Below are 53371 nucleotides of genomic sequence, written 5' to 3'. Positions count from 1 at the left end.
TGCTCAATCGGGAGACTGCGTTGCCGCTCAGTTCGGTCGCCGACTATCTCGATTGGGTGATGAGTTTTGACGTCTGCAAAGTCCGTCAGGAGGTGATGCTGCTGCGGCGACGCTTTCCGGATGCCACAAGCTACGAGCTTGCGGAGCAAGCATTCAGTGACGTGCGTCTGCGCGTTGTCACGGCGGGAGCTGCCATGGGGCTGGCGGCTAATCCACTGCTGAGTGTGGCGGGTGCACTTGCTGATCTTTCCGTCACCACCCGCGCCCAGCTGTTCGCTGCGGCCTGTGCCGCCGAACTGTTGATTCCAGGCTTCCTCGATAGCGACACAGCTCGCTACGAGCTGCTTGTTCCCGTGCTCGGCTCGAGCCTGATCAGTCAGTTGGCTGTGGAGTTCGGTCTCAAGGCTGCAAAGACCGCAACGCGTGATGTGGTGGTCAGATTGATCAATCAACGCGGTCTGCGGTTGATCAATGCTGTGATCACAAGAGTGTTCGGGCGAAGGGTGACTCATAGAGCCTTGATCACCAAGACAATTCCCCTTGTGGGTTGCCTGATTGGCGGCGCCTGGAATGCCATGGAGGTTGAGGTGATCCGTAACCGCACGCTTCGCTACCTCACGGATCAATTCATGGAGCCGGTGAATGTCGTTGACGTTGAAGCTGTCTCCGGTTGATGCTGAAGTCGTCGCCGGCCCCGCAGGACCTAGGTCCCCGATGATTTGTTCGTCCTCTGGTTCGGCCTGAAGCGTTTGATCAGGGGCTGGAACCATGATCAACACATCAGAGTGTTGTGATTCACACAGCTGATCACTGCTTCCTGTCGCTGAATGGTCTCAGGTGCTTTTTGCGAATGAGCTATGAACCTGGAAGTCTTGACTGTCGTCTGCTGATTGATGCCAAGCATCACCTGGAGCTCGCACTCGCTTCACTCAGTGGTCTTCCCCAAAGCGATCACATTCAGAGACAGCTGAAGGCCGTTCATCAGCAGCTCGAGGGCATGCACGATCTCAAAAGGGCGCTGCAGATTGATAACGCTTGATCAATCACTCCAGTTCACTCAACTTCGATTGATTGGCTGCGCTTCTGGGTGACAATGACATCTCCCACCTCAGCCCGTATGTTTGAAAAGAAGGAGCGCCCTGCCTGGCTCAACTGGTTGTTTCTGGGCATCTTCCTGCTGTCGAGTTGGCAGCTTGCAGGCTTCTGGTTTGAAAAGCTGAACGGCTGAAGCCCTCTTTCACTCGGATGCCATCACCTTGGCCGTGGAGCGAACCACCTCAGCGACTGGCTGGGCGGATGTTCTGTTGAGTTCACGCTCGAGCGCTTCAACACGTCGCTCTCGCAGACAGTATTTGCAACCGCCAGTGGTCTGTAGGTGCCGTTCAGGCGTGATGGTGATTTCCTGAACAGGATGCTTGCAACAGCGGATTTTCACAGGGCTCTTAAAGCTCCGCCATTGGATGCCGGAGTAGTCGAACTGATCACCGAAGCGCTGTTTTGCTCGCTTCAGGAACGTTTCCAGCGTGATCCGTGCTCCCATGGCTGCAATCTATGGGCTGTGGTCGGCAACTTCGCTCCCGCTGTTATCCGTCTTCACGCTCCATCAGGCCGGCGCGGGCGCCAGAGTGCTCCACCGTGATGGTGTGCTGGGGATGGCCGCAGACGAGGCCGTTGAAGTCATGAACTGGGCCCACCAACCAGGCTGGCTGCCTCCTGACGTCAGCCAGATCTGGATGGATCGCTGTGTGGAGCAGATCAGCTGGGACCAGCCGCAGGTTCGTGTCTATGGGCGATGGCACCTGGTGCCAAGGCTGACGGCCTTTCTGGCTGATCGCCAAGTGTCCTATCGCTACAGCGGTGCGCTGCATCGAGGTGAGGGCTGGCCGGACTGGTTCCTGCCACTGCTGGACCTTGTCTCATCCAGGAGCTCAGCGCCCTTCAACGGCTGTCTTTTCAATCTCTATCGCGATGGCCAGGACCGCATGGGTTGGCACGCCGATGACGAACCGGAGATTGATGCCTCTTTCCCGATCGCATCGCTGTCGTTCGGATCAAGCAGAGATCTGCAGTTCCGCCATCGATTCACTGGAACGCGCTGCGATCTCACTCTCGCTGATGGCGACCTTCTGCTGATGGATCCTGATTGTCAAAGGCTTTGGATGCATGGCTTGCCGGTGAGAAAGCGGGTAAAACAACCAAGGCTCAACCTCACGTTCCGGGTGTTCCGCTCAGTGGACTGATCAGCAGACTCCAGACCGGGACACTGAGCAGAGCTGCCAGTGTGCTGATCAGAATCAGTTGTGCCGGTCTGGCGCCGTTCAGTTGTTCGGATTCGGCGATGAGCAGAACGGAGATCGCGGTTGGGGCGGCCGCCTGCAGAACCAACGCCTGGCGGGCATAGCCAGGCAGCGGAAAGGTCAGGCTGATCAGCAGCATCAGCGAAGGAAACACGACAAGTTTGCAGATCAGTGGTGCACTCAGATCGATTTCTGGTCCCTTCCACTTTTGTGCAGCAATATCCCCAAGTCGCATTCCCACCACAACCAGAGCCAGCACGATGACCGCGCGTGAAGGCAGCCAGAGAGCATCACGGATCAGTTCATGCCACGGGGTTGCCTTCACGATCAGTGCCCCGAGCAGCCCTCTTGTGGCTGGGCTTGCACTGAGATGTCCAAGCAAATCCCGCCAGCGCTCACCGGTCCTTGGTGTTTTGCTTTGTCGGTTCAGCCAAAGAGGTCCCAGACTCCAGACCAACAGGGTTGCGCCAAGGTCGTAGCCGATGCTCACCGGCAGCGCTTCCGGTGGCAGCAGGGCCAGGGTGGCTGGAATCCCGAAGTAAGCGGTGTTGCCAATGCAGCTGCCCAGCTGCAGATCAGCTCGGCCCAGAGCGGGGATGCCGGTACTCAGCCAGTGCAGGATCATCATCATCAGGGCGATGGCTGTAACGGAAAGCAGCGCCATCCCAAATAACGAACCATTGAGGCCGCCATGCAGCAGCAGCCCCATCAGGCTCACAGGAACGCCGAAACGCACCAGTGGAAGCGCGAGGGGTGCGATCCACTGCGGTCGCCATCGTCCGATGACTGCTCCCCCGATGAGGCAGGGAGCCATCTCCCAGAGGAGTTTCAGCACTGGTGAGGCATCAACAGATCAAGGCTCTGAATTCAAGCTCTTGTGCCAGACTTTCATCCGTCCATGCAAGGGGACCATGTTGACCATCGCTGCACCCTCCTGCTTGATTCAGCGGCATTTTCTTCAGCTCAGCGCGACTCTGGCTGATCGATGCGAGCAGCTGCAGCTGGAACTGTCTGATCAGGTGGCCAGTCTGCCGTTCGGAAACGAGCGTTGGTTGTTGACCGAACGGGAGCTCTCGGCGGCAGAGGATGCGCTGCTGCGACTCCATGACCGTGTCGATCAGCTTGTCTCAATCCCGTAGTAGCGAAGCGGGATGCCAAACGTAACGACGTCATGTGGATCGCTTGGCAGAAGAGCCACGATCGCAAGCTCTCGGTCGTCGAATGCCTGCTTGGATTTGACCACAAATGATGCTGCATCTGATGCGCTCCAGAGAGGTGCTCCACCGCTTCGCTCTTCGCGATACATCTCGAACATGGCTGCAAACTCTTCTCCGTAGTCGGCATCACTGAGCATCAGGTCCAATGCGGAGTCATCACTCCTGGTCTGGATCAGCTTGAACAGCTGTTGCATCAGTGGATGGTCGATGGTCGTGGAGACCCGGACAACATTGCCGATCGTCCCAACCGCTGTGACATGGAATCGTCTTCTGTCGGAACGGGCATCGATCACCGCTACGGGCAGGGTCAGATCCCACTGACGATGTTCCGCAACGTTGATTGCATGACTGCGGAGATCTTCGGCGTGGTCCTCGCAAAGCTGCTGAACCCTCTCGCGTTGGTCCATAGCGCGTTAAGGGTGTGGGTGAGCCGACAGTTCGACCGCTCGGCTGCCGGGCAAGCAGAACTCCAGATAAAGGCTGGCGGCGTCTCTCTTTCTGTTGTCGAGGATCAACATTGAAACGCGGTCCCTCCACCAGGTTGAAACAGCGGATCCCACTGCGTCACGGCGGGGTTGCCTGCATGGATCGCTCATCCGATCGCGTCCTCAATAGGTTCTCACCATGGCCAGGTCCCCGGCAAAAAACAGGTTTCTGCTCTTGGGATCGTGATCAATGCGACATTTGATTGAGGAAACGCCTGCTGCGCTCCTCCTTCGCCTGGGTGAAAAATGTGGAGGAGTCGGTCAGTTCCACGACCCGCCCTGCATCCATGAACAAGACCCGGTCTGCGACTTCACGCGCGAACCCGAGCTCATGGGTCACAACGATCATCGTCATGCCATCGGCAGCGAGTCTTCGCATGGCATCCAGCACCTCCTTGACCCGTTCTGGATCGAGAGCGCTGGTGGGCTCGTCAAACAGCATCAGCTCTGGATCCATGGCCAGTGCCCTGGCGATGGCCACCCGTTGTTGCTGACCCCCGCTCAGTTCAGAGGGATATTTCCTGGCCTGATCGGCGATGCCCATCTGCGCCAGAAGTCCGTGTGCCCTTGCTTCTGCATCAGCTTTGCTGATTCTCCTCACTCGGATCGGCGCCAGCGTGATGTTGTCGAGGATCGAGAGGTGCGGGAACAGGTTGAATTGCTGGAACACCATCCCGACACGACGACGGATCCGCCGGATCTGTTGTTCATCTTGCTCCATATCCAGAGGAATGCCGACGATCTCCAGCTTCCCGGCATCAATTGCTTCAAGCCCGTTGAATGTGCGAATCAGGGTGCTCTTGCCGGAACCGGAAGGCCCCATCACGACCAGCACTTCACCATGGTTGACGCTGAGGTTGACTTGATCGAGCGCTTTCTGTGAACCGTTGAAGGTCTTGCTGATTGATTCGGCTCTGACGGAGACAGTCATGAAGAAATGGCTGAAGTGGAGGCAGAGGGGCCCTGACGTTCAAGCTGACGAGCCATGAGGGCCATGGCGGTGCATACCAACCAGTACAGACCTGCTAGCCAGATGTAGGCCTCGAGGTGTCGACCGATATAGGCAGGATTGGCCAGCAGGCTGCGGCTGATTCCAAGCAGTTCCACCAAGCCAAGAATGGCCATCAAGCTTGTGTTCTGAAGCAGGCCAATGGCTTGATTGGTGAGTGCAGGCACGGCCACGCGCAGTGCCTGAGGAAGGACCACCAGCTGTTGGATCTGCCATGGACCCAGCCCCAGTGCTGCTGCTGCCTCGAGCTGCGTGCCCGGAATGGCCTGTAAGCCTCCGCGCACATCTTCAGCGACATAGGCGGCCGCGAACAGCGCGAAAGCCACGATGGCTCTGAGTACGCGATTGATTTCGATCTCGACCGGCAGAAACAGAGGAAGAAGCAGCTGTCCGAAAAAGAGCACGGCAATCAACGGCACTGCTCGCATGCCATCGATGTAGAGGCGACAGAGATGGCGTGGCAGTGTCAGCTTGCTTCTGCGTCCAAGGGCCAGCAAGATTCCAAGCGGTAGGGCCAGCAAACCGCTGAAGCCGGTGAGCAGCACCGTCAGGGTCAGTCCCCCCCAGTCCCTCGAGCTCACGGTCTGCAAGCCTGGTCCGCCGGCAAGCAGCAGCAGGCCTAAGGGCAGCATGGCGAGCCAGCACCACGAAAGAGCTAAACCGCTGACTCGCCAACGTGCAGGCAGGAGAGGCTGCAGCAGGGTGTTCGCCGTCATCAGGCAAAGCAGTCCCAGCCAGAGAAACGGTCTCCAGCGCTCGTTCTCCGGGTAGGAACCTAGGGCGAAGAGCGGAAGATTCTCCGTGACAACGGACCAGTCTGCTCCCACAACCAGCCAGGCAGCGGTTGACCAGACGATCCAAATGATCAGGGCCAGGATCACAACACTGAGCAGTGTCTGCAGTGGATGATGTCTGGCCTGGAGAAGTCGTTTCCGATACGCAGTCCGTGACCCGGTCATCAACTCCCGGGCTGCTCCGCTGGTGCGCTGAACAGTTTGATGGCTGACGTGAACAAGGCGACTCCGAACAGAGTTCCGAGGGCCCAGAGGCTGTCGAACGGCCACTCCACCACCAGCAGAACTCCAATCAAGGAAGTGAGTATGCCATCAACAATGCTCAGGCCGCCGGCTGGACCTGATGCACTGGCTCCGGAGGCAAGCTCCATCACACCTTCCACCAGCAGCAGGATGCCTGCAAAGAGGGTGAGGCTGACTTCACTGTCGATGGGATCAATCAGAATGAAGATTGCGCCACCGATATACAGCAGTCCTGAGAGAACGCGGAACAGTTTCCCCTGACTGTTGCTCTCATCGCCAAGACGCAGAAACTGACCGATTCCTGCTGCAAATGCGATCCCACCAATTCCAATTGTGAGAAGAGTGGCGGAAGCAAAGGGCAGCAGGATCGCAGCGATTGCGGCGATCACGAGCAGCACCGCAGCGATGCGACGGGAATTCATTGGCTCAGCAGTAACAGATCGATCTTAGGTCCGTTGTGCAGGACGAACCACGATTCGATTCAGCAACTGCATGCCACCATTGATGAGAAGATTGAGTGCGAGAAAGCTCAGCAAAAGGATGAGGAATCCCTCGATGGCTCTTCCGGTCTGGGTGATCGCTGTATCACTTACGGCGTAGAGATCTGCAAAGCCAACAGCGATTGCCAGGGTGCTGTTTTTGGCCAGATTTAAATACTGACTGCTCAGAGCCGGAAGAATTGCTGGTAAAGCCTGTGGCAAGACAACTCTCCTCAGTCCAAGGGTTTCGCCGATACCCAAGCTCCTGAATGCTTCCCACTGACCCCTAGGGACGGAGTCGAGTCCACCGCGAACGACCTCCGCGATCGCCGCACCGGTGAAGACGCTCAGGCCGACCAGAACCGCGGAGAACTCCACGCTCAGGTTCAGCCCAAGAATCGCGACTCCCTGATTCGAGAGGCTGATGAGCGCACCGATGGGAGCCATCGGTTCGGACGGCAGGCCGAGAAAAGCCACGAAATACCAGAAGAGAAGCTGCAGCAGCAAGGGGATCTGGCGGATCAAGCCCACGTACAGGCCCGCCAGCTGACGGAGCAGGGGATTGAGACTTCGTCTCGCTGCTCCGGCCACAACACCCAGCACCGTGGCCAGCACGATGCTGCAAGCGATCACCCGGAGGCTGTTCAGCCAGCTCACCAGCAAAGCCCAGGCCGTGCTGTCCCCTGGTTGATAGGGAAGAGTGTGTTCGCTGAGGGCGAATCCAGCGGGCTGCCAGAGCCATTCGAAGCTGAGTCCCAGGCCTGTGCGGATCAGATTCACTGCCAGGTTATTGACCAGAATCCCCACAAGAGTGAGAACCGCGACCACCACGACGAGCTCAAGCCAAGGGAAGCCTTTCCGTTTCATTGAAACGGAGGTGCAGTAATGACTCCTCCATCGCGATGCAACTGATTGAGTCCGCGTGGGATTGGAACAGCGCTGTCAGGCCCTAGATGTCGGTCGTAGATCTCTCCGTAGTTTCCAGTGGATCTGATCACGTTCACCATGAAATCGTTGCTGAAGCCCAGCTTGCTGCCTAGATCGCCTTCGACTCCAAGAAACCGCCTCAACTTCGTGAGATCAGGATTGTCCTGTGCCTCTTGCAGCTTGTCGTCCACATTGGCCTGGGTGATTCCCATCTCCTCTGCAGTGATCACTCCATATACCACCCAGCGCATGGAGTCTGAGAGTTTTTGATCACCACCTGACGACAAGGGAGCCAGGGGTTCTTTGCTGAGAACATCGGCAAGAATCACATGCTGCTCAGGCCGTTCAAATCCTGATCGGGCCGATGCCAGTTGTGATCGGTCTGAGGTCATTGCCTGGCAACGTCCCTGGAGATAACCAGCAACCACTTGGTTGAGATCCTGATATTTGATTGGCTTGTAAGGCAACCCAAGCGACTGGAACGCATCATTCAGATTCTGTTCGGTCGTGGTACCCGAGCCGACACAGATCGACTGACCTTTGAGATCTTTAAGACTGCGGATTCCGCTGTTGCGCCGTACCAATAACCCTTGCCCATCGTGGAAAACGACTGGCGCAAAGCTCACGCCATTCCCCCCTGAAGCATCTCTGCTGAGATTGAACGTTGTGTTACGGGAAAGAAGATCGATCTCTCCGGTTTTCAGCGCTGTGAATCGCTCCGGTGCAGTGAGCGGTCGGTATTGCACCTTGCTGGGATCACCGATGATTGCTGCCGCAAAGGCCTTGCACAGATCCACATCGAGGCCTGCGTAGCTGCCATCCCTTTGCAGGAAGCTGAAACCTGGAATCTTTCCACTGACGCCGCAACGCAGTTCCCCTCTGTTGCGAATCAGATCCACTCGGGATGCATCGCCATCTCCGAGGCTGGCGCAGGCTGAAAGTGCCAGGCATGCCGAGAGAAGGGAGACAAGTGAGCGACGCTTCGTCATACAAATGGTCCTTGGAGGGCAATTTTGTCAGAACTTCGAGAGGTTTGAAACGGATGTCTGCTGACCTTGGCAGGAATCTCTACTGTTGTTTGCATGTCGATCAAGCGCCGAAAGATGTTTCGGTTCCGAGCGGGATCCTCCTTAGCCATGGGATTTGTACTGTCCATGGTTGCTTCTCCTGCTTTGAGCTGGCAGCTTGGCGACCGACAGGCTTACAACAACAAAATGGCCCTGCTCAACGTGATGCTTGAGGGGGCCAAGCAGCGTGCTGTTGACACAGACGATCTTCAGACTCTGTGCCTGGTGATGAGCATCGGCAACGATGTGACAGAGCGCTATCTCCAGGAGCATTCCAGCGACCAGCAGATCGAACAGCGATTGAAAGGAATGCGCAACGACTTCACCTCCTGCTTGGGCCTCCTTTACAACGCCCAGTGAACCTGTTGATCGATCAGATCAGATACCAGCTTTAAGAATTGCCCCTGTCAGCCATGGCCCCCATCGGTTTGAGACCCAATTCGTTCAAAAAGATTGAGACTTTCCTGGTTCATTCCCACCACTTCAACCTTGGATCCACCCTGCTGAAGCTTGCGAATGACCTGATTGAGAGCGCTGACGCCGCTCTGGTCCCAGATATGCGCTGCTGACAGATCAATCGTGATCTGACTGGGATGGTCGTGAACGTCAAATCCCTGCAGAAAGTAGATCTTGCTCACGAAAAACAGCTGTCCGCTCACGACATAACGCCGCATGTTTTCGTTTACGTCCACTGCATCAACGCGGATCACCTTGGCCACCTTGCGACTGAACAGGATGCCCGCCAGAGCAACTCCTGCGATCACGCCAAGCGCCAGATTGTGAGGTGTGGTGAGCATGGTGACGGCGAAGGTCATCAGCATCACCGCCGTGTCGCTCTTCGGGATGGATCGGAGACGGCGCAGCCCGGCGATGTCAGCTGTGCTGACAGCGATGCTGATCATCACAGCCACCAGTGCTGCCATGGGGATCTGCTCGAGCCACTGCCGTCCCAGCAGAATCATCGCCAGCAGGCTGACCCCTGAAAAGAGCGTGGAGAGCCTGGTTCGCCCACCGTTGTCGATGTTCATCACCGACTGACCAACAAGAGCGCAGCCGGCCATGCCGCCAAACAGGGAGGACACGATGTTGGCGATGCCCTGACCTCTTGCTTCCACGTTCTTGTTGGAGTTGCTGTCGGTGCGGTCATCGAGGATGTCCTGGGTGAGGAAGGTCTCCATCAGCCCCACAAGTGAGATCGCCAGGGCCGTTGGCAGAACGATGCCCAGGGTCTCGAGACTGAAGGGCACCTTCATCTGCTCTGGTGAACCGAAAGGCCAGCTCGGAATCGGCAGTCCGGTGGGCAGGTCACCGAGGCTGCTGACTGTGGGGATCTCCAGGCTGAAACCGATCGAGATCACGGTCAGCACAATGATGGCCACCAGCTGTGACGGCACCAGTCGTGTCAGGCGTGGCAATCCATAGATGATCACCAGACCAAGCAGGACCAGTCCCCAGACGATCGGAATCTGGCTGCCATGGGGCAGCAGGTCATGGGCATGGCCCGCCACCTCTGATTCGCCGAAGTGCAGATTGATGCCCAGCTGGGGAAACTGTGCCTGGAAGATCAGCAGCGCCAGCGCGTTCACAAATCCACTAAGCACGCCAAGTGGCACGAAACGCATCTGATAAGCCAGACGCAGCCAACCCCAGAGAATCTGCAGGATGCCTGTGACCACTCCCGCAACCAGGAGATAGGTCAGTCCCAGGCCCTCACCGCGTGCCTCACCGGTGGCGACCAGACCGGTCATCAGCAGTGCTGTGGAGCCTGTGGCGGAGGTGATCATCGCTGAGCGACCACCGACGAAGGCGATCGTGATCGACAGCAGAAACGCTCCGAACAGGCCGACCTGCGGATCCACGCCGGCAATGCCGGAAAACGCAATCGCCTCCGGAATCATGGCGAAGGCCACCACAAGTCCGGACAGCAGATCCTTGCTTGGGTTGCCGAAGCCGAGATTCAACTGCCGAGGCACGGATCCTGAGGCCATCAATCATCTGTTGAGTGCTGGGACCGTAGTTCAGAGCGGAGGCAGCCGTCCTTCGGGATCCAGTTCGCTCTTGAGTTGGCGCAGTTCCGGCAACCACTCGCCGAAGGCGTCCACCAGTTCCCGTTGATGACCAGGCAGATGGTCATGCAACTGTGCGAGATGCAATCCCGGGCAGGCCTGGCGGAGGTCATCACTGACCTGATCCATCCATTGCAGGCTTCGCTCCCGTCCGGCCAGGTCTCCAGGATTCCAGGCCGCTGTGATCCACGGTTTCCACATGGAATCCCGGTGGATGAAGGAGGTGCTCTCGCGGTTGACTCGCGTCGTTGCTCCTCCGAGCTGCTGAGCGCTGATTCGGCATTCATCATGCGGACGTTGCTGGATTCGCGCGCTCAGCCGCTCAATCAAGGGGCTGGCCTTTCGTCCCAGAGCAGGACCGAGACGCCCGGTCACCTCGTTATGAACCGGCTGAAATGACGCGTTCTCGGATGCAAGGCTGCCGAACCTGGGCTGCTCCAGCTGGCTTGTGCAGTGCTGAACAGCGGCCTGGTGATCGGTTCCCAGGATGGGAGCCAGTGCTGCCAGGGGGCCGGGTGTGGTTTGGTCGTCGCTGCTGTCAACGGCGTAGATCTCCAACCTCTCCCCCCAGCTCCATTGCAGGCTGCAGGTTTCAGGCCACTGTTCCGCCATCTGCAGCAGTTCGGGAAGCAGCGAGGGATGGATCAATCCACGCCGTAGTCGCAGCGGTTGTAGAGGTTGTGTCCGCAGGCGCAGGCGTGTGACAACGGCGAGGAACGGTGCGGCACCCATCAGAGCGCGCCATTGGCGGGAATTCTCTGCGCTTTGATCGGTGGAAAGGGAAAAGGGTTCACCTGTTCCCCAGATGCCCTCCATCGCTTGGATGGAGTCCACTGCCAGCCCCTGGGAACGGCTGAGAGGCCCCATTCCACCCGTGAGGATAAAACCGCTCCCGGTCAGTCCGGAAAGTCCGATGGGCACGCTGCGCCCATGGGGACGTAAGGCCTGCAGAAGCTCGGCCATGGTCAGACCGGTGCCGATCTCGATGTTCTGGGAGTGTTCTTGGTAATGGATCTCGCGGTGTTTGCGTAGATCAAGGGTCCAGCAGCCATCGCTTGCGCAGCGACTGCTGGTGCCACCCGAGCGAATCCGCAGAGGAGTTGATCCGAGCGGCTGGCGCATCAGCTGCTTCAACAGCTTCGGATTGGGGGCCAGGCACCCGAGGGTTTCTGCATCACTTGCCAGACAGTTCATGGTCTTTGTTTTACGGCCGCGAATAGGTTTGATACAGATGCACCTCACGTGTGACCCAGCAGATCGTTGCTCCTGCTGCAACCAAACATGGAGTTCTGATCTGTGGTCATGGCAGTCGTAATCGTCTGGCCGTTGCCGAGTTCGAGGGTCTGGCCAACGGACTCAAAGAGCGCCTGACGGGATTGCCGGTGGAATACGGGTTCCTTGAATTCGCGCGTCCCATCCTGAGAGATGGTCTGGACAAACTGCGCGAGCAGGGAGTGGTGAAGGTGCTTGCCGTTCCGGCGATGTTGTTTGCCGCTGGACACGCCAAGAACGACATCCCGTCCGTTCTCAACACCTACAGCGCTGAAACCGGACTGGAGATTGACTACGGCCGTGAACTGGGCGTGGACCGGTTGATGATCGCCGCAGCAGGAGCACGCATCCAGGAGGCTCTCAACAAGACCTCCAGGGTTGATCTTTGCGACACCATGCTCGTGGTCGTTGGTCGAGGTTCTTCGGACCCTGACGCCAATTCCAACGTGGCCAAGGTCACCAGGATGTTGGTGGAGGGTTTTGGTTTCGGCTGGGGGGAAACCGTTTATTCGGGCGTCACATTTCCTCTGGTGGAACCCGGTCTCCGTCATGTGGTGAAGCTTGGTTTTAAGCGCATCATCGTGTTTCCTTACTTTCTGTTCTCCGGGGTGTTGGTCAGTCGCATCCGTCAGCACACAGAACGGGTTGCGGACGATCATCCCGAGATTGACTTCGTCAATGCGTCCTACCTGGGTGATCACAGCTTCGTTCTCGACACGTTCCTGGAGCGGGTTCAGGAAGTGATGGGCGGAGAAGCTGCAATGAACTGCTCTCTCTGCAAATACAGGGCTCAGGTTCTGGGCTTTGAGCAGGAAGTGGGCCTTGACCAGTCAAGTCACCATCACCACGTTGAGGGGCTCACGGAAGCCTGCGCCCTCTGCGAACGGGAATGCACGGGTGTTTGTCAACCCGACGGCATCCCGATTCCGCTGAGCAGTGGGCACCATCACGATCATGACCACTGCCATGAGCATGACCTCCACAGCCAAGAGCAACACAGCCATGAGCACCACAGCCATGAGCACCACAGCCATGAGCACCACAGCCATGAGCATGGACACCATCCCTACCCCCACGCTGATCACCCCCTCGGACCGACAACGTTGCGTCGCTTAGCAGCCAAGCAGGAGGCGACTGAGTCTCAAATCTGAAGTGAATCAGTGGGAACGCCGCACTCAGGCGTCTCTGTCTTGCTTGGGTCTCGCGAGACTCGGTCGTATAAGCGTGACTGATGCGTCGTGGCGCTGTGGAGAAAAACCGGGGTTTTCCACAGTTCTTGGACACTTTTCCACTGCTATTTGCTCAAAGCGGTCGCCTGGAGGGCAGGCCTGTGGTTTTGGGTTCCGGTGTCTTTGGTTGCTTGACAGGGGGGCTTGTGCGAAGGCTCGAGTGGCGGGATCGGCCTGTCTTGCGAGCAGATCAACTGCGCTGCAGTGAGTCTTGTTTGAGATCAGCGTTTGGTGGCAGCGCGTTGTTCGCTTTGACGATCAGGGCGCTTGTGTGGCTTCCTGTTGGTGGAAACGGGATTCAGAAGCGCGGATGGATTGCAATCACTTGGAGCGCTGCATGGAGTCGCAGCCGGCCACTGCATCAGAGCGTGAATCAGCCTGCGTGAGTCTTGAGGCTGAAATTCCTGAGGTCCTGTACCAGGGCATGAAAGCCTTCATTGGATCCAATCCGGCCTGGGATCAGTACCGGCTGATGAGCTCAGCTCTGGCCCAGTTTCTTTTTCAGAACGGTTGTTCTGAGCGCGCCGTCACGGAGCGCTACCTCGATGATCTGTTCAGCCGTTCCCAGGCATAACAGCTGCCAGGCATGCTCTGCGGGTGATCGCCATCATGGTGAGCGTCGGGCTTTGCCATCCGGAACTGGGCCAGCAGGCTCCATCCACAACCAGCACATTGGGACAGCGCCAGAGACGGTTCCAGCGATCAACCACGCTGTGCTCTTCGTTGGTTCCCATGGCTGCTCCTCCGACTTCGTGGATGTAATAGCCGGGAGGAGGAGCATCTTCCTGAGCCGCAAGAGCCTTCGCGACAAAAGGCTTCACCACTGGAAGGTGCACCTGATCAGCGAGTGATGTCGTCAGACCTCCGGCGACCTGGATGCAGTCCTGAATGGTGCGCTTCATGTGCTGCACCATGGCCTGTTCATTCGCTCCCCAGCGGCAGCTGATGTGGGGTATCGGCACATCAAATGGATCGCAGCGTTGCGAGAGGCTCAGCTGATTTCCTTCATCTGAGAGCACCTCACCGTGGCCGATCAGAAAGCCAAGTCGGCGGTCCGGATTGCGTTTGAGCCACCGGGGCGGATCAAATCGGTTGATGGCCCCCCAGATCCCATAGCCGCGCAGAAAAGGTCGCCCGGCGCAGGTCTCTGGGGCATTGCCGAAGGGCAGAAAGAAGCTTCCTGCTCCTGAAAGCGTGCTGGATGGGTCGGATTGCTGAGCCGCACCACGTCCTGTTTCGCTGGGAACGGAAAAGAATCGACAGCAGGAAACATGATCCATCAATCCCTTTCCCAGCAGACCTGATGGATCCCTGAAGCCTTTTGAATTGGTTTGTTGCTCAGACTGAAGCAGCAGTCTGAGCGTTGCAATCGTGGAGGCGCAGGCCACCACCAGATTGCATTCCAGTCGCTGCCGTTCCCCATTGATGCGGTTGACAACGACAACGGCACGGGCACGTTGCTGGGCGGGATCCATCTCCAGGCTTTCCGCCATTGCATTGCACATCAGTTGAACTCGCCCCGTAGCCAGTGCTCGCTGAAGACTGCTGCCGTTGCTGCTTGATCGAGGCCACTCAGCTGATGGGGTGCGCTTGGGGGCCTCAAAACCGCGGGAATGGATCAAGGCAATGCCGCGCTCCCTGCTCAGGAGTTCACGCATCCGCTCCTCCTCAGGCATGAATGGCAAAGCCGGTGCCATCCGGCCGTCAGGGAGATGGTCGAGTCCATCTCGCTCACCACGGACTTCAAACAGCTGTTCAAGTGCGCTGTAGTGCGGATCGAGTTCGGCGTGAGTGATGGGCCAGTTTTGGCCGTATCCGTCTCGATCAGCGGCTTTGAATTCATAGTCCGACAGCCGCAGGGTGATACCACCCCATGTGAGGCTGCGGCCGCCAACCTGACGACCCTGGGTCCAGAGAAACGGTTGATCGTCTGGCGTGCTGTACGGGTACTGACGCTCGTCCGCGTAGAGGGAGGGGTTCTGTTTCCAGTAGCCAGGGTGCTGAATCTGACGCCGATGGCGACCGCTGATCAGGCCTTCGGCCCGTCTGAGGCTATTGCCAGGCTCGTTCCCGAGGGCTTCCGAGGGCGATCGATCCGGACCCGCTTCCACAACCAGAACTCGGAGTCCTGCTTCGGCGAGTGTCATCGCGGCCACTCCTCCTGTGGCGCCCGATCCGATCACAACCGCTTCGAAGGGATTCAAGGGCACGACATCACTATGACCTACCGATAGTGCCCGACGCGGTCGAGAGCTCTGGTCACTGTCCTGCATCTCCCTGTTCGACTGAACTGATTCCGAAGTGAGTCATTTGCGCTTGGCTGCAGTTTGCGTTCTTGGCCGTTGCCGCTGATCACCGCCATTGATCGGCGGGACTGATCGGCGGGGCTGATCGGTTGATCGGTGCCACTGAAGATCTTCGTCGGATCAGATAGAGATGATTCCTGGGCTGATTCAGGGTGTTGTTGATTCAGCTGAAGAGGCTCAATTCGCATCTGCTCACTTCATTGTCTGTGCAGATGTCTCACGCAAAGTTGAGTCTGTGCTTGCTTTTGCTGATGCAGATTATGCCCCTGTTCCTGACCTGCGTTATCGAATTAATCGGAGCTAATGCCTGGCATCCAAGGCAAGCTATTCAGATTGGCTTTCCTTTTTGGGTCATGCATCTCAATCCATCCCACCGAAGGTACTCAAATGATTAAAGCAATAAAAAAACCCCACAAAGTGAGGCTTTAAAAGTTGGTGGCGGGGGGGAGATTTGAACTCCCGACCTTCGGGTTATGAGCCCGACGAGCTACCAGACTGCTCTACCCCGCGGTGACCCAATAACTATACAACTTGGTGATCGAAGACACCACTCAATTGTGGTCAGGTTCGCAGCTCACCCTCCACCTCAAGGTGAACGCCAGGATTGAGGATCAACAGCTGTTCCTCCAATTCCTTGAGTCCGCTTGGCGTCATCCAGTCGAGCTGATGCAGTAGATGGAGGGCAACAGCCTGCTTGGCACGTCTGGCACCGTCTTCAACCTTGATGGCAACGCCAAGACCTTCGCCAGTTCGGCTCAGGCACTGAATGCCTTCTGCACCCCCTTTGCTGATCACCTGGTGATGGGAGCGTCGCATTAATTCCGTATCGAACCGTCCCTCTCCAGCCACCAGTTCTGGGTGCGCAAGCATTGCCCGGCTGATCTGTTCCAGTTCCGCATGGGCTGAGGATCCGAGGTGGGCAAACAACAGAGCCATCTGGTTGAGCTGAAGGCGCAACGTGGGAGCTCCGCAGTCATCTCTTTCAGCAACCAGTTCATCAGGGGGCAGACCGAGCAGTTCCGCCACGCGTCGTGTGATCTCCTGCTGCAGGGGATGATCTCCCTGGAGATAGGTCTCAATCGGCCATCCCATTTTTCGGGCGGTAATCAGAAAAGCAGCATGCTTGCCCGAGCAGTTGTGCTCAAGGGGACTGGAGCGGCCCACGGGGATCGGGCACTGCAGATGATCGCTTTCCAGTTCTGCGTTCCACAGCAACCGGAAGGCCTCACGCGCATGCCCAGGGGTGCCCGAATGGGATCCGCAGCTGATGGCGATTCCCCGCTCACCGCAGTTGTAGGTCTCCGATGCGCCGCTGCTGATCAGTGGCAGGGCTTGAAAGGGTTTGAGCGCCGAGCGGATAAAGGTTTCGAAGTCCGGCTGCCCAGCTTTCATCAGCACCCGGCCGCGGCTGTCGCAGACCACTGCATGCACCCGGTGGGTGGACTCGATGGACGACCCTCGTCGCAGCCGGACTTCGAGTGCTGGAGAACTCAGGGAGCGCGCCGAGCCGCGGTAACCCGATGGGATCGACATGCCCTGATGTGCCATAGGTTCAGAGAGCCTGACAGATGCTTGCTCCACCGAGCATCAGACCTGTGACCAGGGCCATTGCTCGACCAAGCCTGCCCAGGATGGGCCTGACTTCATGCTGAGCAAGAAGCAGATCTCGCTCCCGCCACGACACGGGTTTTTCCCAGACCTGACCGTCGTACCAACCTGATTCCTCGTATTCCACCTTCTCCGAGAGCAGGCGTTTGTGCACGTAGGTCCAGCCAAGCCATTGCCTGATCAGCAGCAGCATCGGCATCACAAGGGCTGCAACACCTCCGGCGAGCAGCAAACGCACTGGATCGTGGCGCAAGGTCCAGCTACCACTGGCCACCAGCACGGTGATCGGTGAGATCAACAGCCAACTGATCAGTAAAGCCCGATCGAGTGAGATCTGGGCCGTACATGGCCATGCAAAAAACCAGGATCGGCTGAACTGAGCGAATTCCTCCTGAGGTCTCTGCTCAGGGGGGACAGGGCAAGAAATGCTCGAGGCCATGCCGGGCCGCCTGTTAATCGTCTGATGTTCTGGACGTTAGGTAGGGACGGCGTTCCCCGTGACTCCAAAATGCTTCAAGGTCGTAGTAACTCCTTTCCCCGGGTTGGAGCACGTGCACGATAAGTTCGCCGTAATCCAGCAAGGCCCAGCGGCCCTCGTTGACTCCCTCTTTGCGCAGGGGAAGTCTCTTCACCTCATCTTCAATCCGATCCTCGACGGATCGTGCAATCGCCCTGACCTGAACGTCGCTCTGCCCACCGGCGATCACCATCCAGTCGGCAAGACTCGAGACCTCATCGACCCGGATGAGCTGGATGTCCACCGCCTTACGGTCATCGCACGCGTCTGCGGCGAGTTCCGCAAGCTGTTCACTATCCATAGACGTTTTCGCTGGTGACGGACTGACGTGAACCTTGTTGTTGCGCCATTTCGGCGCGAGCTTTTCCAGCACTCTTGCGCAACGCTTCCAGTCGGTCTTCGTAGAAGCTGCGTTTTTTCTTCTTTCTGGTTTTCTCGACGAGGTCCTTCAACGCTCCGCCCAGACTTTTGTAGGCATTGGGAACGCTGTAGCCAAATCGACAGGCCAGATCGATAGCCCGCTCATCAGCCGAGATCGCATCGCGAAGACGTTTTTCGGCATTGTTCTTCAGGTAGAGGCGATAGCCGGCGAATCCGGACAGACCCAAAGCCATGAACAACAACAGCCCGTCTTGGACCCAGAGTTCACCGATGGCCCCGCCGAGACCGATCGCAAGGGCTGCCATCTCCCAGCCATCGCGTGGAATGGTGTCGTTCTGAATCCGCCCCACTTCGTGCCAGAACAGCAGATTGCGGTGGTCGAGGGCCAGATTGTCCCAGGCATCGAGATCAACCTGGATCTCCACCTCATCCCTGCCGATCTCTTCAAGGGTGATCAAAGCCGGCTCAACGGCAGCGGCGGCCTCGACGAACACCCAGCTCTGCATCTCCGGGGGAAGCAACCCTTTCAGACGCTGGAGCTCACTCATGATTGTCGATCGTTCTCCTGACCCCTAACGCTAGCGACTGTCGGGCACCTGCCGCTGAACAGACGCATGTGGACATGGGGCTGCGTGGGAGACTCAAAAGGTTTGGCCGCTGAGAGAACGCCCATGCCCCGGCGGAATGACCTTCGTCGCATTCTTCTGCTGGGTTCAGGGCCGATCGTGATCGGCCAGGCTTGTGAGTTCGATTACTCCGGAACTCAGGCGTGCAAAGCACTTCGCGCCGAGGGCTATGAAGTCGTGCTGGTGAATTCCAATCCGGCTTCGATCATGACTGATCCGGATATGGCCGATCGCACCTACGTGGAACCGCTCACTCCAGAAGTGGTTGCAAGGGTGATCGAACAGGAACGACCCGATGCCCTTCTGCCCACGATGGGTGGCCAGACCGCCCTCAATCTGGCGGTGACCCTTGCTGAAAGCGGAACACTGGAGCGATTCGGGGTCGTGCTGATCGGTGCTGATCTGCAGGCGATCCAAAAAGCGGAGGATCGATTGCTGTTCAAGCAGGCGATGGAGCGTATCGGCGTGAAAGTCTGTCCTTCGGGAATCGCCTCATCGCTGGAGGAGGCAGAGGCTGTCGGCGCCGCCATAGCCACTTATCCAAGAATTATCCGCCCCGCCTTCACCCTGGGCGGGAGTGGGGGTGGTATTGCTTACAACCCTGAGGAATTTGCCTCGATCTGCAAAACCGGTCTTGATGCCAGTCCCGTCTCTCAGATTCTGATTGAACAGTCCCTCCTGGGTTGGAAGGAATTCGAGCTGGAGGTGATGCGCGATCTCGCCGACAATGTGGTGATTGTCTGCAGCATCGAAAATCTCGATCCCATGGGTGTTCACACCGGTGATTCGATCACCGTGGCTCCAGCCCAGACCCTCACGGATCGTGAATACCAGCGACTGAGGGATCAGTCCATCGCCATCATTCGCGAGATCGGTGTGGCCACCGGCGGCAGCAATATCCAGTTTGCGATCAACCCTGCCGATGGCGAGGTGGTGGTCATCGAGATGAATCCCCGTGTCAGCCGATCGTCGGCTCTGGCCAGCAAGGCCACGGGATTCCCCATTGCCAAGATCGCTGCACGTCTCGCCGTCGGTTACACCCTCGATGAGATTCTCAATGACATCACCGGCAAGACACCCGCCTGCTTTGAACCGACGATTGATTACGTCGTCACCAAAGTCCCCCGTTTCGCCTTTGAAAAATTCAGGGGCTCGCCTGCGGTGCTCACCACGGCAATGAAATCCGTGGGTGAGGCCATGGCCATCGGGCGCTGTTTCGAGGAGTCGTTTCAGAAGGCTTTGCGATCCCTGGAGACCGGCCTGGCCGGCTGGGGTGGTGATCGCGCTGAGCCTGATCTCACAGCGGCTGAGATTGACCGTTCTCTGCGGACACCCTCGCCGGAAAGAATCCTCACTGTGCGTGCCGCCATGGTGATGGGACGCACCGACGAGCAGATTAATGAACTCAGCCGCATTGACCCGTGGTTCCTGGCCAAGCTGCGTGTTCTGATCAACACGGAATCTGAACTGCTGCACGATAGAAAGCTGTCTGACATCAGTGCTGCGGATTTTCTCAGGCTGAAGCAGCTCGGCTATTCCGATCGTCAGATCGCCTGGCTCACAGGCTCGGACCAGCTGGACGTACGTGAAGCGCGACTGAAACTTGGGGTGCGTCCTGTGTTCAAGACCGTGGACACCTGTGCGGCCGAATTCGCTTCGACCACGCCTTACCACTACTCAACCTATGAACGTCCCTTGTCACGCCTTGATGTGACGGGGACATTGACGGTTCAGCCCCCGGCGACGGAGGTGTCGGAGGACAACAGGCGCAAACTGATGATCCTGGGCGGCGGCCCCAATCGCATTGGCCAAGGCATCGAATTCGATTACTGCTGTTGTCATGCTTCGTTTTCCGCACAGGATCGGGGCTTCGCCACGGTGATGCTCAACAGCAATCCCGAAACGGTCTCCACTGACTACGACAGCAGTGATCGTCTCTATTTCGAACCACTCACCCTTGAGGATGTTCTCAATGTGATCGAGGCGGAACGCCCCGAAGGTGTGATTGTTCAGTTCGGTGGCCAAACGCCGCTCAAGCTGGCGATGCCTCTGCTGAGTTGGTTGAACTCGCCGGCAGGTCAGGCCACGGGCACCCGTATCTGGGGAACCTCACCGGAATCGATCGATCGTGCTGAGGACCGTGAGCAGTTCGAAGCGATTCTGCGTGAACTTGACATCCGCCAACCACGCAATGGCCTCGCCCGCAGCGAGCATGAGGCACGCGCCGTGGCAGAGGCCGTGGGCTATCCGGTGGTGGTGCGTCCCTCCTACGTGTTGGGTGGTCGGGCAATGGAAGTCGTTCATGACGAGTTGGAGCTCAATCGCTATATGACCGAAGCGGTGCAGGTGGAACCTGATCATCCGGTGCTCATCGACCAATACCTTCAAAATGCCGTTGAGGTGGATGTGGATGCGCTCTGCGACCGGGACGGTGTGGTGGTGATCGGTGGGCTGATGGAGCACATCGAACCCGCGGGGATTCATTCAGGGGATTCCGCCTGCTGTCTGCCATCGGTCTCCCTCGGTGATGAGGCCCTTGCCACCATTCGCGCCTGGACCAAGGCCCTGGCCCTGCGCCTTCAGGTTCAGGGTCTGATCAATCTTCAGTTCGCGGTCCAGCGCAATTCTCCAGGGGAAGAGCAGGTGTTCATCATCGAAGCCAATCCGCGGGCATCACGCACGGTTCCCTTCGTCGCCAAGGCCACCGGTGTGCCACTGGCAAGAATTGCTACTCGCCTTATGGCGGGAGAGATCCTCGCGGATATCGGTCTCAGTCAGGAGCCCTCTCCGCCGCTTCAAGCGGTGAAAGAGGCTGTCCTCCCATTCCGGCGCTTCCCTGGTGCCGATTCCTTGCTGGGACCGGAAATGCGCTCCACTGGCGAGGTGATGGGATGGGCTCCGCAATTCGGGATGGCCTACGCCAAGGCAGAGCTGGCCGCTGGGGAGGCCCTGCCAACCAAGGGCAACGTTTTTCTGTCCACCCATGACAGGGACAAGCCTGCTCTCGTTCCTGTGGCCAGGCGATTGCTTGATCTGGGCTTCGCGCTCACCGCCACTGCTGGAACAGCGGCCACCTTGACGGAGGCCGGTCTTGAAGTGCAGTCAGTGCTGAAGGTCCATGAAGGGCGCCCGAACATCGAGGATCTGATCCGCTCCGGTGCTGTGCAGCTCGTGATCAACACCCCGATCGGTCGTCAGGCAGCCCATGACGATCGCTATCTGCGCCGTGCTGCTCTCGATTACTCCGTGCCGACCCTTACCACGCTTGCCGGAGCACGGTCTGCTGTGCAGGGGATTGAGGCGCTGCAATCGCAGACGTTTGATATCCATGCCCTTCAGGATGTTCATCGATAGGGTCAGCCCCGGTAAGGTCGCCGAAGCATCAATGTCTTCACGTGACCGTCACCAGCATTCCCAACGTTGCCCCCGGAAGTGACTGCCGGGATGCGTTTCAAGCTGCTTATCAGAACCGCTACACCTGGGAACCGGGATTTGGCGGATACAAGGGTCGGTGCATCTGGGAACAGGGTGACCGTCGTGTTGAAGGTCGTTTCCAGATCGGAGCTGATCTGAAGGCCAAGGTCGAGGGAATCGATGATGCTGAGGTTGAGAAGGCGATTGCTTCTCAACTCTGGGAAGTCGCCATTCATCGTGTTCGCAGGTCTTTCGAGCAGGTGCACGGTGCCAATACCTTCACCGCTGGTGACTGCACCGATGAAGGCTTGGAGGTTCTGATCGGAGGCAAAGGTGAGGGTGACCGTTATCGCATCAAAGGTGATGTGGTGACGATGGTTCACCGGCATATACACGGCACTGTGGTCACGATTCACACCGGAAGCACAACGGACACTGGATCGGGTTATCTCAGTCGCAGCTACACAAGTCAGTACTCGGATCCTGCCAGCGGCGAAGTCAGAGGAGCCTCCAGCAGCTTCGAAGACACCTTTGTGCCTCTTGGCGAGCAGGGCAGCTGGGTGCTTGAGCGTCGAGCGATCAGCTCCAAGGATTCCGATGGCAAGGACATGCTTCAGGTGTTCGAGTTCAACGATCTGGCTGCGCTCTGATGTCAGCTCCTGCAAGCGCTTCTGACAACTTCGACAGCGTCGTCACCGCGATCAACGGTCCGGTCAGTTCCTTCGCCTGGGGATGGCCGACCGTGGGTCTGATTTCGATCACGGGCATTGTGCTGATGCTCGGTCTGAGGTTCATGCCGATCCTGCAGCTTCCCTATGGGGTGCGCATGATGCTGGCCCCTTCAGATCAAGAGGCCGAGGGCGACATCAGCCCCTTCCAGGCTTTGATGACATCGCTGGCAGCCACCGTCGGCACTGGAAACATCGCTGGAGTGGCAGGAGCGATCGCCATCGGTGGGCCTGGGGCAGTTTTCTGGATGTGGCTGATCGCCTTTTTTGGGATTGCAACCAAATACGCCGAAGCCGTCCTGGCGGTTCACTACCGCGAGGTGGATGAACTGGGTCATCACGTCGGTGGGCCGATGTACTACATCAGCAAGGGGCTTGGACCTCGCTGGGTCTGGCTTGGTGGGCTGTTTGCTCTGTTCGGCATGCTGGCCGGCTTCGGCATCGGCAACGGCGTTCAGTGTTTTGAAGTGTCTAGTGCTTTGTTCGGTCTGGGTGTGCCCAGGGAAGTGACGGCCCTGGTGCTCGGGGCGCTGGTCTTCGCCGTGATCATTGGCGGTGTGCGTCGTATTTCGAAGGCCGCCTCCGCGATTGTGCCGTTCATGGCGATCGCCTATGTGCTCGCCTGTCTCATCATCCTCTTGGCCAACATCGGCAGTGTCGGCGATGCCATCGCCAGCATTTTTAGTAATGCATTCACTGGTCAGGCCGCTGCTACAGGCACGCTCACGCAGGTGATTCTGATGGGATTCAAACGGGGGATTTTCTCCAATGAAGCTGGTCTGGGCAGTGCTCCAATTGCCCATGCAGCTGCCCGTACTGATGATCCCGTTCGTCAGGGCACGGTGGCAATGCTTGGCACCTTCATCGACACAATGATCATTTGCACGCTCACTGCCCTTGTGATTCTGGTGAGCGGGATCGCCGGCGGTGGACTGTCAGGGTCTGAGCTGTCAATTGCAGCCTTCAATGAAGCTCTGGCTGGTTCGGGATGGATCGTCACCTTCGGCCTGCTTGTCTTCGCATTCACCACCGTTCTCGGTTGGAGTTTCTATGGCGAACGCTGCACTGAATATCTCTTCGGTGTGAAGGCGATTCTCCCCTTCAGGGGCGTGTGGGTCGCCGTGGTTGTGATTGGTTCGCTGGTGGGCGATCGCGGTGTGGTGTGGGGAGTCGCTGATACGCTCAATGGCCTCATGGCCATTCCCAACCTGGTAGCGCTGTTGCTGTTGTCAGGCACCGTGTTTGAGCTGACCCGTCGTTATCGCTTCCCCGATACTTCGGAATCATCTAGTTGATCGAACTGGCTGCATTCAGTGTTCAAAAGCCTCCGCTATTGAGTGGAGGCTTTTTTTGTGGAGACTCTTGCTGTTGTTTTGCTGATTCAGCCTTGGTCGGGCATCGGGGTGACGTCCTTCAGGCGCTCATTGAGCTGCATGGCCATGGACTGTCGTCCAACCGCAAGAACTTTCAGGGTGTCTTCGTGCATGCGCAATTGCGCATCTGCGACTTGCATGCCTCGCACCAGCTCCTTCAGATCTTCAGGAAGTTCATTGAGGTTGTAGCGCTTGCCTTCAAAGGTGAGCACTGGATTTTCTGCTGGCGTTGCGGTCATCGGACGGACAGAATCACGGTTGAATCCAACGAAACCTAGCTGCGCCCATCGCGAATCATTTGGCGTTCACACAGATCTCGATAGCGACCGTTGTTCGCCATCAACTGATCATGGCTGCCTCGTTCGCTGATCTGGCCATGGTCAAGCACCACGATCTGGTCGGCTTCCTGCACCGTGGCCAGTCGGTGGGCGATCACCAGCACAGTGCGACCGTGCATCGCCTGACGTAGCCCCAGCTGAACAGCAGCCTCAGCCTCAGCATCGAGGGCACTGGTGGCTTCGTCGAGCAGCAGCACCGCAGGATTTCCCAGGACGGCCCTGGCAATGGCAATCCGCTGCAGCTGACCTCCTGACACATTGGTGCCGCGTTCCTCGAGCTTCGTCTTATAGCCATCCGGCAAGGCCATGATGAAGTCGTGGGCATTGGCCAGACGGGCTGCCTCGAGCAGCTGGCCATGGCTCGCCGGCCTGCCAAAACGAATCGCTTCAGCGATGCTGCCGGAGAACACGGTTGTGCGCTGGGGAACGAGGGCGACCTGTTGCCTGAGTTCTCGCGCTTTCACTTGTGCCAGGTTCTTCCCATCCAGCTCGATCTCGCCTGACTGGGCACTGTTAAAACGTAAAAGCAGTGAGAACAAGGTGCTTTTGCCGGCACCGGATGGGCCCACCAGTGCCACGACTTGACCGGCTTCGATGCGCAGATTGATGTCTCGAAGAACCGGTTCGCCGTTGCCGTAAGCGAATTGGACGCGATGCAGGTTCAGGTGGCCTTCAGGTCGACCAATCGGCAAGGCCGGATCCGGATCTGCTGTCTCCTGAGGTTCCTGTTCGATCTGCCGTAGCCGTCGCAGCGAAGCCTGACCCTGCTGAAATTCATTGAAGTTGTTGGTGACGTGAGCGATGGGGTCGATCAGCACCACAAGGCCGGTGAGATAGCTGCTCAAGCCGGCAATGCTCAGCCCATCGTTCTGAATCCTCCAGGCGGCCAGGCCCAGCACGGAGAACAGGCCCACCACTTCGATCATGCCCACCACCGGGTGCTGCAGGGCAACAAGGCTGTAGGTACGGTGCCGAGCCTGACGATGCTGGTCAATCTCGTCTTCAAACCGGCCTTGCAGCCAGGGCTCTGCAGCAAACGCCCGCACCAGCGGCAGGCCCTCGATCGCTTCGCCGAGCAAACCGGCCAGTTCGCTCACTTTTTTCTGACTGCGTTCGGTGGCCGCCATCACCCGTGCGCCAAACAGGCTGATCAACCAGATGATCAACGGTGCGAGCAGCAGGATGGAAGCCGTCAGTTTCCAGTCCAGCCAGAGCATGTAGCCCAGCACCGCCAGTAGTTGGAGCACACTCGGAAGTGTGTCGTGAATCGATTTGTACAGCACTTCACTGACACGATCGGCGTCTTCGGTCAGTCGGTAGGTCAGATCGCCTGCCGAGAGTTTTTCCAGTGCGCCCAGTTCAACGGTCTGCAGACGCTTAAACAGATTGCTGCGTAGGGTTTTGCTCACCTGAAGGGCAGGTCCGGCCAGCAGGGAGTCCTGCCCGAACTGAGCCAGTTTCTGGATCGCAAAAATCAAGACGCCCTGCCCGATCAGCCCCAGCACCCGGCCAAGATCTCTCGATCCCAGTGCGGGGAACAGGGAACCCGCGAGATTGAGCAGCAACAGAAAGCTGCTCACATAAATGAGCATGCAGACCAGCCCGAGGCTCAGTTGGGGCAGATGCGGACGCAGCAATGGCAGCAGCCTGCGGAATCCTGCCTCGGAGGTTTTCAGCATCGCGTCACACTATCAATGCTCTTTTGTGCTCCCATGCGCTGATGCGACTCGATCAGTTCCTGAAATGGCAAGGATGGGTCGGCACTGGCGGTGAGGCCAAGATGCTGATCCAGGCAGGGGAAGTACGTGTGAATGACTGCGTTGTCACTCAGCGTGGTCGACAGCTCAAGATCGGGGATCGTGTGATCGTGGGCGCAGATCAGGCCGTGGTCACGAAGATCTGAGACGATCTTGCTCGCGTTGGAACGTAAGTTGGCTGCTGCTGAGCCGCAGAGGACGCAAGCGTGGGCAAACCGGTGATTGCTGGAAACTGGAAGATGCACATGACGTGCGCCCAGGCCCGGGACTGGTTGGCCACGTTTCTGCCATTGATCGCCGACACTCCTGATGACCGTGAGCTGGTGGTGGCGCCTCCGTTCACGGCAATCAGCACCATGGCTGAGGTCACCTCAGGATCAAGGCTTGAGATTTCAAGTCAGAACGTGCACTGGGAGTCGCAGGGCGCGTTCACGGGTGAGATCGCTCCGTCGATGCTGGAGGAGCATGGAGTGCGGTACGCGATCGTCGGGCACAGCGAGCCGCGTAAATATTTCAGTGAGAGCGATGAGCAGATCAACCACCGGGCGCGTTCAGCCCAGGCTCATGGCCTGATCCCAATCGTCTGCGTGGGAGAAAGTGATGAACAACGCAGCCGTGGTGAGGCCGAGCGTGTGATCCGTCGTCAGGTGGAGCAGGGCCTCGAAGGACTCGATCCCAATCGTCTTGTGGTTGCCTATGAACCCATCTGGGCCATCGGCACCGGCAAGACCTGTGAGTCGTCGGAGGCGAATCGCATCTGTGGCTTGATTCGTAGTTGGGTGGGTGCCCCTGATCTGATCATTCAGTACGGAGGATCCGTCAAACCCGGAAACATCGATGAGCTCATGAGCATGAGTGATATTGACGGTGTGCTCGTTGGTGGTGCATCGCTCGATGCCGAAAGCTTTGCTCGCATCGCCAACTACCAGCTCAGCTGATCAGTGATGCGTCATCCCGCCTGCTGGGGCCATCGCCCGGCTGTGATGGGGGTGATCAACATCACCCCTGACTCCTTCAGTGATGGTGGGCGGTTCAACCGGGCGGATCTGGCCTTGAACGAAGCGTCACGTCAGATTCGGGATGGGGCGCAGGTGCTTGATCTCGGTGCGCAGAGCACCAGGCCCGGTGCTGTTGATGTGGGTGCGGAAGAAGAACTTTCTCGACTTCTCCCTTGTCTGGAAAGCATTCGAGCAGCCCATCCCCAGGTGATTCTTTCTGTGGACACCTTCCTGGAATCCGTGGCCAGAGCGGCGTTGCAGGCAGGCGCCGATTGGATCAATGATGTCAGTGGAGGTAGGCGCGACCCTGCCATGCTGCCGTTGGTGGCTGATGCTGGTTGCCCCTATGTGCTGATGCACAGTCGCGGTGATAGTCAGACCATGGATAACTGCACCGATTACGGCGACCAGGGCGTTGTTGCCGGAGTGTTGCAGGAACTCAGGCTCAGCACTGATCGGGCTCTTCAGGCAGGCCTCAGTCGGGAACAGCTGATCTGGGATCCAGGTCTTGGTTTCGCCAAGACCACGGAACAAAATCTTCTGCTGATCAGTCATCTGGAAGCCCTTCAGCAGGACGGCATTCCGCTTTTGCTTGGACCGTCTCGAAAGCGTTTCATCGGTGCTGTTCTTGACCAGCCCCTTGCCAAGGCAAGGATCTGGGGTACTGCTGCTGTCTGCGCAAGGGCTGTAGAGGCTGGGATTCACGTGGTGCGAGTGCACGACGTAGGACCGATCAGTCAGGTGGTGACCATGGCCGCGGCGGTTGCTCGGCAAGGTTCGTGAATGATCTAGCTAGAACAGATCCCTCTGAAAAGAACTCATGAGCACGAGCCCTGAGCTCACCCTGCTCTACGACGGGGGATGTCCACTTTGCGTCCGTGAGGTGACGTTTCTGCGTCGCAAGGATCGCGATCAGTCCATCCGTTTCATCGATGTTGATGCACCGGACTACTCCCCTGAGGACTGGTCAGGCATCAGTTATCGCCAGGCGATGGCAAGGATTCATGCCATTCAGGCCGATGGAACGGTGCTCACTGATGTCGCGGTGTTTCGCGAGGCTTATCGCCTGATTGGTCTCGGCTGGCTGTATGCGCCAACCCGCTGGCCAGTGCTCGGACCAGTGGTTGACACCCTTTATGGAGTCTGGGCTCGATACCGATTGAAGATCACCAACCGTGCATCACTTGATCAGCTCTGTCTTGATCGATGCGAGCGCTCTCACTGAGCAGTATCTCCAGCCATTCAAAAGCTGGTCTCAGTCCAGAGGCTGCATGGCTTCAGCGTCAGAGCTGAATGGCCATGATCAGACTTCGGCAGTCGTGACGCCTTCAATCCGATCTTCCACCTCCTGGTAGAGCTCCTGCAGCTGTTGGATGTTTTCATCAGAAGTCTCCCAGTAACCACGTCCATGCACCTCGAGGAGCGTGCCCACAATCCGACGGAAGCTGTTGGGGTTCAGATCCAGAAGACGTTGACGCATTTCCGGATCATTGATGAATGTTTCGTTGGCTTCTTCGTAGACGAAGTTGTCAACCGAGCCACTGGTCGCACTCCAGCCAAGAGTGAAATTGAGGCGCTTGGCAACTTCTCGAACCCCCTCATAACCCGAGTCGAGCATTCCCTCGTACCACTTTGGATTGAGAAGTTTGGTGCGTGAGTCGAGACGAATGGTCTCGTTCAGGGAACGCACCTGAGCATTGGCGGTGGTGGTGTCGGCGATATAGCTGGTGGGTGATTTGCCGTCGTCGCGCAGACCGGCGATCAGTTTGGTGGGATCGGAGTCGAAATAGTGACTTACATCGGTCAGGGAGATCTCAGCGGAATCCAGATTCTGGAACGTGACGTCTGCCGTCTTCATGACACTCTCGAACACATCACGCTTCTGATTCATCTCACCGGGATTGTCAGCATTGAAGGCAAAGGTTTTCCTGGAGAGATACATCTCCTGCAGCTCGCCTTCCTCTTCCCAGGCGCTGTTTTCCACGGCCAGATTCACATTGGAGCTGTAGCTGCCACTGGCATTGGAGAACACACGACAAGCAGCGTCTCTCAGGCTGCTTCCCTCTTTTTCAGACTGCTCAAGGGCATGTTTGCGCACAAAATTCTGCTCAAGCGGCTCATCAGCTTCAGCTGCCATCTTCACGGCCTGATCAATGAGTGCCATCTGATTAATGAACAGATCGCGAAACACTCCAGAGCAGTTCACCACCACATCAACACGGGGACGCCCCAGCTCTTCAAGAGGAATCAGCTCGAGTTTGTTGACCCGGCCCACTGAGTCCGGCATTGGCTTCACACCCACAAACCAGAGAATCTGAGCGAGAGATTCGCCGTAGGTCTTGATGTTGTCCGTGCCCCAGAGAACGCAGGCGATGGTTTCGGGCCAGGTTCCCTGCTCTTCGCGTTGGCGCTCGATCAACTTGTCAACGACCCCTTTGGCGGCGGCTACAGCCGCCCGGGTTGGTATCGCCTGAGGATCAAGGGCGTGGATGTTCTTGCCACTGGGCAGCACTCCGGGATTGCGGATCGGATCACCGCCAGGCCCGGGGAGGATGTACTCGCCATCAAGAGCTTTAAGGAGACTTTCCATCTCCATGTCGGCACAGACCTGTTCGAGGCAGAAACGCAGATATCCGAACAGCCTGTCGAGCTCTGTGGGGTCAACCTCGTTGAATCCCTTGCTTCGACATGCCTTCAGCCATGGGGAAGTTCGCTTGAAGCCGAAGCGGGCAAGCAGATCGTTGAACCAGGACCAGTTGTTGCGCAAGTTGACCCTCCCGTCACTGCCTGTGACGGAGCGGACCATCGCCGAGGTGGCTGCACGTGATGTCTCGGTGATGGTGCGATTGAGTTCGACATCGGCGAGTACACCGTTGTCATTTCCTTTGTAAACGTCTTCGATTGTTCGACCAATGGATTCCGCCAATAAACCTGGAAGGGAACGAAGTCCGTCTTCATCGCGTTCGAGTGCGGCGATGTTGACCAGGGTGGCGATGGCTTCTTCAGCTGTTGGCGGTTTGCCGATGGTGTGGAGTCCGCAGGGAAGCAGGCGGCTCTCGATCTCCATGAGTTGGCGATAGACAGCGCCAACAAGCGCATCGCGGCCTTCCAGATCAAGCGTTGAGGCATCCTCTTCGGGAAGATCAACATCCTTGTCCAGGTTGCATTGGCGAGCTGTCTCGACAATTGTGTTGACGATCTGAACGCCGCGACCACCCTCACGAAGTTGTTGGTAGGAGCCGACCAGCTCGCCAAGTTCTTTGAGACCCTTGTACAGCCCGGCATTCTCTGCGGGCGGAGTGAGATAGCTGATCGTCGATGCGTAGCCACGACGCTTGGCGATGGTGGCTTCCGACGGGTTGTTGGCTGCGTAGTAGTAGAGATTCGGCAGGGAGCCGATCAGGGAGTCCGGGTAGCAGGTCTCGCTCATCCCCATCTGTTTGCCGGGCATGAATTCCAGTGACCCGTGGGTGCCGAAATGCAGCACTGCATCGGCCTGCCAGATTTTTTCCAGGTAGGTGTAATAAGCGGCAAATCCATGATGAGGACTAGCGCTTCGCGAATAAAGCAAACGCATGGGGTCACCCTCGTAGCCGAAGGTGGGCTGTACGCCGACAAAAATGTTGCCGAAGTGCCTGCCGAACACCAGCAGGTTCTGGCCATCGCTGTTCAGGTTGCCGGGAGGTTTGCCCCAGTTCTCCTCAAGTCGTTCCGAGTAGGTAGTGAGACGCTCATATTCTTCGACGCTCATCCGGTGGGCGATGGAAAGCTCCGGGGATCCCTGCATGGCATTGGCGTCGTTGATCACCGCTTCAAGCAATGCCCGGGGGGTGGCAGGCAGATCCTTTACGTCGTATCCCTTCGCTTTCATCTCCTCCATAACGCGGTGGATGGAGCCGAAGACGTCGAGATAGGCCGCAGTGCCCACGTTTCCCTTGTCGGGTGGAAAGCTGAACACCGTGATCGCTAGCTTTTTGTCAACGCGGGGTTTGATGCGCAGAGACGACCACCTGATCGCCCGTTCAGCGATTGCGTCAACTCGATCTTGCAGTGTGTGAGCTTTGCCGGTGGCGTCATCCCGTCCTGAGAGGACAATCGGTTCGATCGCGCCGTCCAGCTCTGGAATGGCAATTTGCAGTGCAACCTGAACCGGATGCAGGCCGAGGTCGCTGTCTTCCCATTCCTGGGTCGTCTGAAACACCAGCGGCAGAGCCACCATATAGGGACGATTGAGTTTTTTCAGTGACTCAATTGCTTTTGGATGGTCCTGGCGGGCAGGACCGCCAACCAGCGCAAAACCGGTGAGGGAAACGATGCCGTCAACAAGCGGTTGCTCTGGATTGAGCGGGTCGTAAAAGAAGGCATTGACGGGCTTGGAGAAGTCGAGGCCCCCGCAGAAAATGGGGATCACCCGGGCACCACGGAACTCCAATTCCTGGATCGTTGCCACGTAGTGAGCATCATCTCCGGTGACAATGTGGCTGCGCTGCAGCACGAGACCGATCACCGGGCCTTTGAGAGCTGCCTCGGAGAGATCGGTTCGACTGGAGGTCCAGTTGAGGTATTCCCTGAGGTCCTCGAACATCGACGGTGCCAGTGGATGCCAGATGCCGAGGTCGGGAAAGACTTCGGGGGCGGCAACGTCCATGACGGGACGCTCATCGCCTTCCTCTGCAGGGAAGACATATTTGTCAGCCAGCATCAACAGGAAGTTGCGCAGATTGTCTGGTGTTCCCCCCAGCCAATACTGGAAACTGAGCATGAAGCTGCGCGCGTCCTGCGCCTTCTCAACAGGCAGATACTTGAGAACGGTGGGCAGAGTGTTCAGGAGCTTGAGCATGGCGTCCTGAAAGCCCGCGCCGCCCGCCTCCTTGCGCTTTTTCATGAAGCCGGCAATAGCGCTCTTGCTCTGCCCGAGCTGCGCCATTGAGAAGCTGCCGAGTTTGTTGAGACGCATCACCTCCGGCATGGAGGGGAAGACAACCGCGGCTTTCAGACGGTCGCGATGGGGTGTGACGGCATCGACGACCTTCTGAGCCAGGTCTTCGATGAAGATCAACGAGGCGACGAAGACATCCGCTTCGGCGACGTCGTGCTTGAAGTCTTCGTAGTTGGTGTCGTCGCGCAGTTCCTCGATGAGGTATCCGCTGAGCTCGATGCCCAGATCGCCACCACTGGCATTCAGGGCTGTGGCTGCCTGGGTGAGTGCGCTTTGGTACTGAGGCTCAAGCACCACATAAACCGCCTTCATCACGGATTTGTGGTTCTGACCCTCCACAGGAGCCACGCGGCGATTGGCGGAGCGGACCTGTGTGAACATCGGCGCACGTTGAGCTGTGTAACGAACTTTACGGCGAGGAGCAGTTCTACGCGCATGTTTTCTTGCGGTGTTACAATTCGACCTGTCCATAGGCTCAGACGAGAGACACCCCTGGCATGAGCGCTGTTGCGAATCAGTCGATCCCTGTTCTGGTCACCGGAGCGCTGGGGCGCATGGGTGCCGAGGTCATCCGCGCCGTTCAGTCCTCAACGGACTGTCATCTGGTGGGGGCAGTCGATACGACACCGGGCAAGGAAGGAGCAGATATCGGCGAACTGCTGGGTCTCGGTGCCATGGAGGTGGCTGTGACAGCAGACCTGGAGGGCTGCCTGTGCGCCACCAGTCAGGCGGTTCGGGATGCCGGTCCCGGCCAGGGGGCAGTGATGGTGGATTTCACCCATCCATCCGTTGTTTACGCGAACACCCGAGCAGCCATCGCATATGGCGTACATCCTGTGATCGGCACCACAGGCCTTTCTCCCGAGCAACTCAAGGATCTGCAGAGTTTTTCTGAGAAGGCTTCCGTCGGCGGCGCGGTGATTCCCAACTTTTCGGTGGGCATGGTGCTGCTCCAGCAGGCCGCGGCTGCAGCGGCACGTTTCTATGACCATGCCGAGCTCACCGAGCTGCATCACAACCGCAAGGCCGATGCTCCCAGTGGGACCTGCATCAAAACCGCAGAGCTGATGGAGGAGCTCGGCAAGACATTCAATGCTGCAGAGGTTGATGAGCATGAGTCGCTCGAGGGCAGTCGCGGCGGGGAACGCCCCAGCGGTCTGCGTCTGCACTCCCTGCGCCTGCCGGGACTGGTGGCTCACCAGGAGGTGATGTTCGGCGCGCCTGGTGAGACCTACACGCTTCGCCACGACACAATTGATCGCGCCGCCTACATGCCAGGTGTGCTGTTGTGCATCCGCAAGGTGAGACAGCTCCCAGGCCTCGTTTACGGCCTGGAGAGGCTGATCTGAGTTTTCATGCTGATTCCACTCCGTCCCGGCGAGCTGCAGACGTTGATTCCGGCAGTGGCGACCGGCACTCAGTTCAGGTTTGCCCTGGGAGATCCACGCAAGATCCTCCAGCGGCTCCTGATCTCAGGGATCGGAGGTGTGATCACACTGTTGATCAGTCAGAGCCTTTCCTTCAACCGCTGGGGTTCCTTCTGGCTCGTTGCCGGTGTGGTGTTGCTTCTCTACATCCTTTGGGGTCCGATCCTCGAGGCTGGGCGCAGGAATGCGTCATTGCGCCGATACCCTTCGGCCGCTCTTTTCGAGGGGGAGGTGATTGAGGCCTACACCAGGGAACGTGTGGAGAATCAGCGTGAGCAAGCTGATTCCAGCGGTCGGCTGGAACTGGTTGAGAACCGCAGAACCTGGCTGATCCTTGAGCTTGCGGATGAAGACGGCTACCTGGGGCGAGTCAGTTTTCCCATGATCAAGACCCATTCAGCGATTCGTGTCGGCGTGCTGGTTCGCTGCATTGTTCTCAGTGACCGCAAGGATTTTTCCAGTGTTGGCGCCCTCACTGATGTGTGGCTGCCGCAACTCAAGCTCTGGGTTGGGGAATACCCCTTTCTGCTCAGACCGGCATTTGAGGATCTCTGCAGATTGCGTTTGCGTAAAAGTTCTTAATAATGCGTTACGCTGCGTAAAGAAGTCAGGTTGATCATGTCCCAGGTTCCTTCCAGCGCTCCCGCTATCCGCGGCGCCACCGTGACCACAGAAGATGGTGGTCGTCTCAACGCCTTCGCAACAGAACCCCGCATGCAAGTGGTGGATACGGAGAGCGGCTGGGGCTTCCACGAGCGCGCAGAAATGTTGAATGGCCGCATGGCCATGCTCGGTTTCGTTGCATTGCTCGCCACGGAATTCGCTCTGGGTGGCGAAGCTTTCACCCGTGGTCTTCTCGGCATTGGCTGATTGTTTGATGTGTTGACGGCTGATCCTCAAATCAGAGACTCCGCTGTCAAAGCAGTCCATCACCAGTTCCGCATCGTTGGAGCTGGTCCGACTGGAGCCCTGTTGGCGCTGGGTTTAGCGCAACAGGGCTTTTCTGTTGTTCTTCACGATCGCTTGAGCGCTGAGTTGCTGTTGAATCGCAGCCGCGCTTACGCCATCACGCACTCGTCCAGGCGTCTTCTGCAAGGTCTTGGCCTTTGGGCTGGCTTGCTGGATCAGCTGGAGCCCTTTCGCACTCTGCGGCTTGATGACTGCTCCGCCCATCGCACAGCCTGGTTCAACGTTCGCGATCTGCGACCTGGCAATCGCAGCTCGGAGGCGATTGGTTGGATTCTTGACCATCGCCCCCTGATGCATCTTCTGCTCGAAAGGCTTGAGGCCTCAGATCAGGTTGTGCTGCAATTGAATGACGCCAAGCCAGCAGAAGAGGCTCTCACCACCGCTGGGCCTTGCCAGTGGATCGTCGCTGCGGATGGCCCGCGTTCCACGCTGCGTCGTTGCGCTGAGGTTCCCTTCTGGTCCCATGCCTACCAACAGGGTTGCCTGACCGCAAAGCTCCGCTTGACGGGAGCGGATCAACTTTGTGCTTACGAACTGTTCCGTCCTGAAGGCCCTATGGCCGTTCTGCCGCTTGGACAGGACCGTTATCAGGTGGTCTGGAGTGCACCGCTGCAGCGATGTCGAGACCGAGCTGCGTCCTCTAGCGCAGAGCTGTTGTCGGCCCTGAACGAAATCCTGCCTGATGGGCTCAACGCCGTTCAGCTGCTCGATGATCCCGGAGCGTTTCCACTGGAGTTGAGTCTGGCGCCGCGTCTCCACCGTGATTCCTTGCTTCTGGTGGGAGAAGCAGGTCATCGCTGCCATCCAGTGGGTGGACAGGGTTTGAATCTTTGCTGGCGTGATGTCAGTGACCTCTTACACCTGACCGAGGCGATGCGATGCGGAGAGATGGCGTTTCCATCACTGGCTCGGCGCTATTCCCGTTGTCGTCGTTTCGATCTTGCTGGTGTTTTGCTCGCGACGGACCTGCTGATTCGTTTCTTTTCCAATCACAATCCGCTGCTGATGCCTTTCAGGCGCCTCGCGCTTTTCATGTTGAAGCACGTCAGCTGGATTCGACGCCTGAGTCTGTCCGCGATGACCGATGGCCCGGGCGCCTTGCTGAAACCGCTGCCAAAATGAGCATCTCGCTCTGCAGTTGATGGTCATCAGCAGTGATCCACAGCCAGTGGCTTCCCGCGCGTTGATTGGCTTTCTGCAGCAGCGGCTGGGATTGAGTGAGAACGCCATCAATCTCGGCATTCGTCAGGCCCATCTGGAGCAGGCTCCCCTTCCTGTTGTTCTCTGGAGTTTTGGATTGCTGAACCTCACGCAATATCAGGAGGTTCTGGATTGGCAACAGCAGCAGGATTAAACGTCCCTGGTGATGAGCTGCGTGGTTGACCGTCCAGCCTCTTGCTCTGAATCAGTCGTAACGGATGAGTGATGTGACAGGAAGCTCCTCCGGCAATCGACTTCGTCCGGCCAGACCTGCCAGCTCAATGACAAACCCGCAGCCCACGAGCTTTCCTCCAGCCTTTTGAATCAGTTCAACACTGGCTGCTGCCGTTCCACCTGTTGCAAGCAGATCGTCCACCAGCAGGACACGGGATTCATCCGCCAAAGCATCGGTCTGGATTTCAAGACGATCGGAGCCATATTCAAGGGTGTAATCGACACCCGTCACATCGCCTGGAAGTTTTCCAGGTTTTCTGACTGGCACAAAGCCAATCCCTTTTTGGGTTGCCAGAGGAGTGCCCACGATGAAGCCCCTGGACTCAATGCCCACAATCAGGTCTGGTTGGAGTTGGTCGCAGACGTCGCCAAGTTGCTGCATCACTGCGCTCCATCCATGGGGATCGCGCAGCATTGGCGAGATGTCGCGGAACAGAATTCCTGGTTTTGGGAAGTCCGGCACATCGCGAATGAACTGACGAAGATCCACAGGGTGGTGACGCAAAGGCCTCAACCCTGGCATCATCGCAGCCATGACCGATGTCACTGCTGAGGCGGCTCCAGATCCGTCGATCCCTGAAGCGGTTCTTGGCCGCCGTGCTCTCGAGCGCCTAGATCTGCTTCTGCTCACTGTTGAATCTCTTGACCTGAACGGAGGGGAGGCCATGCTCTGGGCGACCCGTCAGCTTGGCTTTGAAACAATCTTTCCCAATCGGGTTGAGCTCTGGAAACGTCGCTGCCATAACCCGCTCAGGCGTTCCACGCGACGTGGTCAACTCAGTGCTGTGGAAACAGAGGCCTTGATCAGGATCCTCTGCGTGATGGCCGACCGTCTCTATCCGATGCTTCACCAGTTGCTCTCCAGCAAAGAGCCTCGGGAGCTCACTCGCCAGCGCTGGGAGCTGGTCCATCAGCGTCTGCGCGACCTGATTGAAGAGCGCATGAATCTGCGGCGTGGAGCCATTCAGCGCTTCCTCGGCAGCGCGCCCGAAGGCCCGCTGCAGCGGCAGCTGGTGTTGACCCTGGCACTTGCTGCTGGCCCCGGTGGGGTGGATCGTCTCCGCGCCAGTCTTCTTGATCCGACCCCCTGAATGGTGATGCTCAAACAGTCCTACCGCTACGACCAAACCACTGCACGACTAGAAGTTGAAGGCTTGCCTGACTTTTCAGCCGGTCATGCAGATCAGGCCATCGGAATTCTTTCCACTTGGCGCTTGAAAATTGTCGGTGCCTCAGAGCTGGAGGGAAAACGCGAACATCTGGAAGCGTTGATGCAGGTGGTGATTCCCTATGTGCGTCTGCGTCTTTCAGGTGTGGTTCGGTCTTTAGGAGCGCTGAACGATCCAGTGAGGCTGGTCCCTGATGGGTCTCAGCATCGTCTTGATCTCACCAGCGGCCAGCCGGATATTCCGCCACTGTCCATCCATCTTGATGATGCTCAACTGGCCGATCTCGTTCGTTGTCTTGATGCCTTGCGAAGCGATGGTCGTGTCTGTCTTGCCTGGCCATCGATTCAGCATGAACCACTTCATCGCCGCGATCTTGTTGAGCGGATCCCTTTGACGCAAAGGCTGACAGCTCCGCTGCTTGGAGGTGCCGCCGTTGTGGTGTTGGGCGCCTTGGGGATTCTGCTGCCATTGCCTGAAGTGCAATCTCCAAAGCCTGCTCAGGTCCCCGAGGTCACAACAGACACTCCGATCAGCGATCCTGCACAACCTGATCAAGAGCGTTGACCTCTGAGCCAGGCAGCTCAGAATGACCCGAATGCCTGAGCTTTCGCATAGCAGTGAGTCCGTCCAACCTCAAGAGTTCTGTTGTTTGGATCGCTGAGTTCTTGCCGTCAGCGTCTCTCTGCTTTTTGATCGCCTTTGAGCGCCGGTCACTGAGTACCCGCCTCGCTCAGGAGACGGCGTCATGAATTCCCCAAATCTGAGACCTCTTAGTGCTGTGCCAAAGACTCGGAGAGTGTTCAGAAAGCGCCCCCGGTCGAGGGCTGTTTCAGTCGGCCGTCAGATGCTTGAGGGTGTTTTATTGCTGGCCCTTGGTTCAGGGTTGCTCGCATTTCTGAGCTGGTTGCCTGAGAAGGTCGACGCCATGGTGGTGGTCAGCGAAGCCATTGCTGATCTGATCCGAGGCCTGGGACAGCTGCTGGAGGCCTTGCTTGGTCTGGCCGCGGTCATCCTGATTGCCATGCTTCTTCTCGCAGGCCTTTTGGCTCTGGTGTCTGGAGTGTTCCGCCTGGTTAAATCCTTTACACGGTTGTTCAGCTCTGAGCGGCCCAAGCCGAGTCAAGTGATTCAGCGTCGATCCAGGCCCAGACGTTGAGCATCCTTGGCGGCAAGCATCAGTCGCGAAAAACATCAGTCATGAAAAACATCAGTCGCCAAAAACATCATTCGCGAACAACATCATGGGCGCGGAGCGAGCGAACGCTGCACCGTCCACAGTTCCTCAAGTGTTAGTCCGCCATCGGCGTCGAGATCGAAACTCACAAAATTTCTGCTCAACCAAGGTAGTGATTGGCATTCATGCCGGTCGATCCGACCATCACCATTGCGATCGGCCTGATGGAAGCGTTTCTGCAGCCGCTGACCACTGGGATGAGGGCTCAGGGGTCTGAGATCTTTCAGCAGCAAGTAGCCCCGTGAATCAGGCCGTTGCAGTCGTCTCTCGAAATACGGCCGACCCCGGACTTCTCCCGTTTCCAGCCGACCGTCACCGTTGACATCCATTCGGATGAACAGTGCCTCCATGCGTTTCCCATAGACCTGAACATGCCGTGGGCTTGCCAGAACAGCGGAGAACAGGCCAAGACTTTGCAACCCGAACAGCACGAAAGCCATCAACACCGGTTGTGACAAGCACTTCGCCATTCGTTGAGCATATGGAGATTGGGCGACATGGACATGTCTGAGTCGTGACAGTGATCCGATCAGCTGTGACAAGGTTCGTTTCAGCGCGACAGGAGGCAAAGGGATCCATACGATCAGTGCAACTTGAAGCATCGACAGAACTCATGCCCCGCACTTCGATGATCTGGGTGGTCGATGATGACCCTGATTTGCGTCAGATGGTTGGGACCTATCTGCTGGATCAGGGGTATGACGTCCGCAGCCTCAGCGATGTGAAGCAGCTTGAGGCTCGGCTGGAATTTCAGCGACCTGATCTGATCGTGCTCGACCTGATGATGCCCGGGGATGATGGGCTGACAGCACTGCGTCGTCTCAGGGATGCCGGAGATGACCTGCCGGTGGTGATGCTCACGGCCCGAGCAGAGGGCGTTGACCGGATCATTGGTCTGGAGCAGGGGGCTGACGATTACCTGGCCAAACCTTTTCTGCCGCGTGAGCTTTCAGCTCGGATTGAAGCGGTGTTGAGGCGGCGCAGTGCCCTGCCCGCAGGCACACCTCTGGCTGAGGGTGGCGATGTGGTGTTTGGAGACAACGTGCTGGATCTGGCTGCCCGCACGCTCACCCGTGAAGGCAAGCCTGTTGTCATTACCAGTGGCGAGTTCAGCCTGTTGGCGTCCTTTGTTCAGCACCCTCATCGCCCTCTCTCGCGCGAGCGGTTGATTGAGCTGGCCCGTGGACCCGGCTGCGATACTGACAGCCGCAGCATGGATGTTCAGGTTTCAAGAGTGCGCAAATTGGTGGAGCCGGATCCAACCCGCCCGCGCTACCTGCAAACAGTCTGGGGTTATGGCTATGTGTTCGTACCTGACGGCCAGCCGCGATCCCGCTGATTTCTCTTTCACGACTGTTGTCGATGCCTTCCCGTCCTTGGCAGAAGCGTTTCACTGCTTTGCTGGGCTGGGGAGGACTGGCCCTCGGTAGTTCGGCCTTTTGCCTGGTGGTCTTCCAGGCTCTCTTCGGTCGTCAACTGGAGCAGTTGCAAACCATTCAGCTCGGCAGAGAGCTAGCCCTGAACGTGCGACTCACTGAGCTGGCACTCGAGCGTTATCCACCTCATCTGGTCGCGGAACTGAGCGGTCTTGATCTCGAGGTCACGGTTCGCCCGAAACCCGCACCTCTGCCACCCTCAGCGGCTTTCAAACGTCAGGCAGATGCGTTGCAAATTCAGCTTTGTCAACGACTCTCCCATTGCCCAATGGTCTTGCCCGACCGGGCTGCCCGCGGAGAACGTAGCGTCTGGATCGAACTGATTTCCCCTCTGGAGCCCATCTGGCTGCGTGTGGACGTGCCCTCGATGATGCATTGGCCTCCGGAACCAACACTGCTCGGACTTTCCCTCGTGGGCGCTGGCATCATCTGCGGTGGCTTGTTTCTGCTGGTGGAGGTGGAGGCACCTTTGCGTGGGTTAGAGAAAGCGCTTTCCAGAGTCGGTGAAGGCGAGGACCCTGATGCTGTCGCGGCTCGTGGAGCTCCTGAGGTCCAGCGCCTCACTCAGCGTTTCAACGCCATGGTGGAGAGGCTGGCTGACAATCGTCGAGAGCGGGCCACCATGCTTGCCGGGATCGCGCATGATCTGAGAGCACCGATCACCCGTCTTCAGTTCCGTCTGGCCATGCCACAGCTCTCAGCAGATGAGCGGGAGCGTTGTGCTGGTGACCTTCAATCTTTGGAGAGAATCACTGGACAGTTTTTGCTGTTTGCCGGCGGTGGTGACAGTGAAACATCGGTTCAAGTTCCCCTGGATCAATTGCTGGCGGAGGTGGCCAGCAGCCATCCGGCAGATCAATTGCGTCTTGATCTGGCTCCGCTGTCCGTTTCGGTCAAACCCGTTGCCCTCGGTCGTGCAATCGCCAACTTGATTGATAACGCTTTCTCCTATGGAGTGGCCCCTGTCACTCTGCGTTTGCATGTCGAAAATGAACGCTGCTGTATCGATGTCTGGGATCAAGGCAAAGGGATGCCTGCCCAGCAATGGGAAGAGGCTTTGCAGCCCTTTCACCGCCTTGATTCATCACGCGGTCAGCAGGGCCATTGCGGTCTAGGGCTAGCCATTGTGTCTCATGTCGCCCGTTTGCATGGCGGCAGGCTGGAGTGCATCCATCGCGCCAATACCGATTCAGGCACTGATCTAGGCAGGTTTGCGATCCGTTTCAGCCTGCCTTGGCCGGATGGTCAGTCCGCGTCACTGGCGAGCTGAAATCTGAGAAAAACTGGAGCTGTTGGTGAGCTAGTCACGTCTTCTGCCACTAATAGGAACGGATTTGTTCAGAACATGGGCAACAAGGACAAGAGCAAGGCAAAAAAACACGATCAAGCCAAGGACAAAAGTCGGTCAGGCCGCGCCTCTGAAGTTGCTCTTGCAAGCCTCGGCGGCAGTGCACAGGACATTGACAGTCCATCAGAGCTGCTTGGCGATCTCATGGAAGATCAACATCAAAAGATTAAAAGGCTGAACAAGAAGCTTTATGAGGCTGAATTGATCCGCCTGCAGACTGATCTGGTCAGAATGCAGTACTGGATTCGTGAAACCGGCTATCGGATGATCGTTCTCTTTGAAGGGCGTGATGCTGCTGGAAAAGGCGGCACGATCAAACGATTGACCGAACCACTGAATCCAAGAGGTTGCAGGGTTGTGGCATTGGGAACACCAACGGAGCGCCAAAAAAGCCAGTGGTATTTCCAGCGCTATGTGGAACATTTTCCTGCTGCTGGTGAGATTGTTGTATTCGATCGAAGCTGGTACAACCGAGCCGGTGTTGAGCGTGTGATGGGCTTCTGTAGCCCTGAACAGGTCGAACAGTTTCTTGATGATGCTCCTGAATTTGAACGGATGCTGGTGCGCAGCGGCATTCTTGTTCTCAAGTATTGGTTTTCTGTCAGCGACACCGAGCAGGAAATGCGTTTTCAGTCGCGCATTGATGATCCCACACGCCGTTGGAAGTTGAGTCCGATGGATCTTGAGGCTCGTAATCGTTGGGTTGATTTTTCAAGGGCAAAGGATGAAATGTTTACGCGAACTAATATCCCTGAGGCTCCATGGTTCACTGTTGAAGCAGATGATAAGAGGAGAGCCAGACTCAATTGTCTTCGCCATGTACTCACTAAGGTGCCATGGGAAGACATGACTCCACCTGGGATCAAGCTTCCTCCCAGACCCAAAAAAGGTGATTATGCACGCCCTCCCATTAACGAACAATTCTTTGTTCCTAATGGCTACCCCTATTGAACAAGGTTCAGGTTAAAATAAGGATGGAATGTTGATCATTTTTGATCCAAATTCAACTCTTTGGTTGTAAAATATTTGTTTCTTGTGGCTAGATCGTTTTGCAGTAGTAGCAATCATCCAGTCATGCTTGACAAAGTTTATGGTCAAACTTCGTGCTGTTGATCTATGGTAATGACAAACCCTGATGGCCTTTATCGTAATTTGGTTGAAAGTTTTTTCTAGAGAATAGGACTCTCTTTATCTAAACATCGGGTCTTTCTTCTGGCCAGTCAGGCCTGCTCATAGTGCTTTAAGTAGATGAAGGGTGTATATGGTTGTCCGCAGAGGCAGAATCAAGACCACTAGCATGACGCAAATTTTTTTTGATCCATGTCTGATGCATCAGTCAGCTATTTCACAATAAAATGTATTGAGCTAAAGAGTTCGATTGCGGATGGATACGAGAAAGACAGCCTTGAAAGATTCCTCAACCAATACATTAGTCGAGGTGTTCAAGGCCCTGTTCGATATTTTTGCGGATCAGAGATCGAAGTTTATGCAAAAATCAGAGTGGTTATGGAATTCATGCAACAAGACTTGGCGTCTGTGAATGAAATTTTTGAGATGATTCAATTCATAGAGCTCGAACAGTGGTTCCTTGATTCCAACACAGGAAATGTTTCTCCCGGGCTACTGAGTCAAGCCATTTCTGGCGAGAATCGAGTTGCCTAGTCGCGCCATTGCTCGCGTTGTGAATAATTAATGGCCGTAAAATTGATGGGTACTAATTTTTATAATATTGCCAATTAATTGTTTCTCGATCGGATGAATTGAGATTTGTTTTGTGTTTTTGTGGCAAATTTAAAGGTGCTGGAAAACCATGGGGTTGATAAGCTCATGGCTTACTATTCATTCAATTCGTTCAATAATAGATTAGATATTTTCAGGCCGATTTTGCTTAGACCACATCTTCGAACAACTCATCTTCGCCATAAAACAACCACGGCTGACCACTGTCGAGACGGTTGCGTTTCATCCAAGCGGTGAAGCTTTCAACGTCCTCCTGTTGAGGCAGAGTTTCGTTTGAATTTTCGTTCATAGAGAGTAATCTGGCCAGAAGCAGTGATCATCACGTGTGATTTCATGCAACGAGCCGTGACTGTTTGATCATTCTCAGGTTCCTGCCACTGAGCTCAGATCGTGCATTGGTTTGTGCACTGGTCAGGCATTCCAAGCAAAGGCTCATGTCATCTGCTGTTGCTGGCTGCCTCTTATTTCGGTCTGATTCGCGCTGAAGTCAGGAGGAGTGCTGGCACGATTGATGGATGAATCCTCCGGATAGACCAGTGGATCCACAGTCGTCCCTCATTATTCGTGATAATTAACGTGTCTGGATTCCTTGCCTCAGACATTTGTTCTCAGTCGGGGCGATAGGGATACCGCCCCGTTTTTTATTGGCGTTGGGATTCGTCCAACGATCTCTCTTGAGTAGAACATCACATGGATGGATGAGCAATTTCATGTCAATCAAGAAGCAAGAACTCTAGACAACTCGTTGATTGCTATCAATCTGTGGCTTGCCCGGTTGAGCTTTCGGTGAGTTCCGATCGCATATTTTGGCTTGTTTTGGCTTTGGCCCATCTTGATCAAGTAAATATTTGATTTGTGATCTTGTTGATCCTCTTTTTTTCCTGTGACTCATGCAGGAACAGCTGATTCTTCATTATGTTTCGGATATGACATGGAGCTTAAAAGCACTTGACATCTTGCTTGTTGACGTAATGATATTAAAAATTCCTTCCAAACAATGTTTATCACTGTTTTCGGTCAGAAAGGAGGAGTTGCAAAAACATGTACGAGCGTTCATTTTGCTGCCATTTGGGCCCATCAACAAAAGAAAGTTGCTTTGATTGATGCGGACAGAAATCGATCGGCAACTGCTTATGCAGCACGTGAATTGCTTCCCTACCCCGTGATTCCCATTGAAGCAGCAGCTAAAGCAGCTAGAGGTGCGGATATTGTTGTGACAGATGGTCAAGCAAGCAGCAACGAAGAAGAACTTAAAAATCTTGTTGAAGGCTCTGATATTATTGTCCTTCCTACGACTCCTCAGAGTCGCTCGTTAGAATTAACTGTTGAAATGTCGACGTTGTTAAACAATTATCGTATTCCTTATGCTGCTTTGTTGGTTAAGGTTGATTCGCGTAAAAAATCTTCAGCAGATTCAGCCATTGAAATCCTTGAAGGTTTTGGTATTCATGTTTTAAACTCTCAAATTCCTCTTTTAAGCGCTTTTGAGAGTGCTGAAACCAATGGTGTCACGGTGGATCAGTCTGTTGATAAAAGAGGTCGAGCACATTCAAGGCGCATGATGGGTTGGTATGCCTATGACAAAGCTTGCATTGAGATTGAAGACCTTTATCAGACTCATCGAGAAAAAAATATCTCTTCAACTCCAATAGGTTGGGACTTTACACCCCTGGAACATAGAGCTGCATGATTAAATCATCATTACTTTGATTGATTAGAATGTAATGTTTTCCAAAATATTAGTCGCAGATTTCACAGTAAACAATTAGTAAAAAGATATCGGGATCGAATTCCCTTCAGTAAATGTACTTGTTTCGCTTTAAATTGTTAACCGGCAATGGTGATTCTCGATGATTGCATCCAACTTGTGGATATCGATGTCATGATGCAGAACAGACAATAAAAAAACCGATGGCAATTCATGGAAATACCATCGGGTTTTAAGTTTATTGGATTTAAGAGGTGAAGATCAAACCGTATATCTGATAGAATCCAAAAGCAACAACCCAGGCAACGATCATTGATACAGCAACAGAAAATAGGGTGAACCTGGCTGACTTTGTTTCACCCCAAATGGTTGCAACAGTCGTTAAGCATGGAACGTACAGAAGGCTGAAAAGACAGTAACTGAAACCTTGCCGGAAGTTGATAGCACCTCCCAGTGTTGTTTTGAGTGCATCACTTCCTTCACTCAATCCATACATTGTCGCAACTGCAGCCAATTGAACTTCCTTGGCGACGAAGCCAATAATGAGTGAAACAGTCAACAACGGATTGATGCCCAAAGGAGCCATCAAGGGTTGGAAGAAAGTTCCGATTTGTCCTGCGTAGGTATTCAATCCTTCGGATCCACCAGGATAATTAGTAAGGAACCAAGTGATCGTCGTACCAATAATCATGAAGACTGATAGTTTTTGAACGAACGTCTTCATTTCACTCCATACATTCAATGCAACTTGTTTGAATGTTGGAGTTCTGTAAGGGGGCAATTCAATGACAAACGGATCTTTTGACTTGAACTGTCCACTGGCATTGAAAATCATCGCCATCACAAATGCCACGATAAAGCTGATGATGTAAAGCAGCCATAGGGCTACAGCACCCAAATAGCTGGGCAGGATGATTCCCAGGAAGAAAACAAAAACTTGTAGTCTTGCAGAACATAATGCGAATGGGATAACCAGAATCGAAAGCAATCTCTGACTGCGTGAACGAATGGTTCTTGTTCCCATGATCGCAGGGACATTACAGCCAAATCCAAACAACTGCATGACGAATCCTCGGCCGTCAAGACCTGCCTTGCGCATGATGTTGTCCATCAGATATGCAGCTCTTGAGAGATAACCACTGTCTTCGAGAGCCGTCATCACCACAAAGAAGAAGGCAACAAGTGGCACAAAGCCGAGCAACGAAGCGAATCCTGTATAAGGTCCACTAATTACAAAATCTTTAACGATCTCAGGGAGAAAGCTCAATCCTGGTTCTAAGACAGTTGCTTGTAACCAATCCGTGAAGTCCCCAACCGGATCCTGCGCTGGCATGCCCACATTCCAGATAAAGAGGAAGAGGGCCAACATGGTCAGGAAAAAGATTGGCAATCCGAAAATCGGATGCAGAAGCACTGCATCCATTCGGTTCGTAAATGTCACCAGATTTTCTGGTGGCATTTCAATACCTTGATCTAGGGATTCTTGAATTTCTTCATCGCTAATCTTATTCTCTCGGCAGAATTCAACAAGCTCGGATACCTTGTATGAATCTTTGATGTCGTTAACAGTATTCCAGATCCCATCGATTGCCAGACTGCAGCCAGCGCCGTATTTTGCACTGATCGTAAAGACAGGCATTTCAAGGTACTGAGACAGCTTCTAGGTGTTAATTTTCACCCCAAAGCGTTTAACCTCATCAGCCATGTTGAGTGCAACTAAACTCGGAATACCAAGTTTTTTGAGTTGCAGTGGAATAAGTATTTGTCTATCAATCTGAGATGCATTAACAACGCAAACAACTAAATCAAAATTGTATTGCTGTAAAAAATCCTGAACAACCTTCTCATCCTCAGTGAATCCATCGAGATCGTAGATTCCAGGCAGGTCGACAAATTCGACGGTTTTCCCATCGCGTTCAACTTTCGCCTGCATGAAATCAACCGTCAAGCCAGGCCAGTTAGCGACTCCTGCAGTCGCGTTGGTGACACGATTGAAGAAAGTTGATTTACCTGTATTAGGTTGACCTATAAAAACGATCCTTGGTAATTCGTTTTTTGTCTGGATTGTTTTACCAGTTTCTGCGGTGATCATGATGAAGTTTTAGAACTAGTTGAAAAAGAATGAAGGGACAGGGTCATGATTTTTTGGTGTCTAAGACATCTGTGATTTCAACCAGAGCTGCCTCAGACTTTCGTATAGCAATTTCAGTGGTGCTGCCAACTCTTACTTCGTAAGGATCTCCACCAGGAGCCTTGCGCATTACTCGTACCGTTCTACCTTTCCTTATTCCCATTGCTTCCAGACGATCCTTGAAGGAATTGCTCAAGTCACTTCCGTCGCTACTGACACCAACGACTGTTGCTGAATGATGGACGTCTAACTCACTTAAGTTCATTTGCGTGGATGGGCTGTTGCAACTCTGTAAAAATGCTAGAGCTCTAAGATTGATCTGGCAATTAAAGAAGACTGAAAAATGACTGAAAAGGACTACTTCGGTAGAATTTTTTACTGATGATCTTTGCACTTTTTTTCGAAAAACAAGCAAATCCTTTAGATGCGTTCTGAGATTAGGACTGAATTGTCACATTTGATACCTCGTAGTTGATGTTGCTTGTCGACCTCTGAATCGCTGCTAATTTGAGATTTGATTGTATGTAATCATGCTGATTATTGAAATTGAACTGCTCATTGCGCTTGTGCTTGTTTTAATAGCAATTACCCGTCGTACTGCAATTACGCAATGGCTTGCCAATAGAAGATATCAAATTGGTCTTAAGCGAGCTAGGAAGTTGTTCCAATTATTGGATCAAAAAGACGGTCAAAATGCGATTACTAATCACTTGCTCGAAGAGGGTCATTTTTTACGAGCTAAGCGAAGAGTAGGGGATTTTTATTGTATCCCTGATGAAGATATCGATGGTGAGAAACAAGATATTATGCTCAGGATGTCACACAAGAACGAACCACGCTGGGTCGCTCTTCGTAGGCTTTACATCAGCTCAATTCAGGATGGTTACTTCAAGAAGTCAGTGATTGACATTCCTGCCCTTTGGGACCGTGAGTTCGATGTAACTTATGAACATTGGAAAGATAATTTGTCTGGAACGATCCAAAGAGACGAGCAAGAAGATGCTTGGATCGTTGCTTAAGACCTGAATGTGAATATGCTCTTTGATTTAATTACCTTGGCCTGTTCAGGGCCAAGGTTTTTCACTCGTTTTCATTGTTATTTGACTTGCTGATTTTTGTTTTTTTGTTTTCAGTAAGTTTGAAATTGAATGGAATAGCGCTTCAAGAAGGTGTCCGAAGCTCCTCAGCAGGCGTTTAATGCCTAAATTAGGCATTTTGCCACATTTGCTGCAATGGGGCATCAGTTTGACTCATACACAATTAACCTTAACCGGAGAGGTCGCTGAAAACCCTATTCTTTTGATTTCTTTTCTGTCCTTGGCTGACGAGTTCGGTCATGATAATGATGGTCTTCAATTTTTCGATCCGCACGTTCTGCTGAGTTTCAGTCAGCTCACTTTGGCAGAAATTGTTACCTGGCCTTCTTTGTATTTGCTTAAGGCGTTTTCTTGTCAGCTCGTCTTTGCCTTGGTCACCCTGTTGTTCCGGTTTTCAAGGCATTTTATATCTGGTGGAGGCTTATCAGAGAATTCTCTTGTGATTTTCTGCAGCAAGCTTGATCTCTCGTCCTGTCATTGTTACCCTGTTGCCAGTAATCTTACTTTGGCTACAGATGAGAAAAGAGTATCAACATCTTGCTAAAAAAATGTCTCTTGGTGAGCAGATGGTCTTTGAAAACGAGTTTGAATTACGTTGCAGACAGCCCTCTTTAGGTGTCGTCTATGCCCTGCTTCTGGGATGGTTTGGTTTTCATCGATTTTGGTTGAATGATCGCAACAGTGGTATTATTTTCCTTGTTTTTTCGTGGACATTGTTGCCTGCGCTTTTTTCCATCTTTGATGCTCTTTGTATGCGCGAATTGTGCACGGGCTATAACAATAAACTTGCAAAACAATTATATGATGATATCAAGAAGATTAGCCCTTATTGAGTTCCAAGTTTTCCCTCCTGACTCACTGGTCTCCTGAGTCTTCCTTGTGCGACTGCATTAGACGGCTTTGTGAATCATTTGAATGCAGGATTGTTTCGACCCCTTGCGGTCTCGATCTTTCTTCTTAATATTTGTGTTCCTCTTTTTTTGGTGTGAGGAATCCCATGAAACTTTTCAAGCAACTGCTAGTTGCTCCTGCTGCCCTGGGCCTTTTGGTACCTGCGGTGTCTAACGCCTCTGAAATGAACGTGAGCGGCGTTTCCAGTTATGCATCCGTATCGCACGATTCAGCGGCAGAGGAGCAGGTCACCAGCATCACCCAGTTCTCTGACGTCTACCCGACCGACTGGGCCTATCAGGCTCTCAGCAACCTGATTGAGCGCTACGGCTGTGTTGCCGGTTATCCCAACGGCACCTACCGCGGCAATCGTGCCATGACCCGCTTTGAGGCGGCCGCACTGTTGAACGCCTGTCTCGACCGCGTCACCGAAGTGACCGACGAGCTCAAGCGCCTCATGAAGGAGTTCGAAAAGGAACTCGCCATCGTCAAGGGCCGTGTTGACGGTCTGGAAGCTCGTGTTGGCGAACTGGAAGCAATGCAGTTCTCCACCACCACCAAACTCGAGGGTCAGACAAGCTTCGTGCTTGGTGCCAACACTTTTGGTGGTGATCTCAATGAATACGACCTGTTCGGGCTCAACGACGTCTTCGAATTGGGTCTGACCACTACTGAGATCAATGACTTCCTCTTAGATCCTGACGACGGTCTATTTGAGAACACTCCGTTCAGCGATCAATCCATTGTTGAGCTGTTCTACAGCGGTCAGAATGCTCAGGACTATGAGAACAGAGAGTTTGGAGCGACAACTTTCAACTACGACACGCAGATCAACCTCAATACCAGCTTCACTGGTAAGGATCTGCTGACGACAACGCTCCGAGCCGGCAATTTTGGAAATACAGCGTTTTTCGGCGCTCCTTCCTCTCTGTCGACTCTCGAAGTCGCTTCAGATTCCCTGGATGGCGGCAACAGCAGTGATTCGATCTACATCGACAAGATCTTTTACACAGCTCCGATCGGAAGCAGTTTCAGCTTTGTGGTTGGTGCCAACGTCGGTCAGGATGACATGATGCCGATGTGGCCATCTGTTTATCCCTCCGGTGATGGCAACACGGTTCTTGATGTCCTGACGCTCAACGGTGCACCTGGTGCTTACAACAAGACCCAGGGACCTGGTGCCGCACTCAATTACGAAAAAGATGGTTTTGTGGCCGGCGTTCAGTACGTTTCTCAAAACGGCATGGACGGCAATCCTCAGGAGGGAGGAATTGCTACGGATGGTTCAGCTGGAGTCGGTACTGTTCAGATCGGTTATCAGGCTGAGCAATGGGGCATTGCTGGTGTTTACTCGTACCTGCAGGATGCCTCGCTCGTTCCCTACTCCACTGCGTTTACCCAGCTGAGCTATATCCTCAGCGATGCGACGAGTGACAGCTCTCTGAATGCCTTTGCCCTTTCCGGTTATTGGCAGCCCGAAGATACAGGTTGGATTCCTGCAATCAGTGCGGGTTGGGGTATCAACACTCTGAACGATACCGATGGTTCCCCTGATCGCATTGTGACAACTTCCCAGTCCTGGCAGGTTTCACTGCACTGGGATGACGCATTCCTGCAGGGCAACAGTCTTGGTTTCGCGGTTGGACAACCAACATTCGCGACTGCACTGAAGGGCGGGGAAACTCCGTATGACGGGAATTATGTCATGGAGGCCTACTACGGTTTTCAGGTTACGGATAACATCACTGTGACTCCAGCAGTCTTTTATCTGAGCCGTCCTTTGGGTGAATTAACTTACCTTGGCCGTGGTGGAAAAGATGGCACCTTCAATCAGTTCGGTGGAGTGCTTCGCACAACATTCACCTTCTGATCAAACAATTTCTGTTTGATTGGTTGATCAGGCATCTCTGCTATCAACCGATGAAGATTCGAGCCGACCTGTCTTTCCGGTCGGCTTTTTGTTTGACTGATCAGGACCATCATTCCTTTCAATGACATTCTGTTGTGCAGGCATGAATTTTCCCCATGAGTGAACAGACCTCTCAGACGCATCCGCTCTATGCAACGGATCGTGATCAGGTGGATGCTTTGCTCGGTCATCAGGGCGATCCAGGCCCTGAGCAGCTCACTGTGGCGGCAAGACTTGTGATGCGATACGGCGATTTCCCAGGCGCCGATGACATTAAACAGGATATCCAGAAGGTGGTTGCCGGCTGGGGACTCGATTCCCAGAGCCTCAACGCCCGTTGCCGTGAGATCTGGACCAGTGGTTGGAAGCCTGGTCAGCAGCTTGATAACGAACTCGGTTCTGGTGCTGATGTGGCCGATCAGGAGGGTTAATCGTTGCTGCTTTGTGTAGGCCCAGGTGTGAACCGAGGCCTACGCTTGAATGACTTGACTGATGCCTCAGGAAGGAGTCGGCAGAACCTTGCCCTCTCTGGCTTCCTGTGCAACGCGGCGCAGATCTTCGCAACCTTCCTTCAGTGTGGGGTAGGCGAACATGCCGCTTCCCGCAATGAAGCAATTGGCGCCTGCCGCGCAACACTGGGAGATGGTCCAATTGGCCTTGATTCCACCGTCGACTTCAATATCAACGGTGAGACCACGTTCATCGATGGTTTTTCTCAGTTGTGAAATCTTGTCGAGCATGGTGGGGATGTAGGCCTGACCACCAAAACCAGGATTCACTGTCATCACCAGCACGTGATCGACCATATCGAGCACGTTTTTGACCATCTCCATCGGTGTATGGGGATTCATCGCAACGGAGGGACTCCCCCCGAGCTGTCGAATTCTGCCAAGCACTCGGTGCAGGTGTGTGTTGGCTTCGACGTGAGCAATGACAACGCCAGGTTCTCCGTTGGGCCCCTTGCTTGCATCGACGTACTGCTCAAGCATCGTTTCCGAGTTGTATTGACTGACCATCAGCTGGGTCTCAAATTTCACATTGCAGTATTTGCGGCATGCCTTGATCAGTTCAGGGCCGAACGTGAGATTCGGAACAAAGTTGCCGTCCATCACGTCAAACTGAATCCTGTCGACACCAGCGGCTTCGAGATCCTTCACGCACTGGCCCATGGCAGCCCAATCAGCGGGCAGCACCGATGGAATGATCTGAATCGGGCGTTCGGATGCGGTCATGGAGGCTCTGAAAACTCGGGGGACTTTAGGGAAGCGCCATGAACTCAGGCTTGCTCGAAGTCACTGATACAGTAAGCCGCGCTTTTGAGCGAAAAGCCCAGTGGCGCCAAGTCCTGAGAGCTGCTCCTCACCGCATCTAGTTCCCCGCCGCACTCAAGTGGATCGCACTCTCATCCAGGAAATTCTCGAGGTTGTTGAGCAGGCAGCCATCGCCTCTGCTCGCCTCACAGGCCTCGGCAAAAAGGATGAAGCCGATGCTGCAGCCGTAGAAGCCATGCGTCAGCGCATGGGCCAGATTCAGATGCAGGGTCGAATTGTGATCGGGGAAGGCGAGCGTGATGAAGCTCCCATGCTCTACATCGGCGAAGAGGTTGGCAGCGGTAATGGCCCTGGAGTGGACTTCGCAGTTGATCCCTGCGAAGGCACCAACCTCTGCGCTAACAATCAGCGCGGTTCGATGGCTGTGCTGGCGGCGTCCGATCGTGGCGGCTTGTTCAATGCGCCTGACTTCTATATGAAGAAGCTGGCGGCTCCCCCGGCGGCTAAAGGCAAGGTCGACATCCGCAAGTCGGCAACCGAAAACATCAAGATTCTCAGCGAATGCCTCGGACTGGCTGTTGACGAGCTCACCATCGTTGTGATGGACCGGACGCGCCACAAGGATCTGATCGCGGAAATCCGTTCAACTGGAGCCCGTGTTCAACCCATCTCAGATGGAGATGTTCAGGCCGCCATTGCCTGTGGTTTCGCCGGTACGGGCACCCATTGCCTGATGGGCATCGGTGCAGCCCCGGAGGGTGTGATCTCCGCAGCTGCCATGCGTGCTCTGGGTGGACATTTCCAGGGTCAGCTTGTTTATGACCCCGCCGTGGCCCAAACCAAGGAATGGGCTGATCTGACCAAGGAGGGCAACCTGGCTCGCCTGGCAGAAATGGGCATCAGCGATCCAGACAAGATCTATGAGGCTGATGAGCTGGCATCCGGCGAGCATGTGGTGTTTGCCGGCAGCGGTATCACCGATGGTCTGCTGTTCCACGGCGTTAAGTTCGAAAAGGACTGCACTCGTACCAGCAGCCTTGTGATCAGCAATCTCGATGACACCTGCCGTTTCACCAACACGGTTCACATCAAGGAAGGTGCACAGAGCATTGCTCTGAGCTGATCTCCTTCTTCAAGCAGCGAGGGTTTTCCATGCACATCGCCGTTGTCGGCCTCAGTCATCGAACGGCACCGGTCGAAGTGCGCGAAAAGCTCAGCATTCCTGAGCAAACCATGGAGGAATCCCTGCAAAATCTGCGGGGGCATGACCAGGTGCTTGAGGCTTCGATTCTCAGCACCTGCAATCGCCTTGAGATTTATACCCTTGTGCGCAATCCTGAACTGGGAATTTCGGCTGTCAGGGAATTTCTTAGTGGACATTCCGGACTGGATACCGGAGATCTGAAACCTCACCTGTTCACATTCCACCACGAGGATGCCGTTGGTCATCTGATGAGGGTTGCAGCCGGTCTTGACAGCCTGGTCCTCGGAGAGGGGCAGATTCTGTCCCAGGTCAAGAAAATGATGCGCCTGGGCC

General features: G+C 55.4%; 59 protein-coding genes and 1 tRNA gene (1 of these 60 cut by a window edge). 34 read left to right on the top strand and 26 right to left on the bottom strand.

Annotated features, from left to right (window positions below; translation table 11 throughout):
- Window positions 1–20 precede the first annotated feature (20 nt).
- The 3 genes from SynBIOSE41_RS10385 (at window position 21) to SynBIOSE41_RS18100 (ending at window position 1228) form a co-directional block, all read left to right on the top strand.
- A complete protein-coding gene (locus tag SynBIOSE41_RS10385) occupies window positions 21–674 on the top strand; it encodes a hypothetical protein (protein WP_231856974.1) in 654 nt (217 codons plus the stop codon).
- Window positions 675–850: 176 nt separating this feature from the next.
- Entirely contained in the window at window positions 851–1039 is a 189-nt protein-coding gene (locus SynBIOSE41_RS10380) for a hypothetical protein (RefSeq protein WP_186537790.1), read from the top strand.
- Window positions 1040–1093: 54 nt separating this feature from the next.
- A complete protein-coding gene (locus tag SynBIOSE41_RS18100) occupies window positions 1094–1228 on the top strand; it encodes a hypothetical protein (RefSeq protein ID WP_255476085.1) in 135 nt (44 codons plus the stop codon).
- A gap of 9 nt (window positions 1229–1237) precedes the next feature.
- Here the strand turns inward: SynBIOSE41_RS18100 and SynBIOSE41_RS10375 are convergent, their stop codons facing one another.
- On the bottom strand, window positions 1238–1540 hold the full coding sequence (locus tag SynBIOSE41_RS10375; protein ID WP_066905341.1) for a hypothetical protein: 303 nt from the start codon (window positions 1538–1540) through the stop codon (window positions 1238–1240).
- Window positions 1541–1679: 139 nt separating this feature from the next.
- Between SynBIOSE41_RS10375 and SynBIOSE41_RS10370 the strand changes: the two genes are divergently transcribed.
- Window positions 1680–2240: an alpha-ketoglutarate-dependent dioxygenase AlkB gene (locus SynBIOSE41_RS10370; RefSeq protein ID WP_186541086.1), complete on the top strand. Its 561-nt coding sequence runs from the start codon at window positions 1680–1682 to the stop codon at window positions 2238–2240.
- On the opposite strand, the gene SynBIOSE41_RS10365 is transcribed toward SynBIOSE41_RS10370, so the two are convergent.
- Window positions 2209–3132, bottom strand: a complete 924-nt coding sequence (locus SynBIOSE41_RS10365) for an AEC family transporter (protein ID WP_255475708.1) — start codon at window positions 3130–3132, stop codon at window positions 2209–2211. The two genes, SynBIOSE41_RS10370 and SynBIOSE41_RS10365, sit on opposite strands and share 32 nt — an antisense overlap.
- 76 nt (window positions 3133–3208) lie before the next feature.
- Here SynBIOSE41_RS10365 and SynBIOSE41_RS10360 point away from each other — a divergent pair, with 76 nt between their 5' ends.
- Window positions 3209–3436, top strand: a complete 228-nt coding sequence (locus SynBIOSE41_RS10360) for a hypothetical protein (RefSeq protein WP_255475707.1) — start codon at window positions 3209–3211, stop codon at window positions 3434–3436.
- On the opposite strand, the gene SynBIOSE41_RS10355 is transcribed toward SynBIOSE41_RS10360, so the two are convergent.
- The 6 genes from SynBIOSE41_RS10355 to SynBIOSE41_RS10330 form a co-directional block, all read right to left on the bottom strand.
- Entirely contained in the window at window positions 3415–3921 is a 507-nt protein-coding gene (locus SynBIOSE41_RS10355) for a hypothetical protein (RefSeq protein ID WP_186537787.1), read from the bottom strand. The two genes, SynBIOSE41_RS10360 and SynBIOSE41_RS10355, sit on opposite strands and share 22 nt — an antisense overlap.
- A gap of 265 nt (window positions 3922–4186) precedes the next feature.
- On the bottom strand, window positions 4187–4930 hold the full coding sequence (locus tag SynBIOSE41_RS10350; protein ID WP_186537785.1) for an amino acid ABC transporter ATP-binding protein: 744 nt from the start codon (window positions 4928–4930) through the stop codon (window positions 4187–4189).
- Window positions 4927–5967: an amino acid ABC transporter permease gene (locus SynBIOSE41_RS10345; protein WP_186537783.1), complete on the bottom strand. Its 1041-nt coding sequence runs from the start codon at window positions 5965–5967 to the stop codon at window positions 4927–4929. The genes SynBIOSE41_RS10350 and SynBIOSE41_RS10345 overlap by 4 nt, the downstream gene beginning before the upstream one ends.
- Entirely contained in the window at window positions 5967–6467 is a 501-nt protein-coding gene (locus SynBIOSE41_RS10340) for an HdeD family acid-resistance protein (RefSeq protein ID WP_186537781.1), read from the bottom strand. The genes SynBIOSE41_RS10345 and SynBIOSE41_RS10340 overlap by 1 nt, the downstream gene beginning before the upstream one ends.
- 24 nt (window positions 6468–6491) lie before the next feature.
- On the bottom strand, window positions 6492–7391 hold the full coding sequence (locus tag SynBIOSE41_RS10335; protein WP_186537779.1) for an ABC transporter permease subunit: 900 nt from the start codon (window positions 7389–7391) through the stop codon (window positions 6492–6494).
- A complete protein-coding gene (locus SynBIOSE41_RS10330; protein ID WP_186537777.1) occupies window positions 7388–8440 on the bottom strand; it encodes an amino acid ABC transporter substrate-binding protein in 1053 nt (350 codons plus the stop codon). Before SynBIOSE41_RS10330 ends, SynBIOSE41_RS10335 begins: the two co-directional genes overlap by 4 nt.
- A 165-nt stretch (window positions 8441–8605) precedes the next feature.
- Here SynBIOSE41_RS10330 and SynBIOSE41_RS10325 point away from each other — a divergent pair, with 165 nt between their 5' ends.
- Complete coding sequence (locus SynBIOSE41_RS10325) at window positions 8606–8878, top strand: hypothetical protein (RefSeq protein WP_255475706.1); 273 nt, start codon at window positions 8606–8608, stop codon at window positions 8876–8878.
- 47 nt (window positions 8879–8925) lie between these two features.
- On the opposite strand, the gene SynBIOSE41_RS10320 is transcribed toward SynBIOSE41_RS10325, so the two are convergent.
- A complete protein-coding gene (locus SynBIOSE41_RS10320; protein ID WP_186537773.1) occupies window positions 8926–10506 on the bottom strand; it encodes a SulP family inorganic anion transporter in 1581 nt (526 codons plus the stop codon).
- Window positions 10507–10536: 30 nt separating this feature from the next.
- The gene (locus tag SynBIOSE41_RS10315; RefSeq protein WP_186537772.1) at window positions 10537–11778 is read right to left on the bottom strand and encodes an FAD-binding oxidoreductase; all 1242 of its coding nucleotides are present in this window, start codon (window positions 11776–11778) and stop codon (window positions 10537–10539) included.
- Window positions 11779–11828: 50 nt separating this feature from the next.
- Between SynBIOSE41_RS10315 and SynBIOSE41_RS10310 the strand changes: the two genes are divergently transcribed.
- Both SynBIOSE41_RS10310 and SynBIOSE41_RS10305 read left to right on the top strand, forming a co-directional pair.
- Entirely contained in the window at window positions 11829–13007 is a 1179-nt protein-coding gene (locus SynBIOSE41_RS10310; protein WP_186537771.1) for a sirohydrochlorin chelatase, read from the top strand.
- Window positions 13008–13395: 388 nt separating this feature from the next.
- On the top strand, window positions 13396–13659 hold the full coding sequence (locus tag SynBIOSE41_RS10305; protein WP_186541082.1) for a DUF2811 domain-containing protein: 264 nt from the start codon (window positions 13396–13398) through the stop codon (window positions 13657–13659).
- Here SynBIOSE41_RS10305 and SynBIOSE41_RS10300 read toward each other — a convergent pair.
- The 6 genes from SynBIOSE41_RS10300 to SynBIOSE41_RS10270 all read right to left on the bottom strand — a co-directional run bounded on the left by SynBIOSE41_RS10300 (window position 13640) and on the right by SynBIOSE41_RS10270 (window position 18445).
- Window positions 13640–15295, bottom strand: coding sequence for a GMC oxidoreductase (locus SynBIOSE41_RS10300; protein WP_186541080.1), 1656 nt, complete (start codon window positions 15293–15295; stop codon window positions 13640–13642). The genes SynBIOSE41_RS10305 and SynBIOSE41_RS10300 overlap by 20 nt on opposite strands.
- A gap of 529 nt (window positions 15296–15824) precedes the next feature.
- Window positions 15825–15901: transfer RNA gene (locus SynBIOSE41_RS10290), tRNA-Met, on the bottom strand.
- A 51-nt stretch (window positions 15902–15952) separates the two neighbouring features.
- A complete protein-coding gene (locus SynBIOSE41_RS10285; RefSeq protein ID WP_066905608.1) occupies window positions 15953–16924 on the bottom strand; it encodes an asparaginase in 972 nt (323 codons plus the stop codon).
- Between the two features lie 19 nt (window positions 16925–16943).
- Entirely contained in the window at window positions 16944–17438 is a 495-nt protein-coding gene (locus SynBIOSE41_RS10280) for a CGLD27 family protein (protein WP_066905367.1), read from the bottom strand.
- Window positions 17439–17451: 13 nt separating this feature from the next.
- Window positions 17452–17817, bottom strand: a complete 366-nt coding sequence (gene rsfS, locus SynBIOSE41_RS10275) for a ribosome silencing factor (protein ID WP_186537767.1) — start codon at window positions 17815–17817, stop codon at window positions 17452–17454.
- On the bottom strand, window positions 17810–18445 hold the full coding sequence (locus SynBIOSE41_RS10270) for a DUF3318 domain-containing protein (RefSeq protein ID WP_066905371.1): 636 nt from the start codon (window positions 18443–18445) through the stop codon (window positions 17810–17812). The genes rsfS and SynBIOSE41_RS10270 overlap by 8 nt, the downstream gene beginning before the upstream one ends.
- Before the next feature lie 123 nt (window positions 18446–18568).
- Between SynBIOSE41_RS10270 and carB the strand changes: the two genes are divergently transcribed.
- Genes carB through SynBIOSE41_RS10255 form a run of 3 tightly spaced genes read left to right on the top strand, consistent with a single transcriptional unit; the run spans window position 18569 to window position 23960 of the window.
- The gene (carB, locus tag SynBIOSE41_RS10265; protein ID WP_186537762.1) at window positions 18569–21877 is read left to right on the top strand and encodes a carbamoyl-phosphate synthase large subunit; all 3309 of its coding nucleotides are present in this window, start codon (window positions 18569–18571) and stop codon (window positions 21875–21877) included.
- A gap of 41 nt (window positions 21878–21918) precedes the next feature.
- Window positions 21919–22587: a DUF3386 domain-containing protein gene (locus SynBIOSE41_RS10260; protein ID WP_186537758.1), complete on the top strand. Its 669-nt coding sequence runs from the start codon at window positions 21919–21921 to the stop codon at window positions 22585–22587.
- Complete coding sequence (locus SynBIOSE41_RS10255) at window positions 22587–23960, top strand: sodium:alanine symporter family protein (protein WP_186537756.1); 1374 nt, start codon at window positions 22587–22589, stop codon at window positions 23958–23960. Before SynBIOSE41_RS10260 ends, SynBIOSE41_RS10255 begins: the two co-directional genes overlap by 1 nt.
- 86 nt (window positions 23961–24046) lie before the next feature.
- On the opposite strand, the gene SynBIOSE41_RS10250 is transcribed toward SynBIOSE41_RS10255, so the two are convergent.
- A complete protein-coding gene (locus SynBIOSE41_RS10250) occupies window positions 24047–24277 on the bottom strand; it encodes a DUF6447 family protein (protein ID WP_066905379.1) in 231 nt (76 codons plus the stop codon).
- 35 nt (window positions 24278–24312) lie between these two features.
- Window positions 24313–26055 carry an ABC transporter ATP-binding protein gene (locus tag SynBIOSE41_RS10245; RefSeq protein WP_186537754.1) on the bottom strand — a complete coding sequence of 581 codons (1743 nt, stop codon included), beginning with the start codon at window positions 26053–26055 and terminating at the stop codon, window positions 24313–24315.
- A gap of 41 nt (window positions 26056–26096) precedes the next feature.
- Here SynBIOSE41_RS10245 and SynBIOSE41_RS10240 point away from each other — a divergent pair, with 41 nt between their 5' ends.
- From SynBIOSE41_RS10240 to SynBIOSE41_RS10225, 4 genes are read left to right on the top strand one after another with little or no spacing between them, the layout of a single operon-like run.
- On the top strand, window positions 26097–26279 hold the full coding sequence (locus SynBIOSE41_RS10240; RefSeq protein ID WP_186537753.1) for an RNA-binding S4 domain-containing protein: 183 nt from the start codon (window positions 26097–26099) through the stop codon (window positions 26277–26279).
- Between the two features lie 60 nt (window positions 26280–26339).
- The gene (gene tpiA / locus SynBIOSE41_RS10235; protein WP_186537751.1) at window positions 26340–27071 is read left to right on the top strand and encodes a triose-phosphate isomerase; all 732 of its coding nucleotides are present in this window, start codon (window positions 26340–26342) and stop codon (window positions 27069–27071) included.
- 6 nt (window positions 27072–27077) lie between these two features.
- Window positions 27078–27914, top strand: coding sequence for a dihydropteroate synthase (gene folP / locus SynBIOSE41_RS10230; protein WP_186537749.1), 837 nt, complete (start codon window positions 27078–27080; stop codon window positions 27912–27914).
- A 37-nt stretch (window positions 27915–27951) separates the two neighbouring features.
- Window positions 27952–28356 (top strand): thiol-disulfide oxidoreductase DCC family protein, encoded by a 405-nt coding sequence (locus SynBIOSE41_RS10225; protein WP_186537747.1) that lies wholly within the window; start codon window positions 27952–27954, stop codon window positions 28354–28356.
- Between the two features lie 78 nt (window positions 28357–28434).
- Here the strand turns inward: SynBIOSE41_RS10225 and SynBIOSE41_RS10220 are convergent, their stop codons facing one another.
- Window positions 28435–32451 (bottom strand): magnesium chelatase subunit H, encoded by a 4017-nt coding sequence (locus tag SynBIOSE41_RS10220; protein ID WP_186537745.1) that lies wholly within the window; start codon window positions 32449–32451, stop codon window positions 28435–28437.
- Between the two features lie 116 nt (window positions 32452–32567).
- On the opposite strand from SynBIOSE41_RS10220, the gene dapB reads away from it, so the two are divergent.
- From dapB to SynBIOSE41_RS10195, 5 genes are read left to right on the top strand one after another with little or no spacing between them, the layout of a single operon-like run.
- Window positions 32568–33419 carry a 4-hydroxy-tetrahydrodipicolinate reductase gene (gene dapB / locus SynBIOSE41_RS10215; RefSeq protein ID WP_186537743.1) on the top strand — a complete coding sequence of 284 codons (852 nt, stop codon included), beginning with the start codon at window positions 32568–32570 and terminating at the stop codon, window positions 33417–33419.
- Window positions 33420–33425: 6 nt separating this feature from the next.
- Window positions 33426–34079: a hypothetical protein gene (locus SynBIOSE41_RS10210; RefSeq protein ID WP_186537742.1), complete on the top strand. Its 654-nt coding sequence runs from the start codon at window positions 33426–33428 to the stop codon at window positions 34077–34079.
- Window positions 34080–34115: 36 nt separating this feature from the next.
- Window positions 34116–34367: a chlorophyll a/b-binding protein gene (locus SynBIOSE41_RS10205; RefSeq protein ID WP_066905395.1), complete on the top strand. Its 252-nt coding sequence runs from the start codon at window positions 34116–34118 to the stop codon at window positions 34365–34367.
- 12 nt (window positions 34368–34379) lie between these two features.
- Window positions 34380–35588: an FAD-dependent monooxygenase gene (locus tag SynBIOSE41_RS10200; RefSeq protein ID WP_255475705.1), complete on the top strand. Its 1209-nt coding sequence runs from the start codon at window positions 34380–34382 to the stop codon at window positions 35586–35588.
- 19 nt (window positions 35589–35607) lie between these two features.
- A complete protein-coding gene (locus SynBIOSE41_RS10195) occupies window positions 35608–35820 on the top strand; it encodes a DUF2949 domain-containing protein (RefSeq protein WP_066905397.1) in 213 nt (70 codons plus the stop codon).
- Window positions 35821–35871: 51 nt separating this feature from the next.
- Here SynBIOSE41_RS10195 and SynBIOSE41_RS10190 read toward each other — a convergent pair whose 3' ends face one another.
- A complete protein-coding gene (locus SynBIOSE41_RS10190) occupies window positions 35872–36435 on the bottom strand; it encodes an adenine phosphoribosyltransferase (protein ID WP_186537741.1) in 564 nt (187 codons plus the stop codon).
- Between SynBIOSE41_RS10190 and SynBIOSE41_RS10185 the strand changes: the two genes are divergently transcribed.
- The 3 genes from SynBIOSE41_RS10185 to SynBIOSE41_RS10175 all read left to right on the top strand — a co-directional run bounded on the left by SynBIOSE41_RS10185 (window position 36434) and on the right by SynBIOSE41_RS10175 (window position 38225).
- Complete coding sequence (locus tag SynBIOSE41_RS10185; RefSeq protein ID WP_186537740.1) at window positions 36434–36991, top strand: DUF3038 domain-containing protein; 558 nt, start codon at window positions 36434–36436, stop codon at window positions 36989–36991. The two genes, SynBIOSE41_RS10190 and SynBIOSE41_RS10185, sit on opposite strands and share 2 nt — an antisense overlap.
- Window positions 36992–37633, top strand: a complete 642-nt coding sequence (locus SynBIOSE41_RS10180; RefSeq protein WP_231856979.1) for a DUF4335 domain-containing protein — start codon at window positions 36992–36994, stop codon at window positions 37631–37633. It abuts the gene before it with no gap.
- Between the two features lie 280 nt (window positions 37634–37913).
- Window positions 37914–38225 (top strand): hypothetical protein, encoded by a 312-nt coding sequence (locus tag SynBIOSE41_RS10175; protein ID WP_255475704.1) that lies wholly within the window; start codon window positions 37914–37916, stop codon window positions 38223–38225.
- Window positions 38226–38308: 83 nt separating this feature from the next.
- Here the strand turns inward: SynBIOSE41_RS10175 and SynBIOSE41_RS10170 are convergent, their stop codons facing one another.
- Window positions 38309–38773, bottom strand: a complete 465-nt coding sequence (locus SynBIOSE41_RS10170) for an EF-hand domain-containing protein (protein ID WP_370594120.1) — start codon at window positions 38771–38773, stop codon at window positions 38309–38311.
- 143 nt (window positions 38774–38916) lie between these two features.
- Here SynBIOSE41_RS10170 and SynBIOSE41_RS10165 point away from each other — a divergent pair, with 143 nt between their 5' ends.
- The 4 genes from SynBIOSE41_RS10165 (at window position 38917) to SynBIOSE41_RS10150 (ending at window position 42749) form a co-directional block, all read left to right on the top strand.
- Window positions 38917–39642: a response regulator gene (locus SynBIOSE41_RS10165; RefSeq protein WP_186537738.1), complete on the top strand. Its 726-nt coding sequence runs from the start codon at window positions 38917–38919 to the stop codon at window positions 39640–39642.
- Between the two features lie 23 nt (window positions 39643–39665).
- Complete coding sequence (locus tag SynBIOSE41_RS10160; protein ID WP_186537737.1) at window positions 39666–41009, top strand: ATP-binding protein; 1344 nt, start codon at window positions 39666–39668, stop codon at window positions 41007–41009.
- A gap of 75 nt (window positions 41010–41084) precedes the next feature.
- Window positions 41085–42038 (top strand): polyphosphate kinase 2, encoded by a 954-nt coding sequence (gene ppk2, locus SynBIOSE41_RS10155; RefSeq protein ID WP_186537736.1) that lies wholly within the window; start codon window positions 41085–41087, stop codon window positions 42036–42038.
- Window positions 42039–42407: 369 nt separating this feature from the next.
- Window positions 42408–42749 (top strand): hypothetical protein, encoded by a 342-nt coding sequence (locus tag SynBIOSE41_RS10150; protein WP_186537735.1) that lies wholly within the window; start codon window positions 42408–42410, stop codon window positions 42747–42749.
- 226 nt (window positions 42750–42975) lie between these two features.
- Here SynBIOSE41_RS10150 and SynBIOSE41_RS10145 read toward each other — a convergent pair whose 3' ends face one another.
- A complete protein-coding gene (locus SynBIOSE41_RS10145) occupies window positions 42976–43116 on the bottom strand; it encodes a hypothetical protein (protein WP_186537734.1) in 141 nt (46 codons plus the stop codon).
- A gap of 708 nt (window positions 43117–43824) precedes the next feature.
- On the opposite strand from SynBIOSE41_RS10145, the gene SynBIOSE41_RS10140 reads away from it, so the two are divergent.
- Complete coding sequence (locus SynBIOSE41_RS10140; RefSeq protein WP_186537733.1) at window positions 43825–44517, top strand: ParA family protein; 693 nt, start codon at window positions 43825–43827, stop codon at window positions 44515–44517.
- Between the two features lie 265 nt (window positions 44518–44782).
- Here SynBIOSE41_RS10140 and feoB read toward each other — a convergent pair whose 3' ends face one another.
- From feoB to SynBIOSE41_RS18380, 3 genes are read right to left on the bottom strand one after another with little or no spacing between them, the layout of a single operon-like run.
- Window positions 44783–46174 (bottom strand): ferrous iron transport protein B, encoded by a 1392-nt coding sequence (feoB, locus tag SynBIOSE41_RS10135; RefSeq protein ID WP_255475703.1) that lies wholly within the window; start codon window positions 46172–46174, stop codon window positions 44783–44785.
- Between the two features lie 21 nt (window positions 46175–46195).
- Window positions 46196–46627 (bottom strand): FeoB small GTPase domain-containing protein, encoded by a 432-nt coding sequence (locus tag SynBIOSE41_RS18095; protein WP_255475702.1) that lies wholly within the window; start codon window positions 46625–46627, stop codon window positions 46196–46198.
- 43 nt (window positions 46628–46670) lie between these two features.
- Window positions 46671–46931 (bottom strand): FeoA family protein, encoded by a 261-nt coding sequence (locus tag SynBIOSE41_RS18380; RefSeq protein WP_186541076.1) that lies wholly within the window; start codon window positions 46929–46931, stop codon window positions 46671–46673.
- Between the two features lie 265 nt (window positions 46932–47196).
- Here SynBIOSE41_RS18380 and SynBIOSE41_RS10125 point away from each other — a divergent pair, with 265 nt between their 5' ends.
- The 4 genes from SynBIOSE41_RS10125 (at window position 47197) to SynBIOSE41_RS10110 (ending at window position 50994) form a co-directional block, all read left to right on the top strand.
- Window positions 47197–47685: a hypothetical protein gene (locus tag SynBIOSE41_RS10125; protein WP_186537732.1), complete on the top strand. Its 489-nt coding sequence runs from the start codon at window positions 47197–47199 to the stop codon at window positions 47683–47685.
- A gap of 536 nt (window positions 47686–48221) precedes the next feature.
- A complete protein-coding gene (locus SynBIOSE41_RS10120; RefSeq protein WP_186537731.1) occupies window positions 48222–48596 on the top strand; it encodes a TM2 domain-containing protein in 375 nt (124 codons plus the stop codon).
- A 164-nt stretch (window positions 48597–48760) separates the two neighbouring features.
- On the top strand, window positions 48761–50524 hold the full coding sequence (locus tag SynBIOSE41_RS10115) for an iron uptake porin (RefSeq protein ID WP_186537730.1): 1764 nt from the start codon (window positions 48761–48763) through the stop codon (window positions 50522–50524).
- A 155-nt stretch (window positions 50525–50679) separates the two neighbouring features.
- Window positions 50680–50994 (top strand): DUF3288 family protein, encoded by a 315-nt coding sequence (locus SynBIOSE41_RS10110; protein WP_186537729.1) that lies wholly within the window; start codon window positions 50680–50682, stop codon window positions 50992–50994.
- 66 nt (window positions 50995–51060) lie between these two features.
- On the opposite strand, the gene rpe is transcribed toward SynBIOSE41_RS10110, so the two are convergent.
- Window positions 51061–51795 (bottom strand): ribulose-phosphate 3-epimerase, encoded by a 735-nt coding sequence (gene rpe, locus SynBIOSE41_RS10105; RefSeq protein WP_186537728.1) that lies wholly within the window; start codon window positions 51793–51795, stop codon window positions 51061–51063.
- A gap of 157 nt (window positions 51796–51952) precedes the next feature.
- Here rpe and glpX point away from each other — a divergent pair, with 157 nt between their 5' ends.
- Together glpX and SynBIOSE41_RS10095 are read left to right on the top strand one after the other, a co-directional pair.
- The gene (gene glpX, locus SynBIOSE41_RS10100) at window positions 51953–52957 is read left to right on the top strand and encodes a class II fructose-bisphosphatase (RefSeq protein ID WP_186537727.1); all 1005 of its coding nucleotides are present in this window, start codon (window positions 51953–51955) and stop codon (window positions 52955–52957) included.
- A 29-nt stretch (window positions 52958–52986) separates the two neighbouring features.
- Window positions 52987–53371, top strand: the 5' portion of a protein-coding gene (locus SynBIOSE41_RS10095; RefSeq protein ID WP_186537726.1) for a glutamyl-tRNA reductase. 929 nt of this gene lie beyond the right edge of the window; the window shows 385 of its 1314 coding nt (coding positions 1–385); the start codon lies at window positions 52987–52989; its stop codon lies beyond the right edge, outside the window.

Origin of the sequence: Synechococcus sp. BIOS-E4-1 (assembly GCF_014279995.1) — a bacterium.
Lineage (GTDB): Bacteria > Cyanobacteriota > Cyanobacteriia > PCC-6307 > Cyanobiaceae > Synechococcus_C.
This window is presented reverse-complemented; position numbering and strand designations above follow the sequence as displayed.

Bases quoted from the DNA above. Each gene is read 5' to 3' on its own strand.
- SynBIOSE41_RS10380 (WP_186537790.1), top strand. From the start codon at position 851: ATGAGCTATGAACCTGGAAGTCTTGACTGTCGTCTGCTGATTGATGCC.
- SynBIOSE41_RS18100 (WP_255476085.1), top strand. From the start codon at position 1,094: ATGACATCTCCCACCTCAGCCCGTATGTTTGAAAAGAAGGAGCGCCCT.
- SynBIOSE41_RS10375 (WP_066905341.1), bottom strand. From the start codon at position 1,540: ATGGGAGCACGGATCACGCTGGAAACGTTCCTGAAGCGAGCAAAACAG.
- SynBIOSE41_RS10370 (WP_186541086.1), top strand. From the start codon at position 1,680: ATGAACTGGGCCCACCAACCAGGCTGGCTGCCTCCTGACGTCAGCCAG.
- SynBIOSE41_RS10360 (WP_255475707.1), top strand. From the start codon at position 3,209: ATGTTGACCATCGCTGCACCCTCCTGCTTGATTCAGCGGCATTTTCTT.
- SynBIOSE41_RS10355 (WP_186537787.1), bottom strand. From the start codon at position 3,921: ATGGACCAACGCGAGAGGGTTCAGCAGCTTTGCGAGGACCACGCCGAA.
- SynBIOSE41_RS10350 (WP_186537785.1), bottom strand. From the start codon at position 4,930: ATGACTGTCTCCGTCAGAGCCGAATCAATCAGCAAGACCTTCAACGGT.
- SynBIOSE41_RS10345 (WP_186537783.1), bottom strand. From the start codon at position 5,967: ATGACCGGGTCACGGACTGCGTATCGGAAACGACTTCTCCAGGCCAGA.
- SynBIOSE41_RS10340 (WP_186537781.1), bottom strand. From the start codon at position 6,467: ATGAATTCCCGTCGCATCGCTGCGGTGCTGCTCGTGATCGCCGCAATC.
- SynBIOSE41_RS10335 (WP_186537779.1), bottom strand. From the start codon at position 7,391: ATGAAACGGAAAGGCTTCCCTTGGCTTGAGCTCGTCGTGGTGGTCGCG.
- SynBIOSE41_RS10330 (WP_186537777.1), bottom strand. From the start codon at position 8,440: ATGACGAAGCGTCGCTCACTTGTCTCCCTTCTCTCGGCATGCCTGGCA.
- SynBIOSE41_RS10325 (WP_255475706.1), top strand. From the start codon at position 8,606: ATGGTTGCTTCTCCTGCTTTGAGCTGGCAGCTTGGCGACCGACAGGCT.
- SynBIOSE41_RS10320 (WP_186537773.1), bottom strand. From the start codon at position 10,506: ATGGCCTCAGGATCCGTGCCTCGGCAGTTGAATCTCGGCTTCGGCAAC.
- SynBIOSE41_RS10315 (WP_186537772.1), bottom strand. From the start codon at position 11,778: ATGAACTGTCTGGCAAGTGATGCAGAAACCCTCGGGTGCCTGGCCCCC.
- SynBIOSE41_RS10305 (WP_186541082.1), top strand. From the start codon at position 13,396: ATGGATTGCAATCACTTGGAGCGCTGCATGGAGTCGCAGCCGGCCACT.
- SynBIOSE41_RS10285 (WP_066905608.1), bottom strand. From the start codon at position 16,924: ATGTCGATCCCATCGGGTTACCGCGGCTCGGCGCGCTCCCTGAGTTCT.
- SynBIOSE41_RS10280 (WP_066905367.1), bottom strand. From the start codon at position 17,438: ATGGCCTCGAGCATTTCTTGCCCTGTCCCCCCTGAGCAGAGACCTCAG.
- rsfS (WP_186537767.1), bottom strand. From the start codon at position 17,817: ATGGATAGTGAACAGCTTGCGGAACTCGCCGCAGACGCGTGCGATGAC.
- SynBIOSE41_RS10270 (WP_066905371.1), bottom strand. From the start codon at position 18,445: ATGAGTGAGCTCCAGCGTCTGAAAGGGTTGCTTCCCCCGGAGATGCAG.
- carB (WP_186537762.1), top strand. From the start codon at position 18,569: ATGCCCCGGCGGAATGACCTTCGTCGCATTCTTCTGCTGGGTTCAGGG.
- SynBIOSE41_RS10255 (WP_186537756.1), top strand. From the start codon at position 22,587: ATGTCAGCTCCTGCAAGCGCTTCTGACAACTTCGACAGCGTCGTCACC.
- SynBIOSE41_RS10250 (WP_066905379.1), bottom strand. From the start codon at position 24,277: ATGACCGCAACGCCAGCAGAAAATCCAGTGCTCACCTTTGAAGGCAAG.
- SynBIOSE41_RS10245 (WP_186537754.1), bottom strand. From the start codon at position 26,055: ATGCTGAAAACCTCCGAGGCAGGATTCCGCAGGCTGCTGCCATTGCTG.
- SynBIOSE41_RS10240 (WP_186537753.1), top strand. From the start codon at position 26,097: ATGCGACTCGATCAGTTCCTGAAATGGCAAGGATGGGTCGGCACTGGC.
- folP (WP_186537749.1), top strand. From the start codon at position 27,078: ATGCGTCATCCCGCCTGCTGGGGCCATCGCCCGGCTGTGATGGGGGTG.
- SynBIOSE41_RS10225 (WP_186537747.1), top strand. From the start codon at position 27,952: ATGAGCACGAGCCCTGAGCTCACCCTGCTCTACGACGGGGGATGTCCA.
- SynBIOSE41_RS10220 (WP_186537745.1), bottom strand. From the start codon at position 32,451: ATGTTCACACAGGTCCGCTCCGCCAATCGCCGCGTGGCTCCTGTGGAG.
- dapB (WP_186537743.1), top strand. From the start codon at position 32,568: ATGAGCGCTGTTGCGAATCAGTCGATCCCTGTTCTGGTCACCGGAGCG.
- SynBIOSE41_RS10210 (WP_186537742.1), top strand. From the start codon at position 33,426: ATGCTGATTCCACTCCGTCCCGGCGAGCTGCAGACGTTGATTCCGGCA.
- SynBIOSE41_RS10205 (WP_066905395.1), top strand. From the start codon at position 34,116: ATGTCCCAGGTTCCTTCCAGCGCTCCCGCTATCCGCGGCGCCACCGTG.
- SynBIOSE41_RS10195 (WP_066905397.1), top strand. From the start codon at position 35,608: ATGGTCATCAGCAGTGATCCACAGCCAGTGGCTTCCCGCGCGTTGATT.
- SynBIOSE41_RS10185 (WP_186537740.1), top strand. From the start codon at position 36,434: ATGACCGATGTCACTGCTGAGGCGGCTCCAGATCCGTCGATCCCTGAA.
- SynBIOSE41_RS10190 (WP_186537741.1), bottom strand. From the start codon at position 36,435: ATGGCTGCGATGATGCCAGGGTTGAGGCCTTTGCGTCACCACCCTGTG.
- SynBIOSE41_RS10180 (WP_231856979.1), top strand. From the start codon at position 36,992: ATGGTGATGCTCAAACAGTCCTACCGCTACGACCAAACCACTGCACGA.
- SynBIOSE41_RS10175 (WP_255475704.1), top strand. From the start codon at position 37,914: ATGCTTGAGGGTGTTTTATTGCTGGCCCTTGGTTCAGGGTTGCTCGCA.
- SynBIOSE41_RS10170 (WP_370594120.1), bottom strand. From the start codon at position 38,773: ATGGCGAAGTGCTTGTCACAACCGGTGTTGATGGCTTTCGTGCTGTTC.
- SynBIOSE41_RS10165 (WP_186537738.1), top strand. From the start codon at position 38,917: ATGCCCCGCACTTCGATGATCTGGGTGGTCGATGATGACCCTGATTTG.
- SynBIOSE41_RS10160 (WP_186537737.1), top strand. From the start codon at position 39,666: ATGCCTTCCCGTCCTTGGCAGAAGCGTTTCACTGCTTTGCTGGGCTGG.
- ppk2 (WP_186537736.1), top strand. From the start codon at position 41,085: ATGGGCAACAAGGACAAGAGCAAGGCAAAAAAACACGATCAAGCCAAG.
- SynBIOSE41_RS10150 (WP_186537735.1), top strand. From the start codon at position 42,408: ATGTCTGATGCATCAGTCAGCTATTTCACAATAAAATGTATTGAGCTA.
- SynBIOSE41_RS10145 (WP_186537734.1), bottom strand. From the start codon at position 43,116: ATGAACGAAAATTCAAACGAAACTCTGCCTCAACAGGAGGACGTTGAA.
- SynBIOSE41_RS10140 (WP_186537733.1), top strand. From the start codon at position 43,825: ATGTTTATCACTGTTTTCGGTCAGAAAGGAGGAGTTGCAAAAACATGT.
- feoB (WP_255475703.1), bottom strand. From the start codon at position 46,174: ATGCCTGTCTTTACGATCAGTGCAAAATACGGCGCTGGCTGCAGTCTG.
- SynBIOSE41_RS18095 (WP_255475702.1), bottom strand. From the start codon at position 46,627: ATGATCACCGCAGAAACTGGTAAAACAATCCAGACAAAAAACGAATTA.
- SynBIOSE41_RS18380 (WP_186541076.1), bottom strand. From the start codon at position 46,931: ATGAACTTAAGTGAGTTAGACGTCCATCATTCAGCAACAGTCGTTGGT.
- SynBIOSE41_RS10125 (WP_186537732.1), top strand. From the start codon at position 47,197: ATGCTGATTATTGAAATTGAACTGCTCATTGCGCTTGTGCTTGTTTTA.
- SynBIOSE41_RS10115 (WP_186537730.1), top strand. From the start codon at position 48,761: ATGAAACTTTTCAAGCAACTGCTAGTTGCTCCTGCTGCCCTGGGCCTT.
- SynBIOSE41_RS10110 (WP_186537729.1), top strand. From the start codon at position 50,680: ATGAGTGAACAGACCTCTCAGACGCATCCGCTCTATGCAACGGATCGT.
- rpe (WP_186537728.1), bottom strand. From the start codon at position 51,795: ATGACCGCATCCGAACGCCCGATTCAGATCATTCCATCGGTGCTGCCC.